Origin of the sequence: Streptosporangium sp. NPDC049376 (genome assembly GCF_044466505.1) — a bacterium.
GTDB lineage: Bacteria > Actinomycetota > Actinomycetes > Streptosporangiales > Streptosporangiaceae > Streptosporangium.
The window spans coordinates 223,093-278,343 of sequence record NZ_JBITMT010000003.1; the positions used below are offsets into that span (position 1 = coordinate 223,093).

Consider the following 55,251-nt stretch of genomic DNA (forward strand, 5'->3'; position numbering starts at 1 on the left):
CGGGCAGGGTCCACCAGACGGCCCGGGTGCGCAGGGTGCGCGCGGGAAGCTCAAGGGGTTCGTCGCCGAGCAGTTCGCCGCTCTGGGCGCGGCGTTTGACGTAGGAGACGACCTGGCGGGTCACCTCGACCGAGCCGAAGTGGAGTTCCCCCGGGCCGAGCGGGTGGGAGCGGAGCGACTCCAGGACGGAGATGTCGGTGACGTCCCTGGCGAAGGTCGTGTAGTCGGGGCTGCCCTCCTCCACGAGGGCGACCCCGGCGTCGAGGTCCAGCTCCTCCACCAGGAATGTCTCCCCCTGGTGGACGTAGACCGCGCCGGTGTGCACGGAGGTGTGCGCGGAGGCCTCGTCGACGGTGCCGAGCAGCCGCCCCGTCGACGCCTCGACGACCTGTACGGGGGGCCCGCCCGACCCCCTGATGTCGGCGAGGTCGGTCGCCCGTTCCCTTCTGGTCCAGAACCAGCCCGTCGGCCGCTCCCTGAGGAGGCCGTCCGTGACGAGGTCGGCCAGCACCTCCTTCGTGTCCTCCCCGAAGATCTCCAGGTCGTCCTGGGTCAGCGGGATCTCGGCGGCGGCGGCGCACAGGTGGGGCCCGAGCACGTAGGGGTTGCCGGGGTCGAGCACGATCGCCTCGACCGGGCGGCCGAAGAGGGCCTCGGGGTGGTGGACGAGATAGGTGTCCAGCGGGTCGTCCCTGGCGATCAGCACGGCCAGCGCGTCCCGCCCGGCGCGTCCCGCCCGGCCGGCCTGCTGCCACAGAGAGGCCCTCGTCCCGGGCCAGCCCGCGATGAGCACGGCGTCCAGTCCGGACACGTCGACGCCGAGTTCCAGCGCGTTGGTCGTCGCGAGCCCGGCGAGCGTTCCCGAACGGAACGCCTTCTCCAGCGAGCGACGGTCGTCGGCGAGATATCCGGCCCGGTAGGCGGCCACCCTGTCGGGCAGGTCCGCCGGTGCCCCGGTGCCGAACACGAGATCCTGGAGCCTGGCCCTGGCGGTCAGGGCGACCGACTCCGCGGCCCTGCGCGAGCGGACGAAGGCGAGTGTGCGAACCTCGGCGGCGACCAGGTCCGCCAGGAGGTCGGCGCTCTCCAACGTGGCCGGGCGCCGCAGCGGGGCGCCCCTCTCGCCCCGCAGGTCGGTCAGGGGCGGCTCCCAGAGGGCGAAGGTGGTCGCGCCCCGGGGAGAGGCGTCCACGGTCACCTCGGCCGTCTGGAGGCCCGTCAGGCGTTCGGCGAAGGCTCCGGGCTCACTGGCGGTCGCGGAGGAGAGCAGGAACACGGGCCTGGCGCCGTGGCGCGCGCAGACCCGGCGCAGGCGCCGCAGGATCTGCGCGACGTGCGAGCCGAACACACCCCGGTAGCCGTGGCACTCGTCGATCACGACCATCCTCAGCCGCCGCCAGAAGGCCGCCCACTGGGCGTGGCGGGGCAGCAGCGAGCGGTGGAGCATGTCGGGGTTGGTCAGGACGTAGTTGGCGTGCTTGCGGACCCACAGCCGTTCCTCGTAGGGGGTGTCGCCGTCGTAGGTGGCCGCGCGCAGCTCGGGGAGGTCCAGCTCGTTCAACGCGCGAAGCTGGTCGGCGGCCAGTGCCTTCGTCGGCGTCAGATACAGGACCGTGCCCCCGTCCAGTACGGAGGACAGGGCGGGGACGAGATAGGCCAGGGACTTGCCCGACGCGGTGCCGGTGGCGATGATCACGTTTTGGCCGCGACGTACCAGCTCGGCGGCCTCGACCTGATGCGGCCACAGGCCCGGTATCCCACGGTTCGCCCAGCGCGTAACCAGTCGTTCCTCGACCCAGTCCGGCCAGCCGACCTGGCCACTCTGACGTGCGGGAACGTGTTCGACATGGGTCACGCGATCGTGACGTGCGGGAACACGGAGCAGGGCGTCGAGCGCGGAACCCGCTCCGAGGGAGGAGGATGAGGTCGGAGTCACTGGTTTCCAGTCTGGCATCTGTGGGCAGAGTCGCCGGGAATCGTGATTTCGTATAGACACTGAGCGTACGCATGGTTGAATGCCGCGCGTCGGGGCTTGTCGTCTGGGGGCCACCCGGTCCCGGGAGTCACGCCTGAATCGGTACTTTCGCAGGCAAGGCGCTGGAGGATCTGTGGATCTGAAGTTGGACCACCATTCCGAGGACCGTCTCACCATCGTTGAGGTCGAGGGTGAGATCGATGTCTACACCGCGCCCAGATTGCGTGAGCTCCTGATCGACCTGGTCAACAAGGGAAACTTCCACCTTCTCGTGAACATGGAGAAGGTCGACTTCCTCGACTCGACGGGCCTTGGTGTCCTGGTCGGCGGGCTCAAGCGCGTTCGGGCGCACGACGGCTCACTGGAGTTGGTCTGCACCCAGGAGCGCATCCTGAAGATCTTCCGGATCACCGGACTGACCAAGGTCTTCGGGATCTACGCCTCGGTTGAGGAGGCCAAGGAAGCTCACGGCTCAGACAAGTAATCATGGCTACCGTCGAGCTGACGTTCAGCGCCCTTCCGGCCCATGTGCGCACGGCACGCCTGGTCGCCACGGCGATCGCCAGGCGCACCGGGGTGGAGGAGTCGCTGCTGGACGAGGTACGGCTCGCAGTCGGTGAGGCGTGTTCCCGGGCTGTCGAGGCACATCGTCTCCATTGTCCGGGAGAGCCGATCCGCATCGAGCTACGTGATGATCTCGGGCGGTTCGAGGTCACCGTCACGGATGCGGCCCCGAGCGACGAGCTGGAGCAGGAGCAGGTCTCGTTAGGTTTCGAGGACCCGCTCGTGCAACTTCCCGACACCCTGATGTCCGGTTTCGGCATCGCGGTCATCGTGGGGCTGGCCGACGACGTCCAGGTCTATCCGAGCCAGAAGGGCATGTGCATCCGCATGAGCTGGCCCGCCACGGCCAACGGCCTGTCCGCGGTCTGACCGTCCGCACCCCCCACGACCCGCTCCCGGTCCGGACATGATCCGGACACGGGACCGGCGAGCGGCTCCACAGCGTGATCTGACAGCGTGAACACCCCGGCAGCCGGGCGCGTCCTCCAGGGTGCGTCCGGCTGTCTGTTTGGGGGGGTCGAAGCGGGGCAAACATAACTTTGATACGTGCAGACCGAAACAGGCGTGAAGGCTGGCGAAGAACCTCCTGCCCCGATTTGAGTCTCCTGTTAACCATGGGAGTCGGGAAGGATTACTGACCCTGTCATCAAATGGCCACGCGCGGAGGCTTCATATCGGCGTCCTCGCTGCGTAGACTCCCGGCACCGGCCAAGGTTTGTCCTTCGGAAACGGCTCGTAGGAGGGCTGAGTTCCGTGGGAGGTCTGCGGACGCAACCGGAAGCGGCATTGCCAACCACCCCGGATGCGCGCCGCTCCCACTGCCGATCATCTATCGCGGCGCAGTCCGGGCAGGACGTGTTCCCGTCTTGCCAAGGAGAGTCGGATGCCTGTGCTCGATCTCGCCGCTGCTGCAGAGCCAGCGGTTTCCCTGAGCGGTTCTCACTTCAACATCGTGATCGCTGTGGCCGTCGTGGCCCTGATAGCACTCGCCGTGGCGGCCGTGCTGGTCCGGGAGGTGCTCGCTGCCAGCCAAGGCACCGAGCGCATGCGGAACATCGCGCGCGCCGTACAGGAAGGGGCTTCCGCGTATTTGACGCGGCAGTTCAGGACCCTGGCGTTGTTCGTGGTCCTCATTCCCTTCCTGCTCTACCTGCTTCCCGCGGACTCGACCGGAGTGGCCGTCGGCCGTTCCGTTTTCTTCGTGGTCGGCGCGGTCTTCTCCGCGCTGACCGGCTTCGTCGGCATGTGGCTCGCGGTCCGGGGGAACGTCCGGGTCGCCGCGGCCGCCCGTGAGTCCGGCGAGAAGGTCGCCATGCGGATCGCCTTCCGCACCGGCGGCGTGGCCGGCATGATCACCGTCGGCCTCGGCCTGCTCGGCGCCGCCATCGTCGTGATCGTCTACGGCGGCGAGGCCCCGGCGGTCCTTGAGGGCTTCGGCTTCGGCGCCGCGCTGCTGGCCATGTTCATGAGGGTCGGCGGCGGCATCTTCACCAAGGCGGCCGACGTCGGCGCCGACCTGGTCGGCAAGGTCGAGCAGGGCATCCCCGAGGACGACCCGCGCAACGCCGCGACCATCGCCGACAACGTGGGCGACAACGTCGGTGACTGCGCGGGCATGGCGGCCGACCTGTTCGAGTCGTACGCGGTCATGCTGGTGGCCAGTCTCATCCTCGGCAAGGTGGCCTTCGGCACGGAGGGCCTGGTCTTCCCGCTGGTCGTGCCCATGATCGGTGTGCTCACCGCCATCATCGGCATCTTCACCACCGCCCCCCGCAAGGGCGACCGCAACGGGATGGCGGCGATCAACCGGGGCTTCTTCATCTCCGCGGCCATCTCCGCCGTCCTGGTCGCCGTCGCGGCCTACCTGTACCTGCCCAGCAGCTTCTCCGCGCTGAGCGGGGTCGACCCGCAGATCGCCGCGATCACCACCGACCCCCGTCTGATCGCCATCGGCGCGGTGCTCATCGGTCTGGTGCTGGCCAGCGCCATCCAGATCCTCACCGGCTACTTCACCGAGACCAACCGGCGTCCGGTCAAGGACATCGGGGAGAGCGCCCGCACCGGTCCCGCGACCGTCATCCTGTCCGGCATCAGCGTCGGCCTTGAGTCGGCGGTCTACTCGGCGCTGGTCATCGGCGCCGCCGTCTACGGGGCGTTCCTGCTCGGCTTCGGCAACGTCACCGTCGCCCTGTTCGCCGTCGCGCTCGCCGGAACCGGCCTGCTGACCACGGTCGGCGTGATCGTGTCGATGGACACCTTCGGCCCGGTCTCCGACAACGCCCAGGGCATCGCCGAGATGTCCGGCGACGTCGAGGGGGAGGGCGCCAGGGTGCTCACCTCGCTCGACGCGGTCGGCAACACCACCAAGGCCATCACCAAGGGCATCGCGATCGCGACCGCCGTACTCGCCGCGACGGCCCTGTTCGGCGCGTTCAGGACAGCGGTCGAGACCCAGCTCAGCTCGGCGAGTCAGGCGGTGAAGGACGCGCTCGGCTCGTTCAGCGTGTTCAACCTGAGCGTCGACTCGCCGAACGTGCTCGTCGGCCTGGTCGTCGGCGCGGCGGTGGTGTTCATGTTCTCCGGTCTGGCGATCATGGCGGTCGGCAGGGCCGCCGGACGGGTGGTCTTCGAGGTCCGCGAGCAGTTCCGCACCAAGCCGGGCATCATGGCGGGCACCGAGCTGCCCGACTACGGCAGGGTCGTGGACATCTGCACCCGTGACTCGCTGCGGGAGCTGGCCACGCCGGGTCTGCTGGCCGTACTCACCCCGATCGCCGTCGGTTTCGCCCTCGGCTACCCCTCGCTGGGCGCCTTCCTCGCCGGTGCCATCGCCTGTGGCACGCTGATGGCGGTGTTCCTGGCCAACTCGGGCGGCGCCTGGGACAACGCGAAGAAGCTGGTCGAGGACGGTCACCACGGAGGCAAGGGCTCCTCCGCCCACGAGGCGACCGTCATCGGCGACACCGTCGGAGACCCGTTCAAGGACACCGCGGGACCGGCGATCAACCCGCTGCTCAAGGTGATGAACCTGGTGGCGCTGCTGATCGCCCCGGCCGTGGTGATCTACGCCGACAACGTCGCGCTGCGGACCGGGATCGCCCTGGTCGCGGTGGCCATCGTCGTCGGCGCCGTCGTGGTCTCCAAGCGCCGGTCGGCGAGCATCTCCCCGACCGAGGACAACCACGTGGACCGTACGCGGGAGCCGGTCACCAGCTGACGGGCGAACCGGTGTGAAGGGGTGCACGGTCCTCGTGCACCCCTTTTCCCGTACATGAGCCCATCGGTGTGTGCGGGACCCCACGGTGGAAGACTGATCCGTATGGAACAGCAGCCCTCCGGAGGAGGCAGAACGCTCGTGTTCATCCTGTTGGCGATGGTCGTGGTCTTCGCGGCGATCGCGGGCATGGCGATGTGGGCGTCGCGATGAGCACCGGGACGAACGGGGCGAACGGGGCACGGACGCTGGTCGTCCTCAGGCACGCGAAGGCGGCGCACATCCCCGGGCTGGCCGACAGGGAGCGGCCCCTCACCGAGCGCGGACGCCGCGACGCGGACCGGGTGGCGCGGGTGCTCGCCGACCTGGGTGTCCAGCCCGACCTGGTGCTCTGCTCGCCGTCCGTGCGCACCAGGCAGACCGCCGAGCTGGCGCTGCCGGGTACGGACGTCGTCTACGAGTCCGAGATCTACGAGGCCTACGCCGACGAGCTGCTCGCCCTCCTGAGGCGTGGCGACCCCGAGGTCCGCACGCTGGTCCTGGTCGGTCACAACCCCGGTGTCCACGAGCTGGTCCAGCTGCTCACCACAAGAGACGACGAGGGCTTCCCGCCCGGCGCGTTCGCGGTCATCGAGACCGACGACGAGTGGTCCGGCCTCGACGCCGGGCGTGCCGTCGCGCGCTGGAGCCCCAAGGAGCAGTAGGGGAACACGGGGTGGCATGCGCAGGATCGCCGGGGCGCTACGCGGTGACTTCGCGGTCGCCGCGCGTCCCGCGTGGGGGTACGGCCTGCTGTGCGCCGTGGCCATCTGCCTGCCGCTGGTCGCCGGGGTTCTCACCGGCCACGTCCGCGAGGGCGCGACGGCTGCCCTGGGCGGTTATCTCACCGTCTTCGGCGACGCCCCCGGCCTGCCGTACGGGGAGAGGGCGCGCAAGCTGTTGCGGACCGCGTTCATGGCCACGCTCGGGGTGGGACTCGGGCAGCTGATCCAGCCGTGGCCGTGGCTCGCGGCCGTCGTGATCGGCCTGGTCGCCGCGGCGGGGGCGGTCTGGCCGGTGATCAGCGTCCCGGCCGTGCTGGCGGTGGCCCTGACCTACTTCGCGCCCTCCGGGGCCGGTCTGCCTGCCCGTATGGCGATCACCGCGGCGGGCGGTCTGCTGATCACGGCGCTGGTCCTGGTGCTGTGGCCGGTGCGCCGTCTCCAACCGCTCCGCACGGCCTTCGAGGAGGCCGGTACGGCGCTGGCCGACCTTCTGGTCGCGGCGGGACGCGCCCCTCTGTCCGACGAGAGCTGGGAGTCGCTGCGGCGGCGGGCCGTCACGACCCACGACGCCGCGGCCAGGGCCTTCTCCCTCTACCGGGTGTCGCAGGAGGACGACCGGGCCCTCGAACGGCTGCTGACGACCCTGGACCGGATCTTCCACGAGACCATCGCGCTGCGGGTGCTGCGGGCGGCCGCCGTACAGGAGGATCCGGACGGCCGGTGGGTCGAGGAGCTGGACGAGACGACCGAGGCGCTGGCCCACGCGCTGCGGGAGGCGGTCACCCTCGGTGGCCAGGCCGCGGCCCCGGAGGCCATGGACGCGGTCGGGCGCTTCGCCGACCTGAACGAGGAGGTCCGCAGGGCCGCCCACGCCAGGAGGACACCGCTGCCCGCGGCCGTGCTGCTCGGGCAGATCCGCCGCTGCCTTGACCGCGTCGGTACGGCGGTGCGGTCGATCTCCCAGCAGGCGGAGGAGGCGGTCGAGGTCGGGCCACGCCTGCCCAGGTTCACCCGGCCCCGCCTGCCCGTCCTGTCGACCGGCCACCACCCCGTACGGCTCGGCCTGGCGGTGACCCTGGCGATGGCGTTGATGCTGCTGGCCCACGAGCACTACGCCAAGTGGTTCGTGGTGACCGTGCTGGTCAGCCTCCGTCCCGCCTACCGGGACACGGTCGACCGGGTGACGCTGCGGGTGGTCGGCACCGCGGTCGGGGCGGCCGGGGCGGCCGTCGTGCTCGCGGTCGCGCCGGGCCACACGTACCTGATCGTGTTCATCGGGGTGTGCGCCCTGCTGGGGTTCGCGTTCAGGGGGGTCAGCTACGGCTACTGGACGATGTTCGCCACACCCCTGTCGCTGATGCTGTCGGACTTCACGCTGCCGCTGGCCTGGGGCGCGGCGGCGGCCAGGGTGACGCTCACGGTCGCGGGCGGGGCGCTGGCGCTGGTCGTCGCGCGGCTGCTGTGGCCGAGGGGGCACCGGGCCAGCCTGACCGGCAGGATCGTGGACACCCTCGAACGGCACGCGGCGCTGGTGCGCTCGCTGGTCGACCGGGACCCGAAGGTGGTTCTGGAGCGGATCTCCGACGCCTCGGAGGCTGCCCGGCTGCTCGGCGACTCCCTCGACCGGCTGGACAAGGAGCCGGGCGGAAGCGCCCCGCAACGGCTCAGGGACGCCGTGACGGCCGCCAGACGGCTGCGGGACAACGCGCTGGCACTGCTGGCCGTACCGGCGCCGGTCGAGGAGTCGGGGCCGACGGTCACCCTCCTGGACATGGTCGCCGACCGGCTTGAGGACGTCGCGGAGGCGGTCAGGACGGGTCGGCCGCTGACCAGGGCGGACGATCTCGACCGGGTGCTCGACGAGCTGGGCGCCCAGGTCGACCGGCTGACCGAGCGCCGTCTCGGCGAGGTGGACGAGGGGGCGGCGGACCGGATGACCGGTGTGCGGCGAGGCGTCATGCACGCCGTCGCCGCGCGGCCCGCCCTGAGGGGGCTCGGCGCCGAGGCGCTCGGACTGGCCTCGCTCACCGCCCCGCGCGCCTGAACGGCCGGCTCAGGCGGTCACGACGCCGTCCTCGGCGTCGGCGGCCTCGACCTCGGCGCGGGGGATGCCCAGCAGGTAGAGGATCGCGTCGAGGTAGGGCACGTTGACCGCGGTGTCGGCGGCCTGGCGGACCACCGGCTTGGCGTTGAACGCGATGCCGAGTCCGGCGGCCGCGATCATGTCCAGGTCGTTGGCGCCGTCGCCGATGGCCACGGTCTGACTGATCGGGATGCCCGCCTCACGCGCGAAGCGTTCGAGCGCCCGCGCCTTGCCGGGACGGTCGACGATCTCGCCGACGACCCGGCCGGTCAGCACGCCGTCCACGACCTCAAGGGTGTTGGCCGCCGAGTAGTCGATGCCGAGGTCCTCGACGAGGGCGTCGGTGAGCTGGGTGAAGCCGCCGCTGACGATCGCGAAGCGGTAGTCGAGCCGCTTGAGCGTACGCACCAGCGTGCGGGCGCCGGGGGTCAGCACGAGCTCCTTGCGGACCTTCTCGAAGGTCTCCTCGCGCAGACCGGCCAGCAGGGCGACCCGGCGGCGCAGCGACTCGGCGAAGTCGAGCTCCCCGCGCATCGCCTCCTCGGTGACCCTGGCGACCTCCTCAAGGCAGCCCGCGTGCGCGGCCAGCAGCTCGATCACCTCGGCCTGGATGAGCGTGGAGTCGACGTCCATCACGATCAGCCGCTTGGCCCTGCGGTGCAGGCCGCTGCGCTGTACGGCCACGTCGACCTGCTGGGCGGCGGCCTCGACGGCCAGTTCGGCGCGGAGGGTGTCGGGGTCGGCCCCGGAGACGGCCAGCTCGAAGCAGGTCACCGGGTAGTTCGACAGCCGCTCGATCCGGTCGATGTTGGCGCCCGCGGCCGCGATCCGGCCTGAGATGCCCGCCATCGCGGCCGGCTGCAGGGGTGAGCCGAGAACGGTCACGTGCAACCGTCCGCGCCTGCGCTTCTCCTGCAGGTCCGAGCCGGTGGACAGCTCGACCTCAAGGCCCAGGTCCCCGGCGGTCCGCTCGACGGCGGTCCACAGGGCACCGAGCGTTCCGCCGGTCCCGGTGGGGGTGTCGCCCGAGTAGGCGACGAGGACGCCGAGGGTGAGCCTGCCGCGGATGACGACCTGTTCGACGTCGGCGACGACTATGGGAAAGCCGGACAGGACGGAGAAGAGCCGCGAGGTTACCCCTGGGCGGTCCGGTCCGGACAACGTGATCAGAAGCGTGCGCTGGTTCATCGGTATCTACGCTACTTGGCCCCCAAAACGATCGTGAATGCGGTTCATCATCCGGACGCCTGACGTTCTCGGCGACCTCCCGTCACACGTCATCTGGCCCTGCCTTCATATGGTCATGACGACCACCCCCGCCCGGCAGCGGGCCACCCGTTACGCCGTCGGATACACCGTCGGACTGGCCGAGACCGCCGCCGACATGCGGGAGGCGCAACGCCTGCGTCACCAGGTGTTCGCCGAGGAGATGGGCGCTCGGCTGGACACCCCCATAACCGGTCTCGACGTCGACCCCCTCGACGCCTACGGCGACCACCTCCTCGTACGGCACGGCGAGGGCGGCGAGGTCGTGGGGACCCACCGGCTGCTGTCCCCGCGCAGGGCCGACCGGCTGTACGCGGACTCGACCTTCGACCTGCGCCCGCTGGCCGGGGTCAGGCCGGACATGGTCGAGGCCGCCAGGGCCTGCGTGCGGCCCGACCACCGCTGCGGCGCCGTGATCGGGCTGATGTGGGCGGCCATCGCGCGTTACGTGGTCGCCGGGGGCCACCGGTGGGTCGCGGGGTGCTGCTCGGTCCCGGTCTCCGGGGTCACCGGGGTCGCCGAGGTCATGCGGCGGCTCCCGCTGTGCCCTCCCGAGTACCGCGTCACCCCGCGCCTGCCCTGGCGCGGCACCAGGAGGCGGGGCACGGGGACGGCGACGGTCCCCGCCCCGCTGAGGGGCTACGCGAGGCTGGGTGCCTGGGTCTGCGGGCCGCCCGCACACAACCCCGACCTCGGCACCGCGGACTTCTTCGTGCTGCTGTCGATGGCGAACCTGAACCCGCGTTACCGGCGGCACTTCCTGGGAGCCCCGGCATGATCGTGTGGTCCCCCGAGGCGCCGTGCCGGTCGGGCACCTGCCTGACCCCCCAGGGCCCGAAGGTCGGCCCGCCGCTGCGGGCGCTGCGCCTGGTCGCGGTCTCGCTGGTCGTCCTCACGGGCGCGCTGCTCGCCCTGCCGGTCAGGCTCCTCGGTACGGCGGGCCGCGCCCGGCTGGCGAGCGTGTGGTCCAGGCTCGCGCTGTGGGCCCTCGGTGTCCGGGTCGCGGCCAGGCCGGGCTTCGCCTTCCTCGCGGGTTCCGCGGCAGGGCCGCGCGCCCTGCCCGTCTCCGGGGTCGCGCCGCTGATCGTGTCCAACCACGTGTCGTGGCTCGACCCGCTCGTCATGATGGCCGTCGTGCCGTGCCGTGTGCTCGCCAGACGGGAGGTCCGTGGCTGGCCGTTGGTCGGGGAGATGGCCGTCGGCGCGGGGGCGGTGCTCATGGACGGGGAGAGGCCGTCCAGGCTGCCCGAGGCGGTCGCCGGGGTGGCCAGGGCACTGGGGGAGGGGGACCCGGTCGCGGCCTTCCCCGAGGGGACCAGGTGGTGCGGCAGGGAGATGGGGGTGTTCAGGCGCGCGGTGTTCCAGGCGGCACTGGACGCGGGGGCGCCGGTCAGGCCGGTCGCGATGAGGTATCTGGGACCCGGCGGGACCCCGGCCGTGGAGGCCGCCTACCTGGGCGACGACTCGCTCACCGCCTCGGTCCTGCGGGTCGCCGGGCTGCGCGGGCTGACCGTCGAGGTGACGTTGCTGCCGCCGGTCCAGGCCCGCGACCGCAGGTCGCTGGCGTGGGCCGCGGAGTCGTCGATCGCCTCGGTGGTGATCGCGCCGACCGTTCACGGAGCCCGGGTGGCCGCCTGATCCTCCCCGGGAGGTTCGGCCGCCGACGTGCCCAGGGGAGCGGACGGGCGCCGCGGTTCACGGACCCCGCCCTCACCGGGATCGTGGCGCGTCCACACGGTCACCGCGCCCCAGCGCTCGATCCGGCTGCCCGGTGGGGGCTTCTGGGCCACCACGACGCCGTCCATGACCGGTTGAGGGCTGTCGGGGTCCGGCCCCTGCAGAAGCACCCCGGCGTCGTGCCCGGCCAGCCAGGCGTTCAACGCCTGACTTCCGCAGAAGTCAGGAACCACCACGAAGTCAGCCAAGTCTCCTCACCCGTGCCGAGAGTACGCCGAGGCAATCGGATGCGCAGCCCCCACAGGGTTTCGGCCGGCCGGCCTACGGCCGTAACCCGGGGTTTTCGCGGTGGCGAAGGGCGGGCATGCCCGGCGGACTTCCGGAGATTCACGACTTCGAGGTTTTCCGGGGCCGGTGTCCATGCGGAGGCGGCGAGCGTGGGGTATCCGAAAGGTAAGAGCACCCTGGCTGATTGGGAGGTGTGGGGCTGCGGTGGCTCAGGGGACACTCGTTCCGTCACGCAGAGGAAGTGACTCGTTACACTCCGTTAATGTTCGGCCGGTGTGACCGGTGCCGTTTCCGGCGGCTGGGAGGCGGTCCGATCGGTCGCCGGCCGGGAAAGGTGATGCATCCGTGCGATCCATACGCCGGATCGGCGCCCTGGCCGCCGCGCTGCCCATCGCGCTGCCCGCCGTGGCCGCGCTGGCTCCCGCCGCCTGCGCCGACCCTCCGGTCTCCTACGTCGGTTCCCGGACCAGTTCGCAGTTCTCCTCCTCGCCCTGGGCGACCGACTCGACCGAGTGGGCCGTTCCGCCGAGTGGGGTCGTCCCCGACCTCGTCTCGGGCGGCCCCTCGGTGGTCCTGGTCACCTTCGCGGCGGAGGGCCGTTGTGTCGCGTCCTCCGGTGCGGGGGCCTGTGAGGTCGCGATCGAGGTCGGTGGGCAGCGAACCCGTCCGCGCACCGTGAAGGGCGCGCCCGACACCGTCTGGCGGAAGAGCGGGTGGGGGAAGCGTGTGCTCAGCCGTACCGTCTGTGTCCCCTACCAGGAGTCTCTCCGTGACCTCGGAGTAAGGGTCCTGGCCAGGAGTTCGGCGGAGGCCAGGTTCGAGCTGCGCAACCGGCAGCTGAAGGTCGAGCGCCGGGCTCCGGTGCGGGAGGACGGCTGTTCCTGAGGTTCCCGCGTTGCGCACAGGTTTGCGTACATCGTAAGCTTACGACGTACGCAAACCTGTGCGTGTGAACCGAGGAGTGCCGCACCATGACCGCCGCCGCGATCGTCGTTCCGTTCGTCTGGCTCGCCTGGCTGATCCTGACCGAGTGGGTGCCGATGTTCCCGCTCAACGACCTGGCCCCGGGCAATCTCAGGAACCGGCTGATCGCGGCGTCGGTGAACTACCCGATTCCCCTGCTGATCGCCGGGGGAGTCGCCCTGCACCGGACCTGGTCACTGGTCGCGGCCACCGTCCTGTGCTGCCTGATCATCGTCGGTCACGTCCAGAGCTGGTGGCTGCCCTACTTCGGCGTCAGCTCCGCCGCCCAGCGAGAGCTCTACCGGACCGACTACGCCCGCACCCTGAAGGTCCTGCCGACCGAGGGACGTGACGTCGTCATCGACGTCCAGCACATGGTGGTCGGCGCGCTCTCCGTGGTGATGCTGGCCACCACGCTCACCGCTACCCTGACCGGGTGACCCAGACAGCCCGTCGCCGAAGCCAGGGAGGCGGCCGTGGAGGCAGGCCCGCCACGCTCACTCCCGAGCGCGTCGTCGCCGCGGCGGTCGAGATCCTGGACGCCGAGGGTCTTGAGGCCCTGACCATGCGCCGTCTCGGCGCGCACCTGGGCGTGGCCGCGATGTCCCTGTACCGCCACGTCCCCAACCGCGACGCCCTGCTCGCCGAGGTCGTCACCCACCTGTTCTCCGAGGCCGTGATCGAACTCGGCCCCGAGGAGCCCTGGCACGAGGCGCTGACCCGTTTGGCCGTGGCCTATCGCGGGACGCTGCTGGCCCACCCGCACGCCGTACCCCTGCTGGCCACCCACCCCGTCGACACCGACAGGGGGCTGGCACTGCTGGCCGGGCTGCTGGGGCGCTTCGAGGACTCGGGGGTCGGCGAGCAGGACGCCCTGACCGCCGTGCAGTCCGTCGCGGTCTACGTCCTGGGTCACGCCCTGGCCCAGGTCGGCACCCCGTCCGGCACGGCCCCGACCACAGCCACCGACCCCGCCGCGGCCGCGTTCTACGACCGGTGGTTCGAGGCGGGGCTGGCGGCCATGGTCTCCGGGTTCGAGAGGCGGTTCGCCGGAGACCGGTGAGACGACCGGCGGCCCGGTGGCTTCCCGGCCCTGGGGGCGCGGACGGCGCAGGCGGCAGGAGAACGGTCCGCGCAGACCCGTGTGGACGTGTTCCGGCTACCGGGGTCCGAGATAGGCGATGACGGCCGCGACCCTGCGGTGGGTGTCGGGGCTGTTCTCCAGGGCCAGCTTCATGAAGATCGAGTTCACGTGCTTCTCGATGGCGGAGACCGACAGGTGCAGGGCGCGGGCGATGCCGCCGTTCGACAGGCCGTGCGCCATCTCCCTGAGCACGTCCAGCTCGCGGGGGGTCAGCTCGGCGGGTGGCGGGCTGTCCCTGACGCCGCGTTTGGCCAGCAGGCCCTCGACCACCTTGGGGTCGATCACCGATCCGCCCGCGGCCACCGAGCGGATCGCGCCGAGCAGCTCGTCGATGTCGCCGACCCGGTCCTTGAGCAGGTAGGCGCGGCCCTCGGTGCCGTCCCTGAACAGGTCGAGCGCGAACAGCGCGTCGGAGAACTGGGAGAGCACCACGACCCCGATGTCCCGCGAGGCCGCCCTGATCCGGTGGGCGGCGTCGATGCCCTCCATGCCGGGCCGTACGAGGTCGGGGGAGCCGGGCATCCGGATGTCGGTCACCACCACGTCGGGGCGCAGCCGCCTGGCGGCGTCCAGCAGGTCGTCGGCGGTGCCCACGGCCGCGACCACGCCGATCTCACCCGAGGCCTCAAGCAGTCTGCGGGTGCCCTCGCGCACCAGGTAGTGGTCCTCGGCCAGGACGACCCTCAGCTCAGTCATAAGGAGATCCTGCCTGGTGAGGGGACATGCCGTACATGGGGCTGTCCGCACAACCGCCGGGAACGCGACGGACCCCCGTCCGGCGGGACGGGGGTCCGTGGGCGGGACGATCAGGCAGGGGGTCCTCGTTGATCCCCGTGACGGTCCCGGTGCTCGTCGTAGGGAGGTGCCGGGTACGGCTAGCGCAGGATGCGGGTCCTGACCTTGACGTACTTCAGGTCGACACCGGCGTCGATGCCGTGGATGTTCAGGGTGTCGATGCCGCCCGCGGGGACGTCGATGGAGGCCGTGGCGAACTCGGCCGTCGCGGTGCCCCGGGCGCTTCCCCTGAGCCACACCTTCACCTTGATGGTCGCGGTCCTGCCGGGCCGCAGTCTGTCGAGCAGGCAGCCGACCTCGCGCCCGTCGGCCTCGCAGTAGGAACCGGAGGGGCCGGTGATCTGGACGCGACGCGCCTGCTTGGGGACGTAGCCCCCGACGTAGGCGATGTCGGTCGGCCAGCTGCCCACGTTCCTGGTCTTGAGCGTGTAGACGATCGTGTCACCCGCCCACGCCCTGCGCGGGTAGTAGGCGGTCAGCTTCAGCGGGGAGAGCGGGGGAGAGGCGAGGGCTCCCGCGGAGGCTCCCACGGAGGCCACGGTGGGTGGCGTCACGGCGGCGTTCGCGCTCTGCGGGACGAACAGCAGGCCCCCGGCCATGGCTGTGGCGGCGAAGGCGATAAGGTGCCGGCGCATTTCATACTCCAGTCGGAAATTTGGTTTCCCGTTTTGTTCGCTGGAGCAAGCATGCGGTGTCCCACTTGAGAACCTCTTGCGGATGACTGACTCACCCGAGAATGAGGTGAATGTCGCCGAACTCGTGCCAGAGATAACCCTCTTTGAGTGCCTCGGCGTACGACCGTACGAGCAAATCCTCCCCGGCGATCGCCGACAGCATCAGCAGATGGCTGGAGCGTGGTTCGTGCAGGCCGGTGATCAGCCCGTTCACCACCCGCGTCCCCGAGGAGGGGGTGACCAGGTGCGAGGTCCAGCCGCGTGCCGCCCGCACCCTGCCTTTTACAGGGCCCTCCCCGGCGCCTTCCATGGGGCCGTCCGCCAGGCCCGCCGTCTCCAGCGCCCTGACCACGGTGGTGCCGACCGCGATCACCCGTCTGCCCGAGGCCCTGGTGAACTCCACCTGGCGTGCCGTGGCCTCCGGCACCTCGAAGCGCTCGGGATAGGGCGGTTCGTCCCGTTCCGGGGAGGCCACACCGGTGTGCAGGGTGATCGGCGCCACCCCGATCCCGTGCGTCACCAGGCGGGTCACCAGTTCGGTGGTGAACGGCCGTCCCGCACTGGGCATCTCCGCGCTGCCTGGCCGTACCCCGAAGACGGTCTGGTAGTGCGACAGCGGCCAGTCCCTGCCCACGTAGGAGTAGCGGATCGGCACGCCGTACCGGTGCAGGTAGGCGGGGACGTCACGGTCCAGCACGGCGCGCCACAGCCGGGGCGTGTGCCGTTCCAGCAGCCGCAGCGTCGCGCCCCCCGGCAGCGGCAGCCACTCCCCGGCGGCCCCGCCCCGGTACGGCTCGCCCGCGGGCTCGTCCCCCGAAGCCCCCGAGCCCGCCGGAGCCCCCGAGCCCGCCGAAGTCCCCAGGACCCCTGGGATCTTCGGGTCGCGGGGCACGCCACGGCGGCGTAGCTCGACCAGCCACGTCCCGTCCTCGTGCTCCGTTGAGAAGTGCACCGCGAGCCGGTCGAGCCGTACCGCGGCGGGCAGCGTGGCCGAGTCGTTGACCACCAGCAGGTCCCCGGGGCGCAGCAGACCGGGCAGGTCGGTGAACCTGTGGTGGCCGATCTCCCCCGTACGGCCCCGCGAGACCAGCAGCCGCACCTCGTCACGAGCCAGCCCCCGTGCCTCCGGTGGCTCGTGCGCCTCAAGTTCGGGAGGAAGCGTGAAGTCCGCGGCCAGGGCGTTCACCGGACCCCGATCCGTCCGCTCGCCGGGCGCTCCTCGATCAGCCGCCGCAGGGCCGCCGCGCTCCTGTCCGGCCCGGGGGCCGTCCCCGCCTCCTCGGCGCCGACCGCCGCCGCGAGCATGGCCGTGTTCATCTCCCCCGGATCGACCCACCAGACCGTGACGTCCGGCTCCTCCACGGCCAGCACGTTGGACAGCTGTTCGAGCGCGGCCTTCGTCGCCCCGTAACCGCCCCAGCCCGCGTACGCCTCGACCGCGGCGTCGGAGGAGATGTTGACGACCGCGCCGCCGCTGCGCCTCAACGAGGGCAGCGTCGCCTGGATCAGCGCGAGCGGCGCCAGCGTGTTGACCAGGAACAGCTCCCTGAGCTCGTCGAGGGGGTAGTCGGCCAGCGAGGGCAGCGGGAGCGCCCCGAGCCCCGAGGCGTTGTTGACCAACAGGTCGAGTCCGTCCCGTACGGCCAGCGCCAGCCGTTCCCGGTGGGCCGGGTCGGCGACGTCCCCGGCGACGGCGAGGGTGCCCTCGCCGAGTTCGGCGGCGGCGGATTCGAGCGCGTCCGCGCCCCGCGCGGTGAGGACGAGCCGCCAGCCGTCGGCGGCCAGCGAACGGGCCAGCTCCAGGCCGAGACCACGGGAGGCGCCGGTGATGAGTGCCGTCTTCGTCATGCCTCGACGGTAGGAACCGGAAGGCGCCGTCCGCATCGGCCGAGGGACCGGGCTGAAGGTCCTAGGACCTGCGGCCCAGAGGCTCCGCCCGGTGAGCACCTAGAGTTTCACCGTGGAGAGTGTGGGAGACGACCGGGACGCGGTGCTGCACGCGGTCAGTTCCGCCGTCCTTGCGGTGACCAGGCACCTGTCCGTCAGGGAGGTGCTCCAGGTCATCGTGCGCTCGGCGAGGCGGCTGCTGGACGCCCGTTACGCCGCGCTCGGCGTACCCGACGACGAGGGCGCCTTCGCCGAGTTCGTCGCCGAGGGCATCTCGGACGAGGAGTGGGACGCGATCGGGCCGATGCCCCGTCAGCACGGCATGCTCGGCGCGATGTTGCGCGAGGGCGCGCCGGTCAGGCTGGCCGACATCCGCAGGGACCACCGCTTCGAGTACTGGCCGAGGGCGCATCCGGTGCTCAAGGACTTCCTCGGGGTGCCGATCCGCGACGGCGAGGCGGTGCTGGGCATCATCTTCCTGTCCAACAAACGCTCGCCGGGCGGCTTCACCGAGGCGGACCAGGACCTGCTCACCATGTTCGCCGCGCACGCCGCGATCGCCCTCACCAACGCGCGCCTCTACGAACGCGGCAGGGAGCTCGCGCTGGTCGAGGAGCGCACCCGGATGGCCAGGGAACTGCACGACGCCGTGACCCAGAAGCTCTTCTCCCTCAGGCTCACCGCCCAGGCTGCCTCCTCGCTGGTGCGCCGCGACCCCGACCGGGCACTCGGCGAGCTGGAGCGGGTCGAACGGCTCGCCGGGGAGGCGCTCGCCGAGCTGCGCGCGGTGATCGTCGAGCTGCGTCCCGCCGAACTCGACCGGCACGGCCTGGCCGAGACGCTCCGCAAGCACGTCCGCCTGCTCGACCGGCTGCACCCGGCGTCGTTCACGTTCGAGGAGAGGCCGGTGTGCGAACTGGACCCGGCGACCGAGGCCGCCGTGCTGCGGGTGGCCCAGGAGGCCCTGCACAACGCCTCCCGGCACGCCGGGGCCGTCGCCGTCGCCGTACGGCTCGGCTGTGAGGCGGGCAGGGTGGTCCTTGAGGTGCGCGACGACGGGACGGGCTTCGACGTGGCCGCCGCGACGGGCCGCGGCCTGGGCATCGCCTCGATGGAGGACAGGGCGCACGCCCTGGGCGGGGACGTGCTCGTCAGGTCGGCCCCGGGAGAGGGGACGCTGGTGCGGATGGAGGTGCCGGTGTGATCCGGGTGCTCATCGCGGACGACCACCCCGTGGTCAGGCAGGGTCTGCGGACCTTCCTCGCGCTGCAGGACGACCTCGACGTGGTGGGGGAGGCCGCGGACGGTGCCGAGGCCGTCGCGTTGACGGAGTCGCTCAACCCGGACGTGCTGCTGCTCGACCTGAAGATGCCGGTCCTGGACGGCCACGGCACGCTGCTGCGGCTCAGGGAGCTTGGCCTGTCCCCCCGGGTGCTGGTGCTGACCTCGGTCGGCGACCGCCAGGACGTCGCCCCGGCCATCAGGGCGGGCGCGACCGGGTTCCTCTACAAGGACGTCGATCCCGCCGCGCTCGTCCAGGCCATCCGCGCGGTCAGCGGCGGGCAGGTGCTGCTGGCGGCCGAGGCGGCCGAGGCGATGCTGACGACCCCCGGTGCCGTACCCCCGCGCACGGCCCCTGCCCCGACTCCCTCGCTCACCGAACGTGAGCGTGAGGTCCTGGCGCTGATCGCCTCGGGCCGCTCCAACCGGGAGATCGCCCGTGAGCTGACCGTGGCCGAGAAGACCGTCAAGACCCACGTCTCCAACGTGCTGATGAAGCTCGGCGTCCAGGACCGCACCCAGGCCGCCCTCTACGCGGTACGGCACGGCCTGGCCTGAGAGGCCCTGGGGGCCGGGATCAGACCAGTTCGGAGATGGCGTGGTGGGCGGCCACGCGGGCCCGCCGTACGGCACGGTCGAGGGCGCGCAGCGCCTGGGCCCTGACCGCGACCTGGCCGGAGGTGAGGCCCCGCTCGTCGGCGATCCTGAGCACCGCGGTGAGCCGGGCGGCCAGGGCGGCGACGCGGTGGGCACGGGCGGGGTAGCCCGGCGCCAGGCCGTCGTCGAGGGGCTGGGTGTTCCGGTGCCCCTGGGCGGGCCCGCCGACCCCCGTCAGGGCGTCCGTGGCCTCGCGCATCGCCATGGTCAGGGCGTGCTCGGCCTCCGCCAGGGAGGGAATGTCCGGAATGTTAATGCTGGCCTCAAGCACGCTCCAGCGCACCCCGGCGTACGATGAGCCGCGGCGGTCCCTTGCGGGGACCAGGCCCAGGCATCTACCGGGGAAAACGGCTGTCGCCGCCTGCCCGGCCTCGATCGCCGCGGAGTTGAAGGAGGGCGGTCCGGTGAGACCGAGCGGGTCGCCCGCGACGGGAAGCGCCAGGCGCAGCGAACGCATGCCCTCGACCCGCAGGTCGGCGAGGAATCCGCGCAGGGAGACGTCGCCCGTCTCCCCGGCGACGAGTTGGGGGCCGGCCTGTCGCTCCACCCGGTCGGCGGCCTCGTCGAGGCCGACCTGTCCGGTGAGCCAGGCGTTGCCCCAGCAGACCAAGGTGGCCGAGATCTGTGAATCAGGGTGCACCGATCCACGATATGCGCTTGCCCTGCAATAGGTTTTGTTCGAGCGATACTCAAGGAGGCGTGAGGGATGGGCGGTCAGGTGCTTCGGCTACAGGACGTCACCGTCCGCAGGGACGGGGCGGCCCTGCTGCGGGACATCGACTGGACCGTTCACGAGGACGAGCGGTGGGTCGTCATCGGTCCCAACGGCGCCGGGAAGACGACGCTGTTGCAGGTCGCCGGGACGATGCTGTTCCCGGCCGAGGGCGTCGTCGAGATCCTTGGAGAACGGCTCGGCCAGACGGACGTGTTCGACCTGCGGCCCCGGATCGGCCTGGCGAGCGCGGCGCTCGCCGAGAAGGTCCCGCAGGACGAGAAGGTCATCGACCTGGTGCTCACCGCGTCGTACGCGATCCTCGGGCGCTGGACGGAGGAGTACGACTCCAACGACGTCACCAGGGCCGTCGAGCTGATCGACCAGCTCGGCTGCGCCCATCTGATCAGGCGCAGGTTCAACACCCTGTCGGAGGGTGAGCGCAAGAGGGTGCAGATCGCCAGGGCGCTCATGCCCGACCCAGAGCTGCTGCTGCTGGACGAGCCCGCCGCGGGCCTGGACCTCGGCGGCAGGGAGGACCTGGTCCGCCGTCTCTCGGTGCTGGCCAACGACCCGAAGGCGCCGACCATGGTGCTGGTCACCCATCACGTCGAGGAGGTGCCCAGCGGTTTCACCCACGCGCTGCTGCTGCGGCACGGCTCGATCGTCGCGCAGGGGCCGATGGATCAGGTGATGACCGCGGAGAACCTCTCGCGCACCTTCGCCGTTCCGCTCACCCTGGAACGCGGCCAGGGCGACCGGTGGTACGCCCGCGCCTACCAGTTCTGAAAGCTGTTTACGCTGTTCAGAGGTCGGTAACGCGAAAACCAAATACCATTCCGAATGAGAGAGATCCACTTGACTCGACCGTCCGGAGTGGCTCATGGAAACGCTTCTTGTCACGCTCGCCGCGGTGGCCGTCGCAGGTTTCGTCCTTTTTAAGGCGATTCACATCATCCCTCAGGCCACCGCGGGGGTAGTGGAGCGCCTCGGGCGCTACCATCGGACGCTCTCCCCAGGCCTGAATCTCGTGCTCCCCTTCGTCGACCGCCTCAAGCGTACGGTCGACCTGCGCGAACAGGTCGTGTCCTTCCCTCCGCAACCCGTGGTGACCTCGGACAACCTCGTCGTCTCCGTCGACACGGTCGTGCACCTGCGGGTCGTCGACGCCAAGGCCGCCACCTACGAGGTCTCCGACTTCCTGACCGGGGTCGAGCAACTCACCGTGACCACGTTGCGTAACGTGATCGGCGACATGGAGCTCGAACGGGTGCTGACCTCCCGAGACGAGATCAACACCGAGCTGCGCGTGGCGCTCGACGGCGCGGGCAGCTGGGGGATCAAGGTCGGCAGGGTCAGGCTCAAGGCCATCCAGCCCTCCGCCGAGATCCAGGAGTCGATGGAGCGCCAGATCCGCGCCGACCGGGACAGGAAGGCGGCCCTGCTCGCGGCCGACGGACAGAAGCAGGCGGCCATCCTCAGCGCGGAGGGGCTCAAGCAGGCCGCGGTGCTCAAGGCACGTGGCGAGGCGGAGGCCGTGGTGCTCAGGGCGCAGGCCGACGCCGAGGCCAAGGCGGTGCGGGCGAAGGGCGAGGCGGACGCGATCGGCATGGTCTTCCGCGCGATCCACGACGGCAAGCCCGACCAGAGGCTCCTCGCCTACCAGTACCTCAGGACCCTTCCCGAGATCGCCAAGGGCGACGCGAACAAGGTTTGGATCGTTCCATCCGAAATGGCCAAGGCCGTGGAGAACCTCGGCGGCCTGTTCTCGACCAAGGAGAAGACCGCCGAGGAGACCGGCTGACGGCCGTCCGGGGGCTCACAGCAACAGCAGGCGAAAGTCGAGGGCGACCGCGAAGAAGGCGACCGTGCTCAGGGTGAGCAGGGTGTAGGCGATCCGGGCGGGTGGCCTCCACCAGCGGGCGCGCCAGGCCAGCGCCGCGGCCGGGACCATCGGTACGGCGAGGACCAACGCGAGGGTGCCCAGCACGGGCAGGACGGCCAGCCTCGGGGAGTACAGCGGGATGTCGGCCATGAGGACGTTGGGATCGGCCGTCAGCAGGCCGAACCCGGCGAGGAAGACGGCGACCAGGGCGGCGCAGGCCCAGGCGGTGAGGACGGCCAGGCGGGCGGGCAGCGGCGGCCGTACTCCCTGTGGGCGCCGTGCTCCCCGCAGGCGGCGGACGGCGGCGGTCAGGGGCAGGACGAGCGCCGCCAGCGACAGGGCCAGGGCGCCGGTCACGAAGAGCGGCATGGCCAGGCTCTCGTACCCCGGGACCCGCTCGTAGGTCTCCGAGGGAAGCATCGAGGAGACGAGGACGCCGTCGCGGGGAAAGGAGACGCGGGCCGGGCCGCCGCGTTCGGCGAAGAGGCCGGGGGCGGTCTGGACCCAGTGCTGGACCGGCCGTCCGGGGTCGGGGGAGAGACCGGTCGTGGTGAGAGTCCCGTCGGAGCCCGCGGTGACGACCGGGGTGGCGAACAGGGCGGAGACCTTCGTCAGCGCGGTATGGCTGGTGCGGGCCGACCGGTAGGAGCCCGCGTACCGGGAGACGTCCGCGGTGAGCGGGGCGGGCGTGGCCGTACGGTCCGCGGGGTCGGGGAAGCGCAGGTCGACGATCCGGCCCGTGAGCCACTGCGCGTCCCAGGCTCCCACGCCCGAGACGCCGTCGCCGTTGAGGACGACGTAGACGCCGAACCCCTGGTCGGGCATGAGGGCCATGGCGTTGTGGTAGCCGGGGACGTCGCCGTCCTTGTAGAGGAGCCTTCTGCCGCCACGGGGGCGTTCCTCAAGGACGTAGCCCATGCCGGGCATGCGGTCGTCCACGGTGAAGTGCCGTTCCCGCATCATCCGGGCGACGGGGTCGTCCCCAAGCTGGTCGATCATGTAGTTGGCCATGTCCGCCGGGGTGACGGCGGGGCCGGTTCCCGAGGGCGTCCAGGGGGAGTACTGGCCCCTCTGCTCGACGTAGCCCTCTCCGTCCGGCCGGTAGCCCCTGGCGAGCCGCGCCCCGATCGCGGCGGGGTGCGGCAGGGCGGCGGTCGAGCCGGTCATCCGATGCGCGGCGAAGACCTGCTCGGCGACGTTGCGCGCGTACGGCTCGCCGGAGGCGATCTCCACGAGGTGCCCCGTGAGGGCGAGGGCGTAGTTGTCGTAGGCGACCAGGGTGCCCGGTGGCCGTACCCGGGGCGGCGTGCGGGCGTGCAGACTCTCGGCGAGGGAGGGCAGCTTCGCCGGGTCGTCGTTCGCGAGGCCGACGATGTCGTCGTCGAAGCCCGCCGTGTAGGTGAGCAGGTTCTCCAGGGTCACCGGGCGGCCCGGCCAGGTGTCCTCGATCTTGAACGAGGTGAGGTAGCGGTTGACGTCGGCGCGCAGGTCGAGCCTGCCCTTCCGGACCAGGCGCAGTGCGGCCTCGGCCGTGAAGATCTTGGCCAGTGACCCGGTGAGGAAGGGGGTGGTGAGATCGACGGGACGGTTCGAGGTCGTTTCGGCCAGTCCGTATCCCCTGCCGAACACCATCCGGCTGTCCTCCACGACGACGACGGCCGCGCCGGGGATCCTGTCCCTGGCGAGGAGTTCGGGGACGAGGCGGTCGAGGGCCGCGCCGAGGTCGCCCGCCCGGCCCTGGGACGTTTGGGACGTCGCTCCGGCGGTGTGCGGGGTGAGGAGGACCGCCAGGGACGCGAGGGCGGCGGTTAGCGCTCTCTTCATGCCCGTCAGCGTGCCGTTTCGCCGGGACCCGCCATCAGTGTCCTGCACCTGTGTTCGACGTGGAGAATGCACGATCAGGGCATATGGTGCATAAAGTGCTGATCGTTGTGGTGGTCCTCGTCGGCGCCGCGTTCGATCCGCTCCATCCGGTGCCGAGCGCGCCGTTCGCCCTCGTCGTCGCCCTGCAGGTGCTGCACTGCCTGACGCCGTGGCGAAGCCGCTGGTCACTGGCCGTTCAGGCACTGCTCCTGCCCTGGGCGGGCCCCGCTGCGGCGGGCATGGTCGCGGCGTCGGCGCTGCTGATCCTGCGCGGGACGGCCCGCTGGTGCGCGTTCGCCACCGTGGTCGTCACAGCCGCCGTCACAGCCGCGGTGCTCGCGCCCGCGACGCCGTTCGGGATCACGCTCGCGGTGCTGAACGCCGCCTGCCAGGGGCTTGTCCTGTTCGGGGTGACCCGGCTCGGTGACACGCGTGCCGCCCTCCACGCGGCCCGTGCGGAACTGGCCGCCGGGTCGGTCTCCGACGAGCGCTCACGGGCCGCCCGGGAGCTGGACTCCGTCCTCGGGACCGCCCTGTCCACGATCGTCTCCCTCGCCGGACGCGGTGAGGCGGCGAAGATCGCCGAGGTCTCCCGGGCGACGGCCGCGCGGGCCCGCGCCGTCCCGGGCCCGGCGGCGGCCGCGGCTCCCGAGCCGGACCTCATGCCCAGGCTCGCACTGCCGATCCTGGTCGCGGTGCACGCCGGATATCTCGTGACGGCGTTGATCTATCTCGGTGGGCGTCCGGTCCTCTCCCTGCTCGCCGCCGGGATCCTCGGGCTGCACCTGCACCACGCGCTGCCCCGCCCGTACGGCGCCCGCCCCGGACACGGCGTCTGGACCGCCTGCCTGCTGCTCCTGCTCACGGCCGTCACGCTTCTGCTCCCGGGACAGGCCCATCCACAGCTGGCCGGGTTCGCGGTGGCCGGGTTCCTGGCCCTCGGGCGGGCCTGGTGGCCCGTGGCCGGGGCGGTCGTGGCCGCGCTGGCGGTCGTGCTGGCCGTACGGGGGCAGGCTCCGGCGGAGAACCTGTACTGGACGTTCGACGCCGTGGCCGTCGCGGCCATGTTCCACGGGCTGGCCGTACAGACCTCGCTGGTCCTGCAGGCGAGGCGGGCCCAGCGGGCCCTGGCGGCGCTGGCGGCGGCCGACGAGCGCAGGCGCATCTCCAGGGACGTCCACGACCTGCTCGGATACGGGCTTTCCGCCATCACGGTCAAGGCCGAGCTGGCCGTACGGGAGGGGGAGGAGGACGCGAGAGAGCAGCTCGTGGAGATCGCCGCGATCGCCCGCCGCTCGCTGGCCGCGCTGCGGGACATCCCGGCCGAGCCCGACCCCCGGCTCTCGCTGGCCGCCGAGATCGACTCGGCCTGCTCCGTCCTGCGGGCGGCGGGCGTCGAGGTCACCGTCCGCAGGGAGTCGGACAGGGACGACGCGCTGTCGGCGATCGTCCTGCGGGAGGCCGTCACCAACGTGCTGCGGCACAGCGAGGCCGGTCACTGCCTCATCGAGATCACCGAGGACGGGCTGCTGGTCGTCAACGACGGCGTCCACGGCCCTCCCGGCGCCGGGGGAGGCGGGAGAGGGACGGCCAACCTCACCGCGCGGGTCACCGCGGCGGGAGGCACGCTGACCGCCGGGTACGCCGACGGTGAATACCGGCTTGTGGTGCTATATCCAGCCGTTCTCAGCGGCGATGCGGACGGCGTCGAGCCGGTTGCGCGCGTCTAGCTTCGTGACGACCGCCCCGAGGTAGTTGCGCACCGTCCCCTTGCTGAGGAACAGCTCGGCGGCGATCTCGGCCAGGTCGGCGCCCTCGCCCGCCCGGCGCAGCACCTCGGCCTCGCGCGGGCTCAGCGGGTTCGGCCGGCCGGTGATGGCCGCGGCGGCCAGGCCGGGGTCGACGACGGTCTCCCCCGAGGCGACCCGCCGGATCGCCTCGGCCAGCCGGGCGGGCGGCGCGTCCTTCAGCATGAATCCACGCGCCCCGATCTCCAGCGCCCTGCGCAGGGTCTCGGTGCCGCCCGCCGAGGTCAGCATGAGCAGCCCGCACTCCGGCGCCCCCGCCCGTAGCTCCCGTGCCGCGTCGAGCCCGTCGAGCTCCCCCGGCAACTGGATGTCCAGCACCACCACCTCGGGGCGGAGTTCGAGCCCCAGCGTGACCGCCTCCCGCCCGGTCGACACCTCCCCGACGATCCGCATGTCGTCCTCAAGCCCGATCAGCGCGGCCAGTGCCCCTCTGATGAGGTGCATGTCCTCGACCAGCAGAACCCCGATCACGATCCCCCCTCAACACGTCCTCCGTGCCAATGATCCCGGTGTTCCTGACGGGGGCACCGCCCACCCCGCCGCCGGGCGGAGAGCGTTCTCCTCCTAGCATCCGGTAAGGCAGTGCACCGGTTCACGGGCGCGAGCCGTACAAGTGAGGAGAGGCATGACACCGTGGGAGGCGGTCGCGATCTTCGCGGCCGGAATCGGAGCCGGGGGCATCAACGCCGTCGTCGGCTCGGGGTCACTGATCACGTTCCCGACGATGGTCGCGGTGGGGATACCGCCGGTCGTCGCGAACGTCTCCAACAACATCGGACTGGTTCCCGGGTCGCTGACCAGCGTGCTCGGCTACCGGGCGGAGCTGAAGGGCCAGCGTGCCCGGCTCGTCAGGCTGGGGGTCGGCTCCGTCGTCGGGTCGCTCATCGGCGGCCTGCTGCTGCTCTCCCTGCCCGCCAGGACGTTCAACGTCGTGGTCCCGATCCTGATCGGCCTGTCGTGTGTGCTGGTGGTCGTCCAGCCAAGGCTCAACCGGTGGCTCGCCGCCCGGCGGGAGAACGCCCATCCGCACGGTGGCCCGTGGCTGTGGCTGGGGGTCCTGGGCGCCGGAGCCTACGGCGGCTACTTCGGCGCGGCCCAGGGGGTGCTGCTCATCGGGCTGCTCGGCAGCGTCCTCGACGAGGACCTGCAGCGGATCAACGCCGCGAAGAACGTGCTCGCGCTGCTGGTCAACGGGACCGCGGCCCTGCTGTTCGTCCTGGTCGCGGACGTGGACTGGCGGGCGGTCGCGCTGGTCGCGCTCGGTGCGACGATCGGCGGTTTCTTCGGTGCGAGGTTCGGCAGGAAACTGCCCGCCCCGGTGCTGCGCGGGATCATCGTCGTCGTCGGCATCGTGGCGATGGTCAAGTTGATATACGCCTAGATTCTCCCGTTAATGGGCATGAATCAGGCATGAAAGGCGATCGGGTAGAGATCGTTATCGACGCGGGTGACAGCTCGCGTACCTACGAAGTCGTCGCCACCCGCGCGGGCCGCCGCGTCGAGGTGGCCAACAGCCGGGGCGGCGTGATCGAGGTCACCGAGGTCACCCGCAGTGGTACGGCGGTGCGCACCGCCCGCTTCATGTCCAGCAGGATTCTCGCCCTGGTCGAACACCCCGCCGACGGCGAGGCGGACTGACCGCCGGGCCGCCTCCCCATGAGGCGGCCCGGACACCGTACGGCCGGTGCGGGGGCGGTCAGATCGGAGCAGGACGGACCTGGAGCACGCCGTCACGGCGGATCCGGGTCTCGAAGTACGGCTGCGGCGCCGTGGCCGGACCGTGGGCGACGGTGCCGTCCGCCAGGCGGAAGGCGCTGCCGTGCCACGGGCACACCACGCAGACCATGCCGTCGTCGGAGATCAGCTGACCCTGGTGCAGCGGCCCGGCCAGGTGGGAACAGTGGTCGGCGAGCACGGTGACCCCCTCGCCGACCCTCAGCACGAACAGGTCGATGTAGCCGAGACGCCTGGCCACGGGACGCCCCTCCGGCAGGTCCTTGAGCTCACACAGGTCGTGCCAGCCCAGCGGGACGAGGTGGGCGACCGACTCGGCGTGGTTGGAGCCCGCGGCCTGCCGGTAGGCCAGGTGCCCCCCGAGGTAACCGCCCGCGCCCGCGGCGCCCAGGCCGATGAACGACAGCAGTTTGCCGCGCCTGTCGTGCCCGGCGAGCCGGAGGGCCAGGGAACCCACGTACAGTCCCAGCGCGGTGACGTTGGCGATCGCGTGCACGAACCCCACCCGCTGCTGCTCCCGGTGGAGCGCCGACCAGTCGGTGATCCCGGAGGCCGCGGTGGGAATCGCCCCCGCGATGCCCGTGGCGAGCACGGCGCGCGCCGCGCGGGGGTCGGCCCCGGCCAGGTCGAGCACCGCGGTCGCCAGCCAGCAGCCCAGGCTGAGGTCGGTGAGCGGTGGATGGAGCGGTTTCCCCGTCGGCACCCCGTGCAGCAGGTCGCGCAGCCACCCCGGGCCGATGCGCTGCCGTACGGCCTTGGCCAGGACCCGGATGGGCCTGTCCATCCTCTCCGACCGTTCGATACGGCCGGCGATGTCGACCGGGGGTACGAGATGCCGGAAACTGCGGCGGTTCGTTTTGACTGATTCCTTCACGATCGCCCCCTTCTCAACCCTTTAGGGACCTACCCGGGAACCGCATCACGCACGCGCCAGGTGCCCCCGGCTGACAGAGAGCTCGATGATCTCCTTGGCGTAGGAGCCGAGCGTCGGCGAACCCTCCTCGATGATCTTCACCTTCTCCAGGACCTGGTCGGCCGTCACCTTGTACAACGACCAGGTGCCACCCTCGTTGTGGTGGTTGGCCATGATCGGCGCGATCCTGTCGAGGGCCTTGGCGAACTTCGCCTCCGCGGTCTCGCGCTCCTCGAACTCGTCCCACAGCGCGCGCAGCCGCGTCGACTGGTCCTCGGGGAGCAGGCCGAAGATGCGGTCGGCCGCCTTGCGTTCGATGCCGAGCTGGGCCTCGACGGCCCCGGCGTCGTAGATGAAGGTGTCTCCCGCGTCGATCTCGACGATGTCATGGACGAGCAGCATCGCGACGACCTTGTCCATGTCGGTGCCCGGCGGCGCGTGCTCGGCCAGGATCATGGCCAGCATCCCGACGTACCACGAGTGCTCGGCGTCGTTCTCCCGCCGGGACCCGTCCATGAGGGTGTTACGGCGAACGACGCGTCTGAGCTTGTCGATCTCCATGGCGAAGGTGAGCTGGGCGTGGAGGCGGTCCTGTTCTGGAGGGGTGGTCACGCGCGCAAGCCTAGTGCGCGCCGCTCGCCGGTCATCGGACGGTCAGGCGATGACACGGGACCCAGAGTGACCACGACCCCGCTGAACACGCCTTTCCCGCCGTACGGCGGGCACCCCGCGTGTCGCGTGCCGTACGGCACGGCATGACGGCGCACGGCCCGCGCCGGAGAGCCGGCGCGGGCCGTGACGTCGTCACTCGGTGACGCCGAGCCCCTGGGCGACGCCCTGGCCCAGGTCCTTGTGGATGTTGGTCCAGTACTCGACGACACGCTTCTTCATCTCGTCCGTCACCTCGGGGGCCGAGGCGTGGCCGACGACGTTGCTCACCAGGTGGGAGCGGTCGGTGTCGGACAGCACGTTCTCCCACAGCGCGCGCGGCTGGACGTAGTCGTCGTCCTCGCGGTGCAGGGTGTAGGCGGAGCGGATGATCTCACCGCTGACGTGGTAGTCCTCGCCCGCGTACAGCGCCGGGTCGGCCACGGGGCCGCCGACGGTGTTGGGGGCGTAGACCGGGTCCCCCGGGTTGTTGAAGGCCATCTGGCCGTCCTTGTTGTAGCTGTGGACGGGCGAGAGCGGCCGGTTGATCGGCAGCTGCAGATAGTTGGTGCCGATGCGGTAGCGGTGGGCGTCCGGGTAGGAGAACAGCCGTCCCTGGAGCATCTTGTCCGGGGAGGGGCCGATGCCGGGCACGAGGTTGGCGGGCTCGAAGCCCGACTGCTCGACCTCGGCGAAGTAGTTCTCCGGGTTCCGGTTCAGGACGAACTTGCCGATCGTGATCTCGGGGTAGTCGGAGTGCGGCCACACCTTGGTCAGGTCGAACGGGTTGAACCGGTAGTCGGCGGCGTCCTCGAACGGCATGACCTGGACGTTGACCGTCCAGGACGGATGGTCGCCGTTCTTGATCGCGGTGTGCAGGTCGCGGATGTGGTGGTCGGCGTCCTGCGCGACGAGCGCGCCCGCCTCGGCGTCGGTCAGGTTCTTGATGCCCTGGTCGGTCTTGAAGTGGTACTTGATCCAGAACTTCTCACCGGCCGCGTTGTACCACAGGAACGTGTGCGAGCCGAAGCCGTGCATATGCCGCCAGGAGGCCGGGGTGCCGCGGTCGGTCATCAGGAAGGTGACCTGGTGGGCGCTCTCCGGGGAGAGCGTCCAGAAGTCCCACTGGATGTTGTGGTCGCGGAGGTTGGTGTCCGCGCGGCGCTTCTGGCTGTGGATGAAGTCGGAGAACTTCTGCGGGTCGCGGATGAAGAAGATCGGCGTGTTGTTGCCGACGATGTCGTAGTTGCCCTCTTCGGTGTAGAACTTGATCGCGAACCCGCGCGGGTCACGCTGGGTGTCGGCGCTGCCGAGTTCCCCGGCGACCGAGGAGAAGCGCAGGAAGAGCGGGGTCTCCTTGCCCTTCTGGAACAGTCCGGCCCTGGTGAACTGGCTGACGTCCTCGGTGATCTGAAGGATGCCGTGGGCGCCACCACCCTTGGCGTGGACCACCCGCTCGGGAACCCGTTCCCGGTTGAAGTGGGCCATCTTCTGGATCAGGTAGTGGTCCTGCAGCAGCAGGGGCCCGTTCGGTCCGACCGACTGGGAGTGCTCGTCACTGGGGGCGGGGATTCCGGCATCGGTCGTGGTAGTGGGCCTGGTGCTCATGATCGGTCCTCCGGGTTCTCTTCATCGAGCATCTTCGGAACGACACTCGGGACACACGCCCCAGTAGATGACGTCCGCCTCGTCGACCAGATAGCCGGCGTCCGAGGCGGGGTCGAGGCATGGGGCGTGTCCGACGGCGCAGTCAACGTCGGCGACCCGCCCACACCGTCTGCAGACGAGGTGGTGATGGTTGTCACCGACCCGCGTCTCGTATCGGGCGGGGCTGCCCGCCGGTTCGACCCGGCGCAGCAACCCCTCACGATGCAGCGCGTGAAGGGAGTCGTAGACGGCTTGCAGGGAGACATGACCCACCCGCTCCCGTACGCCTCGGTGGACGGCGTCCACGTCAAGATGATCGCCCTCCCGTACGGTCTGCATGATCGCCAGGCGCGCCGCGGTCACCCGTAGGCCCGCCTGTCGGAGCCGGTCCTCGTCCTCCATGGAATCCACGTTATGCACCAAACCTGAACGATTCAACCAATTGACGTATTCCATTTTGTCTGGATCGGGTAACCGCTTTGTCTGCTTAGGGTCATCACGGCCTGCCTGTTCCCCATCGCGAGGCCGGGATGGCATCCTCGGATAGCGATGAACACGTATATCCCCCGCCGCCTCACAGTGGCCGCGGTCGTCGCAGCCTCAGCCCTCCTCGGTACGGCCTGCTCAGCGGCCGAATCGGCCACCCCGGAAGCCTCGGGGAGCACGCCCGACGTCGTCGAGAAGCCGGTCTCCTCCTCCACCACCGAGCCGGAGACCAAACCGGAACGCAGGCCGTACACCATCTCCTTCGGAGGGGACGTGCACTTCGAGGGGGTGCTGCGCAGCAGGCTCAACGCCAACCCGAAGACCGCCCTCGGCCCCATCGCCAAGGTGCTCGGCGCCGCCGACATCGCGATGGTGAACCTGGAGACCGCGATCACCACCGGCGGGACCCCGGCGCCCGGCAAGCAGTACACCTTCCGCGCCCCGGCCAGCGCGCTGACCGCGCTGAAGGCGGCGGGGGTCGACGTGGCGTCCATGGCCAACAACCACGGCATGGACTACATGCAGAGCGGCCTGGCCGACTCGCTGGCCGCGATCAAACGTTCCAGGTTCCCGGTCGTCGGCATCGGCAGGAACGCCGCCGAGGCCTACAAGCCGTGGCGGACCACGGTGAACGGCAACCGGGTGGCCGTCATCGGCGCGACCCAGGTGCTCGACGCCGAGTTCATCCAGGCGTGGACCGCTACCGACCAGCAGGGCGGTCTGGCCTCCGCCAAGAACGAGGCACGGCTGCTGCAGGAGGTGCGCAAGGCGCGCAAGAACTCCGACACGGTGATCGTCCATCTGCACTGGGGCACCGAGCTGCAGAAGTGCCCGAACGAGGCCCAGCGCTCACTGGCCCCCAAGCTGGTCGCGGCGGGCGCCGACGTCGTGGTCGGCGGGCACGCGCACATCCTGCTCGGCAGCGGCTACCTCGGCAGGGGCTACGTCAACTACGGCATGGGCAACTTCGTCTTCTACAACTGGGGGCCGGAGACCGGCAGGACCGGTGTCCTCACCCTGACGATCAACGGGCGCCGGGTGATCAAGGATCGCTGGACCCCGGCGACCATCCAGGGCGGCGTCCCCGTCCCGGTCACCGGTACGAACGGACAGCGGGCGACGGCGAACTGGAAGGCGCTGCGCGGCTGCACGGGCCTGACGCCGACCCCGAGCTGACCCCCCGGACGGGCCGGAAATTGACAGGGCTCATATGGGATGTACGGGGAAAATCATGCGATTGACAGAGAGAACCTGACCGGAAGGGGGACGGGCGGGCAAGATGGGTGGGTGACCATGCCTGCCGAGGAGACATGTGAGGCCCCGCTGCGGCGCCAGCCGACCCAGCGACGCAGCGCACGCCGTGTCGAGAAGATGCTCGACGCCTGTGCCGAACTGCTGGACGAGATCGGATACGAGGCGCTTTCGACCACCAGGATCGCCGAACGCGCGGGTGTCGCGATCGGTTCGATCTACCAGTTCTTTCCCGACAAGCGGGCCATCACCCAGGCGGTGACCAGGCGCCATGTCGAACGGTTCGTCTCCCGAGTCGGCAGGCGCTTCCTGTCGGAGGACTACGGCGGCTGGTGGGACGCGGTCGACGCGATCATCGACGAGTACGTCGACATGCACAGGACCGTTCCAGGTTTCGGCGTCCTGCACTTCGGCGACGTCGTCGGCCTCAACCTGCTCGACGGGGTCTCCGACAGCAACACGGTGATCGCGGGCAGGCTGCGCGGCCTCCTGCTCCAGGAATACGGCCTGACCGACAGCGAGGAGCTGGACCTGGTCATCCTCGTCGCGGTCGAGGCCGCCGACGCGGTGCTGAAACTGGCCTTCCGGCGTGACTCCGAGGGCGACCCCCAGATCATCGCCGAGGCGAAACGCCTGATCAGGGGCTATCTAAACCGTCAGTTCGCCGGAGCCTCCGCCTGAGAGGAGCCGCTCACGGGGTCGGCCGGGGCCCCGTCAGAGGCCCTGTCGGAGGCTCTGTCAGAGGCCCCGCCGGAGGTGCCGGCGGGGGCGTCGGCCGCGGGCTCTTCCTGAGCCGCCGCGCACAGCCGTTCCTGCCGGTGCCTGCGTCGTTGCTCGCGCTCCGCGGCCCGCGCCTGCGCGGCCTCGGTGACCGAGGCCCCCGCCGAGGCGGAAACCCGTGCCCCGGAGACGATCCCCGGGCGGCCGTCGGAGGTGGCGTCGGGCGTCCGGGCGCCGCCGGCGAGGGTTCCGGTCCCCCGCTCCCTGCGGTTGTCCGCCCGCGCGCGCTCTCCGGGGCCGCACAACGTCACGCCCGGTACGGCGACCGTCTCGTTGCGGAACCGTGCCGGGGAGTCCTCCGCCTCGGCCACCGGCGGGATGAGCTGTTCCTGACGTATCCGGCTCTCCAGGGAGACGAGCTCACGATGCGCCCGTTCGACGGCGTCCATCCTCGCAGAGAGGTATCCGGCACACCCCGGGACGATCACGGAGAGTCCGGCGAGGAAGGTCAGAGTGAAGGTTGTCTGCTTGGACATGCCCATCGCAGCCCCTCCGAACATAACGCTCCACGAGCAGGAGACGCCTGCCATATGCCCGCTTTCCTGGCGAAACACGCGCTTGGTAGTCAATCGTTTACAACTGGTGGATGAAGGAATACCTGCCGTTGTGCGGACGAAACCAAGCGCCGCTCGCTACTCTCGCGATGTGGCGCATGTGACACGTGGGCAACTTGATCGGTTGCTTGAGCAGGCACTTTTGGCCGACGATCACGGAGACCTCGCCCGGCGGTTGGAAGGGCTGGTCGAGGAGTACGTGTCCGGAGACATCTCGCGGGCCGCGATCCTGGTGCTCGCCGCCGAGGAGTGGCGGCAGGCCGGGCAGCCGGCCCATGCCCTCGTCTGCTTCCAGCGGGCCGTGGACGACGGTGGGGAGGTGGGCGTCGATCCGAGGGCGGGCATCGCCGACACCCTCTTCGAGCTCGAACGGCCGGACGAGGCACGGCAGGTCATCGAGACGATCAGACATGAGGGGGAGGTGACAGCCGCGACCGCTCTCACGGTCGCCGAGACCCTCGTCGCCTACGGCGATCTGCGGCAGGCGCATCTGTGGGCCACTGAGGGGGCGCACAGGGCGGTGCAGGACAGCGGGGAGCACACGGCTCTACTGCGTACCCGTTACCGGATCAGGGTCGATCTGGGGCTTCCCGAGGACGAGCTGGACGCGCTGCTCGACCTCTCGCGCTGAGGGTCGGGCCGTGGTCCCCGCGCAGAGAGAGCCACGGCCCGCAGGTCATCCCAGGCCGCCCAGGCCCAGGAGCGGAAGCAGCGTTCCCAGCGGGGACAGCAGCTGAGGCTTCGGCGCCGGCTTCGGAGCCGCGGGCCGGGTGACGGGCGGCTGGACGTACTGCTCCGGCTCGGCCGAGGGGCGCTCGTCGCCGATCTCCCTGGCCGAGGCGGGGCGGGGCAGCGGCGTCAGCTCGTAGGGGTTGTCCGACCGGCCGTGGGTCTCCGGTGGCACGGGGGCCGACTGCGGACGGCCGGCGTTGACGTTCTTGCGCGTCTCGCCGACGCTCACACCGTAGGCGGGTGGGTCGGACAGGTTGCCCTCGGCGACGCTGACCGACTGGGTCCTGGCGGACTCAGTGGCGTTCTTGGCGAAGTTGCTGTACTTGGGGTCCATGATGCCCTCGGCGGCGACGACCTCGTTCACCAGACCGAAGAGGTTCTTGGCGAACGAGAGCGCGTTCGCCGCCTGAGGGGCTATCACCTTGTCGGTGACCCGCAGTGGAGCCTTCCCGGCCGCGAGCCCGTTGGCGACCGTCGTCCGCTGCGCGTCCAGGAAATCGTTGGTTCCCTCACAGACCGTCGGTGCGGTCCCGGGCGCCTGCAGCAGGCATGGCACCAGCGAGTCCACGACGGAGGCCGAAGCAGCCGCCGGAAGTCCGAACCCGGCCGCGAGTCCACCGACGAGGGCGGTGCTGAGCACCGCCCCCGCGAGGATCCCGCGGGTCTTGCGTGACCCGTTCGACATGCGCGTCTCCCTGTTACTTTCGGTTGTCGGAAGAATGCTGAAAGTAACAGGAAGAGCCCTGCGCCGGGAGCGTTTGGACCGATGCTGGTCAAACTCTTGCCGACGGTCCCACGACCAGGGTGTCCCCCTTCTCGTCGAGATCGACCAGAACCTCGTCACCGTCCTGGATCTCCCCGGCCAGCACCTTCTTGGCCAGCGTGTCGCCGATCGCCGACTGCACCAGACGGCGTAGCGGACGCGCGCCGTACAGGGGGTCGTAGCCGGTCAGCGCCAGCCAGTCACGCGCGGCCGGGGTGACCGTCAGCGTCAGCCTCCGGTCGGCAAGGCGCCTGGCCAGGTGGGCCACCTGCAGGTCGACGATCCTGGACAGCTCCTCGGTGCCGAGCGCGTCGAACAGGATGACCTCGTCGAGCCGGTTGAGGAACTCCGGCTTGAAGGAACTCCTGACCGTGTCCAGCACCGCCTTGCGCTGGGTCTCCTTGTCGAGGCCCGGGTCCACCAGGAACTGCGAGCCGATGTTGGAGGTGAGGATCAGGATCACGTTGCGGAAGTCGACGGTCCTGCCCTGCCCGTCGGTCAGCCGCCCGTCGTCGAGCACCTGGAGCAGGATGTCGAAGACCTCGGGGTGGGCCTTCTCCACCTCGTCGAGCAGCACCACGCCGTACGGCCTGCGCCGGACCGCCTCGGTGAGCTGGCCGCCCTCCTCGTAGCCGACGTAGCCGGGAGGGGCGCCCACGAGACGCGCCACACTGTGCTTCTCGCCGTACTCGCTCATGTCGATGCGGACCATCGCCCGCTCGTCGTCGAACAGGAAGTCGGCCAGCGACTTGGCGAGCTCGGTCTTGCCGACGCCGGTCGGGCCGAGGAACAGGAAGCTTCCGGTCGGCCGGTCGGGGTCGGCGATGCCCGCGCGGGCGCGCCGTACGGCGTCGGAGACCGCCTGCACGGCCTGACGCTGGCCGATCAGGCGCCTGCCGAGCTCGTCCTCCATGCGCAGCAGCTTGGAGCTCTCGCCTTCGAGCAGACGGCCTGCGGGGATGCCCGTCCACGAGGAGATGACCTGGGCGATGTCGTCCGGGCCGACCTCCTCCTTGACCATCGGGTCCTCGGGCTGGGAGGCGGCGGTCGCCTCGGCCAGTTCCTCCTCCAGCCTGGGCACCTCGGCGTACATCAGCCGGGAGGCGGCCTCGAAGTCGCCGTCGCGCTGGGCGCGTTCGGCGGCACCGCGCACCTCGTCGAGCTTCTTCTTCAGGTCACCGACCCGGTTCAGGCCCGCCTTCTCCCGCTCCCAGCGGCCGACCAGGCCGTTGAGCTCCTCCTGCCGGTCGGCGAGCTCCCTGCGCAGCCGTTCGAGGCGCTGCAGGCTGCTCTCGTCGGTCTCCTTGGCGAGCGCCAGCTCCTCCATCTTCATCCGGTCCACGTTCCGCTGGAGCTGGTCGATCTCCACGGGACGGGAGTCGATCTCCATGCGCAGCCGGGAGGCGGCCTCGTCGACGAGGTCGATCGCCTTGTCCGGCAGGAACCGGGAGGTGATGTAGCGGTCGGACAGCGCCGCGGCGGCCACCAGCGCGCCGTCGGCGATCTGCACCTGGTGGTGGGCCTCGTAGCGGCCCTTGAGGCCGCGCAGGATCGCGATGGTGTCCTCGACGGTCGGCTCGCCGACGTAGACCTGCTGGAAACGCCGTTCGAGGGCGGGGTCCTTCTCGATCCGCTCGCGGTACTCGTCGAGCGTCGTCGCGCCGATCATCCGCAGCTCGCCGCGGGCCAGCATGGGCTTGAGCATGTTGCCCGCGTCCATGGCGCCCTCGGCCGCGCCCGCGCCGACCATGGTGTGCAGCTCGTCGATGAAGGTGATGACCTGCCCGTCGCTCTCCTTGATCTCGCCGAGCACGGCCTTGAGGCGCTCCTCGAACTCACCGCGGTACTTCGCCCCGGCGACCATCGCGCCCAGGTCGAGTGCGACCAGGCGCTTGTCGCGCAGGCTTGAGGGCACGTCGCCCGCGACGATCCGCTGGGCCAGCCCCTCGACGACGGCGGTCTTGCCGACGCCGGGCTCACCGATCAGCACCGGGTTGTTCTTGGTCCTGCGGCTGAGCACCTGGATCACCCTGCGGATCTCCGAGTCACGGCCGATCACCGGGTCCAGCTTGCCCGCCCTGGCCCGCTCGGTCAGGTCGACGCCGTACTTCTCCAGCGCCTGGTAGGTGTCCTCGGGCGTCTCGCTGGTCACCCTGGCGTGCCCGCGAACCTTCTCGAAGGCGTCGAGCAGGGCGTTCGGGGTCGCCCCGTTGCGCCTGAGCAGCTCGGCGACCGGGCCGCCGTCCGCGGCGAGGCCGACCAGGAGGTGCTCGGTCGAGACGTACAGGTCCTCAAGCTGGGTCGCCCGCTGGGCGGCGGTGTTCAGCACCGTCAGCAGCTGCCGCGAGCTGGACGGGGCGCTGACCGTCGAACCCTGCGCCTTCGGCAGGGCCGCCAGCTGCGTCTCCGCCTCGGTGCGCAGCTTCTTCCAGTCGGCGCCGACGGCCTCAAGCAGGGGTACGGCGGTGCCGCCGGTCTGGGCGAGCAGCGAGGTGAACAGGTGGGCGGGGGCGACCTCGGGGTTGCCCTCGGCGGCCGCCCGCCTGATCGCTGAGGAGAGAGCCTCCTGGCTCTTCTGGGTGAGCTTGTAGTCCATGCTTGTCTGCCTTGCTCCGTTCGGCGGCTACGGCGCCGGGCGGGCCGGCGCGATGATGTCCCCCCGGCCTTCGAGTTGGAGTGTCAGGCGGGCGGCAGTTGGTACTGGATCAGGGCGCGGATCATGGCCATCTCCGCGCGCAGGCGATGGTTCTCGTCACGAAGGCGCAGTGCCTCGGTCTCCAGCGCCAGGATGCGTTTGATGCCCGCGAGGTTGATGCCCTCCTCCTGGGAGAGCCGCTGCACCTCGCGGAGCATGACGATGTCGCGTGTCGAGTACAGGCGTCCACGCCCCGCCGTACGGCCCGGACTGACCAGGCCGAGACGGTCGTACTGGCGCAGGGTCTGGGGATGGAGGCCGGACAGCTGGGCCGCCACCGAGATCACATATACGGGGGTGTCGTCCGACAGGTCGAAGTAGTTGGCGTCCATGGCTACTCGCTTCTGGCCAGTTCGATGAGCTCGGCTCTGGGGTCACCACCAGCCGTCGCGTCGCGGAAGTCCTCAAGGGCCCCCCTGGCCTTGTCCTCCAGCTGTTGAGGCACCAGGACCTCGACCGTGACGAGCAGGTCGCCCTTCGTGCCGTCCTTGCGGGCCACACCCCTGCCCCGCACCCGGAAGGTGCGGCCGTTGGGCGTGCCCTCGGGGATGCGCAGTGTGACCGGCAACCCCTTCAGGATCGGCACCTTGATCTCGGCCCCGAGCGCCGCCTCGGTGAAGGTGACGGGCACGGTGATCGTCAGATTCTCGCCGGTCCTGCCGAAGACAGGGTGCGGCTTGACGTGGATCTGGACGTACAGGTCACCGGCGGGACCGCCGTTCTCGCCCGGTGCGCCCTTGGCCTTGATCTTGATGCGCTGACCGTCTCCGACCCCCGCCGGGATGCGCGCCTGGATCGTCCGGGTGCTCTTGCCCCGTCCGCTGCCCTCGCAGACCTCGCACGGGTTGTCGACCAGCAGCCCTCTGCCCTTGCAGTCACGGCACGGCTCGGAGAAGGCGAAGTTGCCGAGGTTCCTGCTGGCAGCCCCGGTGCCCTCGCAGGTCGGGCAGACCCTCGGGGTCGTCCCGGCCTTCGCCCCCGTGCCCGCGCAGGCCGTACAGGCCGAGGAACTGGTCAGGCGGAGCGAGACCGTGGTCCCCTCGACCGCCTGGCCGAAGGAGAGCGTGACCTCGGACTCGATGTCCTGGCCACGCCGCGCCCTCGTGGTCGTCCCCCCGGAACGCTGGGCGCCACCCCGGTTGAAGATGCCTCCGAAGATGTCGCCGATGCCACCCCCGCCGCCCGTGCCGCCCTGCTGGGTGCCTCCGAACAGGTCTCCCAGGTCGAAGGGGAACCCACCCCCACGCGAGGCCCCCCCGGCCCCCGCGTAGCCGCCGAGTCCTGATCCGAACAGCGTCCGCGCCTCGTCGTACTCCTTGCGGCGCTTGGTGTCGGACAGGATGTCGTAGGCCTCGGAGACCTCCTTGAACTTCGACTCGGTCTCCGTGCTGCCTTGGTTGGCGTCCGGGTGGTACTGCCTGGCCAGCTTCCGGTACGCCTTCTTGATCTCTTCGGCGGTGGCGGTCTTGGGCACACCAAGGACGGCGTAGTAGTCCTTCTCCAGGTAGTCCTTGGTGCTCATCTCAGTTCCTTTTCAGATCTCAGATACGGGGGGTTCAGCTGTCGCTCGCGACAGGCTCTTCTTCGGGCTCGGCGACCGAGACCCGCGCGGGGCGGAGCACGCGGTCGCCGATTCGGTAGCCGGGCTGCAGGATCTCCACGCAGGTCGGCTCGGTGACATCGGGGGAGTAGCTGTGCATGAGGGCCTCGTGCACCGTCGGGTCGAAGGGCTCGCCCTTGGTCCCGAAGGCGCTCAGCCCCAGCTTGCCCGTCGCGACCTCCAGCGACTCGCTCACCTTGGCGAAGCCGCCGGTGAGCTCGCCGTGGTCGCGGGCCCTGCCGATGTCGTCGAGAACCGGGAGCAGCTCGGTCAGCACACCGGCCACCGCCTGTTCCTTGATCAGGGTCCTGTCTCGATCGACCCGCTTGCGGTAGTTGGAGTACTCCGCCTGGAGACGCTGCAGGTCCGCGGTGCGCTCGGCGAGCTGGATCGCCAGCTCGGCCGAGGCCAGGTCGGCGGCCGGAGCGGGCTGTTCGGCCTGCTCCTTGACCTGCTCACCGTCCGCCGCGCGCGCCTGCCCCGTCTCGGGGTCGATCTTGCGGTTGTCGCGGATCACCGGCTCCTGCTCGGAACCGTTCTCACGCGTGTTCACGCTCGTGCTCCCCTCGGCCTGCGACGTCACTTCGCGCCGTTGTCGCGCTTCGGCTCGTCGTCCACGATCTCAGCCTCGACCACGTCGTCGTCGGCCTTCTGGCCGTCGGCGCCTGCGGCGCCCGCCGCACCGGCCTGGCCCTCGGAGGCCTGGGACTGGGCGTAGATGGCGGAACCCATCTTCTGGCTGACCGTGGCGAGCTTCTCCGCGGAGGCGCGGATCGTCGCCGAGTCGGTGCCCTCAAGGGACTTCTTCAGCTCGGTGAGGGCCTCGTTGACCTCGTTCTTGATGTCGTCGGGGACCTTCTCCGCGTTCTCGCCGAGGAACTTCTCGGTCTGGTAGACCAGCGACTCGGCGTTGTTGCGGGTCTCGGCCTCCTCGCGGCGACGCTTGTCCTCCTCGGCGTAGGACTCGGCCTCGCGCATCATGCGCTCGATGTCGTCCTTCGGCAGCGCGGAGCCGCCGGTGATGGTCATCGTCTGCTCCTTGCCGGTGCCGAGGTCCTTGGCGGAGACGTTGACGATGCCGTTGGCGTCGATGTCGAAGGTGACCTCGATCTGCGGGATGCCGCGCGGCGCCGGGGCGATGCCGGTCAGCTCGAAGGTGGCCAGCTTCTTGTTGTAGGCCGCGATCTCACGCTCGCCCTGGTAGACCTGGATCTGCACCGACGGCTGGTTGTCCTCGGCCGTGGTGAAGACCTCGGAGCGCTTGGTGGGGATCGTGGTGTTGCGCTCGATGATCTTGGTGAAGATGCCGCCCTTGGTCTCGATGCCCAGCGACAGCGGGGTCACGTCGAGCAGCAGGACGTCCTTGACCTCACCCTTGAGCACACCGGCCTGCAGGGCGGCGCCGATGGCCACGACCTCGTCCGGGTTGACGCCCTTGTTGGGGTCCTTGCCGCCGGTCAGCTCCTTGACGAGCTCGGCGACCGCGGGCATACGGGTCGAGCCGCCGACGAGGACCACGTGGGCGATGTCGGAGACCTTGATGCCGGCGTCCTTGACGACCTGGTTGAACGGGCCCTTGCACCGCTCAAGCAGGTCGGCGGTCAGCCGCTGGAACTCGGCCCGGGTGAGCTTCTCGTCCAGGTGCAGCGGACCCTCGGCGGAGGCCGTGATGTAGGGAAGGTTGATCGAGGTCTCGGACTGGCTGGACAGCTCGATCTTGGCCTTCTCGGCGGCCTCGCGCAGACGCTGCAGGGCCATCTTGTCCTTGGTCAGGTCGACGCCGTGCGCGTTCTTGAAGCGGTTGGCCAGCTCGTCGACGACGCGCTGGTCCCAGTCGTCACCACCGAGGTGGTTGTCGCCGCTGGTGGCCTTGACCTCGACGAAGCCGTGGCCGTCCTCCTGGCCGACGTCGAGCAGGGACACGTCGAAGGTGCCGCCACCGAGGTCGAAGACGAGGATGGTCTCGTCCTTCTCCTTGTCGAGACCGTAGGCGAGCGCGGCCGCCGTCGGCTCGTTGATGATGCGCAGCACGTTGAGGCCGGCGATGGTGCCCGCCTCCTGGGTGGCCTGACGCTGGGCGTCGTTGAAGTAGGCCGGGACGGTGATCACCGCGTCGGTGATCTTCTCGCCCAGGTAGGCCTCGGCGTCCTGCTTGAGCTTCTGCAGGACGAAGGCGCTGATCTGCTGCGGGGAGAACTTCTTGCCGTCGATCTCCTGAGCCCAGGTGGTGCCCATCTCGCGCTTGACCGAGCGGATGGTCCGGTCGACGTTGGTGACGGCCTGCCGCTTGGCGACCTCACCAACGAGGACTTCACCGTTCTTCGCGAAGGCGACCACGGACGGGGTGGTCCGCGAGCCCTGAGCGTTGGCGATGACCGTGGGCTCACCGCCTTCGAGAATCGAGACGACGGAGTTGGTCGTCCCCAGGTCGATACCTACCGCACGTGCCATGAGTACGTCCTTGTAGTCAAAGTTGAGTGGGTCAGACTCATAGTGGAGCTTCGAGTGGTGTTTGTCAAACGACTTGAGTCTATGCCGCTCAACCCTTGGGCGCGTGAAAGGGTTCCCGGAATCCGGGAAACAACGGGCGATCCACATCCCCCAACGAAGGAACACACGTGATCGCTCCCGGGACGGCCCCGACATGATCGACCCCTCCGGCGGAGACCTGCCGGAGGGGATCGGGGAGGGTTTCACCTGGGGTTCCGGCCCTGGCTTCACCCATGGCTTCGATGTCGGCCTCGCGGAGGCCCACCGCTGCGCCGCGGCCGTACGGCCTCGCCGCCGGCCTGATCGCGCCCGCGCGGACGCTCGGCCGTACCGGATCCCGGTGGGGCGGGCCGGCCGCACCGCCCGCTCCGGGCGGGGTCGGACCGGCGCGGCGGGTGGCGAACGTCTCCTGACGGAGGGTCAGTTCTTGGGCTTGGGGGCGGGCTTGGCGCCGTCCACGACTTTGCGGTGCCCGAGGGGGGCCTTGAGCTTGACGGTCGTCACCTTCTTGATGGCGATGTCGATGCAGACCGGGTTCTGGATCTTGCCGCTCTGGCCCTCCCAGAGGGTGACGGTCACCCGCTTGGAGGTCTGTTTGACGGTCACCCGGTCGAGCACCTGGCAGGGCTCGACCCCGGACCACCAGACGACCCGCAGGCTCCGGCCGTCCTTCGACGGCTTGGCGGACAGCCAGGCCACCTTGCGCGGGCCGATGGCGTGGCCTTCCGGCTTGACCGGCTTGGGGGCGCCCTTTTCTGTCGGTTCGACCCTGGGGGCGACGGTGTGGCCCACCGAGAGGGAGGGGACGGCGCCGCCCGCGGCGCCCGCGGGAGCCTCGGGGACGACGGCGCCGCTCTGGACGCTCTGGGTACCGCAGGCCGCCGTCAGCAGCAGGCCTCCGGCCAGGACGGGAATCACGATCCTACGCATAACCCTGTCAACGGATCACGGCGCCGTACGGTTCAACCACCCGCGTCGTGGCTCGTCAGGGCTGCCCTTAGGCTGGTCATCCGCTTCTCCTCATGCAAGGTGCGTTGACGTGATCGCGATTCTGGGAACCGGGAAGATGGGCGAGGCCCTGCTGTCGGGCCTGCTGCGGGCCGGGTTCGAGCCGGACGAGGTGCTGGCGACGGCGCGGCGCTCTGAGCGGGCCGCCGACCTCGGCAAGCGGTACGGCGTGCGCATCGTGACCAACGCCGAGGCCGCGGAGAGCGCCGAGACGATCATCCTCGCGGTCAAGCCGCAGGACATGGGCTCCCTGCTGACCGAGATCGCCCCGCACGTCTCCGCCGACCGGCTGGTGATCTCGGCGGCGGCGGGCATCACGACCTCGTTCGTGGAGTCGAGGCTGGCCGGCGACGTCCCGGTCGTGCGGGTCATGTCGAACACCCCGGTGCTGGTCGACGAGGCGATGAGCGTGATCTCCGCGGGCGCCCACGCCGCCGAGGAGCACCTGCGGCTGACCGAGGACCTGCTGCGGCCGGTCGGCAAGGTGCTGCGCATCCCCGAGTCCCAGCAGGACGCCGCGACCGCGCTGTCCGGCAGCGGCCCGGCCTACTTCTTCTATCTCGTCGAGGCCATGGTCGACGCGGGCATCCTGCTCGGCATGCCCCGCTCCGCCGCCCTCGACATGGTCACCCAGTCGATCGTCGGCGCGGCCATCATGCTCCGTGACTCCGGCGAGCACCCGGTGATCCTCCGCGAGGCGGTCACCTCGCCGGGCGGCACGACCATCGCGGCCATCGCCGAGCTGGAGCGTCACAGCGTCCGCGCAGCCTTCCTGGCCGCCATCGAGGCCGCCAGGGACCGAAGCCGTCAGCTCGCCGGTGGGTGATATCCCCTATTAGTCAGTAAAGTTTCCTTTTCTTGCGATAAGCGGCATCATCTCCACGGAAGCCTCGGGGAGTGATGTGATGGGCGGGCAAGCCGTACGAGCCGTCGGCCAGGGGGAACGGGAGAGACCCGCGGTCTGGTCGCGGGGTTTCGGCCTCTTCTTCACCGCCCGTTCGGTCTCCATGCTCGGCAGCGCGATGGTGCCGATCGCGACCGCGCTCGGCGTCGGCGGCCTGGGGTACGGCCCGACCGGCGTCGGGCTGGCACTGGCCGCCTGGATGGCACCGGTCGCGCTGCTGATCCTGTTCGGCGGGGTGTTCGCCGACAGGTTCACCCCGCGCCGCATGATGATCGGCGCGGACGTCGTCAGGGTCGTGACCCAGGCGCTGCTGGCCTCGCTGTTCGTCTTCGGCACCCCCACGCTGTGGCAGGTGCTGGTCATCTCGGCGATCAACGGCGCCGCGGCCGCCATGTACCAGCCGGGCGTCGCCAGCACGATCCCCAGGGTGGCCAGGGACGTGCAGCGGGCCAACGCCACCCTGCGCGTCTCCGAGTCGATCATGATGCTGGTCGGGCCGGGGGTCGCCGGGGCCGTCGCGGGCTTCGTCAACGTCGGGGTGGTCTTCGCGCTCGACGCCGTGGGGTTCGCGATCAGCGCCACCTGCCTGCTCCTGATGCGTCTGCCCCCGGGCTCCCCGGTCGTCGCCGAGGAGTCGATGTGGCGCAACCTGCGCGGAGGCTGGCTGGAGTTCCGGTCCAGGACCTGGATGTGGTCGGTGATCCTGGTCTGGATCATCTTCGGCGCCACCCTGTTCGGCCCGCTGATCCCGCTGGGCTCGGTGCTGATCGGCGGCAGGCTGGGGGACCAGGCGTACGGACTGGTCATGTCGGCCTCGGGCGCGGGCACGATCCTGGGCGGCCTGCTCGCGATGCGGGTGCGTCCCGCCCGCCCGCTGATGGCCGGGGCGATCGGCATGTTCGGCTTCGCGCTCGAACCGCTGACGATCGCGATCGGGGCGCCGCTGGGGGTCCTGATGGCCGGGCACGTGGTCGGCGGTGTCGGCTGGGCGTTCTGGTCGGTCATGTGGGCCACGAGCATCCAGACGCAGGTGCCTCCGGAGGCGCTCAACCGGGTCACCGCCTACGAGGTCGGCGGTTCGACGCTCGCCGTACCGGTCGGGCAGGTGCTCGCCGGGCCTCTCGCCGGGGTGTTCGGCGCGCGGGAGACGCTGGCCGTCTCCGCGGTGGTCGCGGTGTGCGGCTGCGTCTGCCTGCTGCTGGTGCCCGCGGTCAGGAGACTGCGCAGGGTCGCCGAGGTCGTGCCCGCCTGAGGGTCCGAGGCGGGGTGCCTATCCGAGGTTCCGCCTGAGGGGCCGTAGAGGCCGGATGGGTCTGTGCGTCTGCACGTGCGGTAACGTCGGCCGGGGTGGGGAGATCCGGGGGCGGGGCCGTACCGGAGCGCCCGTTTCTCGCGTCGCGGTCGAACAGGGAGGGCGCATGAGCCGGTCCGTGAGGGTCGTCTGGGACGACGCGCTCACCGGATACGACTTCGGGCCGGGGCATCCGCTCGCGCCCGTGCGGGTCGAGCTGACCATGGCGCTGGCCAGGGAGCTGGGCGTGCTCGACGCCGTCGAGGTGGCCGGTTGTGTGGCCGCGACCGACGACGAGCTGGCGATGGTCCACGGGCGCGGCTACATCGAGGCCGTCAGGCGGGCCTCCGCGGAGGGACGGCCTGACCGGGCCCACGGGATCGGCACCGAGGACACCCCGGCCTTCGCCGGGATGCACGAGGCCTCCGCGCTGATCACCGGCGCCACCCTCGCCGCGGCCCGCGCCGTGTGGCACGGCGAGGCCGAGCACGCGGTCAACGTCGCCGGCGGGCTGCACCACGCGATGCCCGACGCGGCGAGCGGGTTCTGCGTCTACAACGACCCGGCGGTGGCGATCGCCTGGCTGCTGGCCCAGGGCGCGACCCGGGTGGCCTACGTCGATGTGGACGTGCACCACGGCGACGGGGTCCAGGCCGCCTTCTACGACGACCCCAGGGTGCTGACGATCAGCCTGCACGAGAGCCCCCGCACGCTCTTCCCCGGGACGGGCTTCCCCGACGAGCGCGGGGCGGAGGGGACGGCGGTCAACGTCGCGCTGCCCGCCGGATGCGGGGACATCGGCTGGCTGAGGGCCTTCGGCGCGGTCGTGCCGCCGCTGCTGCGGGAGTTCGCCCCCGAGGTCCTGGTCACCCAGCACGGCTGCGACAGCCACGCGCTGGACCCGCTGGCCCACCTCATGCTCAGCCTGGACGGCCAGCGCGCCGCCTACGCGGCCCTGCACGAGCTGGCGCACGAGACCGCGGGAGGGCGCTGGGTCGTCACCGGCGGCGGGGGATACGAGCTGGTCCGGGTGGTGCCCAGGGCCTGGACCCACCTGATCGCCGAGGTCTCCGGTCACCCGCTCGACCCGGAGACCGAGACGCCTCCCGGCTGGCGGCGGTTCGTCGCCGAGCGCACGGGGGAGACGGCGCCGCTCACGCTGACCGACGGCAGGAACCCGGAATTTCGGGATTTTTCTGCTGGTTATGATCCAGCAGACCCGATCGACAGAGCCATCATGGCGACAAGGAAGGCCATCTTCCCCTTCCACGGACTGGACCCCCTCCCATGACCGTGACGGTGGGAGATCACGCCGAGACAGGAGGGGAAGGACGGATGAGCGACCGGCGGCCGATGACACGTGAGAGCCTCCGCGCGCACCTGGTCCGCACCCGCATCGCCGGGGACGTGGCCACCAGCAGGGAGAACAACCTCGACCACTACCGGGCACTGGCCGAGCGGGAGCCGCGCCACCTGTTCGGGCTGAGGCCGGAGGGCCGCTGGGACGAGCGGGACGTCCTCGAACTGATGGCCAAGTCCGCCGGGGTCGTGGCCGACCCCGACCACCGCGACGGCCAGGACACCATCGACCCCGACCTGACGATCGACGCCGTCGAGGCGATGGGAGACACGATCGCCGGGGCGCTGCGCGTCGGCTCGCCGAGGGTGCTGATCGCCACCGGCCACCCGACCGGGCTGCTGGCCGTGCACCTGGTGCTGGCCGGGCTGCTCAGCAGGCATGGCGCGACGCTGCTCGACCCGGCCGAGGGCTGGTCCCACCGCAGCCCCTCCTCGGGCCGCAAGCACGAGATCCGCTACCTGGGCGGTGTCGCCATGGTCGCGGACCGGGGCAACTTCGCGCACACCCACGACGCGGCCCCCATGGAGGCCATGCTCGCCGAACTCGGCGACGGGCGGCCGGACCTGGTGATCGCCGACCACGGCTGGGCCGGGGCGGCAGGGGAGGCGGGCGTCCTCACGGTCGGTTTCGCCGACAGCAACGACCCCGCGCTCTTCGTCGGTGAGGCCGAGGGGAAGATCGCGGTCACCGTGCCCCTTGACGACAACGTGCTACCGAGGTATTACGCTCCGCTGACGGATCATCTGATCGAGAGAGTCGTACGGGCTCTCTGAGACGGGCGTTGCACGAATCGGCCCGACCCTTACGTGCTTTTCGCGCCTGCATTCCATCTGCCTCGCCACCCGTTTGCCAAATTTTTGGCCGTTGTGGGCGACTCTGAGAAGAGACAGTTGGTCCGTTCCAAGACCAGGGGGAGAGGTGGGTTCCGGCTGCTGGCCAGCGTTTTCTTCCGTTTCGCTGACGTGGGACTGCGAAGACTGAGACAGTGGGGGGTTTGCACACTCGGAGTCCCGTCTTACGCTGACGGCAGTACACGTGCGTGAGCAATGGCACCAGTGGGGATAACCCGGAAACACGTGCGGAAGAGGCGTCCGATGGGTGCAGGCGAAAGACCTCTCAGTGAGGTGAAGTTCCTGACCGTGGCCGAAGTGGCCACTGTCATGAGGGTGTCCAAGATGACGGTGTACCGACTCGTGCATTCGGGCGAGCTGCCGGCCATCCGGGTCGGCCGATCCTTCAGAGTGCCGGAGCAGGCGGTCCACGACTATCTCAGGGACGCCTACATCGAGGCTGGTTGAAGCGGTGCGAGCCCGACGGGTGAGCCCGGCGGCCGGGGTCCTGGGTGACCCGGCCACCGGGTGAGCGAAGACGGGCGAACGGCCGACGGGTTCCGGTCCCCGGGTGAGATCCGGTGACGGGAACCCGGCCTTCGACAAGACGACGGTGGGGTAGCGGCGTGCGCGTCACGCCGTGAGTTCCGGTACCCGGGCTCCCCCCAGGGGGCGATCTACCACGGATCGCCGGTAGTCTGTTGAGCCGGTGTGCTCGCGCGCACCGGTCTGACAAACTCGGCTACCAGCTACCTGGGGGTCCCGTGGGCTCTGTGATCAAGAAGCGCCGTAAGCGCATGGCGAAGAAGAAGCACCGTAAGCTGCTCAAGAAGACCCGCATCCAGCGGCGTAACAAGAAGTAGCGACGCGGATCTGCGAGGCGCCGATGACCCATACCGTGCTTGTCACCGGGGTCTCGCGCCACATCGGCGCCCGAGTGGCGAGCGTTCTCGCGGCTGACCCGGCCATCGACCGGGTCATCGGAGTGGACACGGTGCCGCCGCCCTCGCTCTCACGTGATGGCGGCGTACCTCCCGGCCGGACGGAGTTCGTCCGTGTCGATCTGCGCAGCCCCGACATCGCCCAGGTGATCGCGGCCGCCGACATCGACACTGTGGTCCACATGAGCCTGGTCAGCGCTCCCTCGCGGAGCGGTGGCAGGGCCCTCATGAAAGAGCACAACGTCATCGGCACCATGCAACTGCTCGGTGCCTGTCAGCGGTCCGCGACGGTCCGCCGTGTCGTGATCCGCTCGACCACGGCGGTGTACGGTTCCTCCCCGCACGACCCGGCGGTCTTCGCCGAGGACAGCGATCCCGGCGAGCACCCGGGCCATGGCTACGCCAAGGACGCCTCAGAGGTCGAGGGCTACGTCCGTGGCTTCGCCAGGCGACGCGCGGACGTGGTCGTCTCGACACTCAGGTTCGCCAACTTCATGGGACCGGGCATCGACTCGCCCCTGACGCGTTACCTCACCCAGCCGGTCCTGCCGACCGTGCTCGGTTTCGACCCCCGGCTGCAGTTCGTCCACGAGGACGACGCCGTCGAGGTGCTCAGGCGGATGGCCACCGAGGACCACCCCGGAACGTTCAACGTGGCCGGGGACGGTGTGCTGCTGCTGTCCCAGTGCGCCCGCAGGGCGGGCCTGCCGACGATCCCGCTGCCCTCACCGGCCTTCCGGCTCATGGGCGACCTCATGGGCGACCTGGTCAAGGGCACGGGGCTGACCGGCTACTCCGCCGAGCAGGTGCGCCTGATGCGTTACGGACGCGTGGTCGACACCACCAGGCTCGCCGCGGAGCTCGGCTGGCGGCCCAAGTTCTCCACCGCCGCCGCGTTCGAGGACTTCGTCCGTTCGCGGGGCCTGCCCTCCCGTCTCCTCCCGACGGCGGCCGGACGGTGAGCGAGAAGGACGACCGCGTCGCGGGACTGCTGGACTTCCTGCGGCGCCGGGTCTCCGGACAGTACGACGTGGACGAGTTCGGCTTCGACCCCGAGCTCACCGACCGGGTGCTGCTCGAACTCATCCGCCCGCTGTACCGGCACTGGTTCCGCGTCCAGACCGTCGGGATGGACAACGTCCCCGACGACTCCGGCGCCCTGGTCGTGGCCAACCACTCGGGCACCGTCCCGCTCGACGCGCTCATGCTCCAGGTGGCGTTGCACGACGAGCACCCGAGCCACCGCGCCGTACGGTTGCTCGGCGCCGACCTGGTCTACCAGCTCCCCGTGCTCGGGCACCTGTCCCGCAAGACCGGGCACACCCTGGCCTGCCCGGAGGACGCCGACCGCCTGCTGCGCAAGGGCGAACTCGTCGGGGTCTTCCCCGAGGGGTTCAAGGGTGTGGGCAAGCCGTTCTCCGAGCGCTACCGGCTGCAGCGCTTCGGCCGTGGCGGGTTCGTCGCCTCGGCCATCAGGGCGGGGGTGCCGATCATTCCCTGCGCGATCGTGGGGGCCGAGGAGATCTACCCCAAGATCGGCGACCTGCGCTTCCTGGCCAGGGCGTTCGGCCTGCCGTACCTGCCGGTCACGCCGTTCTTCCCCTGGCTCGGCCCGCTCGGGCTGGTGCCGCTGCCGTCCAAGTGGGTGATCGGCTTCGGCGAGCCCATCAGGACCGACGAGTTCGCCCCCTCGGACGCCGACGACCCCATGCTGGTCCTCAACCTCACCGACCAGGTCCGTGAGGTCATCCAGCAGCAGCTGAACGAGCTGCGCCTGCGGCGGGGACACGCCTTCCCGCCGTTCCTCTGACCCTCTCAGGTCACCTGGAACGGGTCACCTGGAACGCGGATCATCCGGAGCGGGTCACCTGGAGCGGTAGAAGCGGCGCAGGGCGACGGCCGCGGCGACTCCGCCCGCGACCGCCCCGGCGCCCGCGGCGATGGGCAGCCCGATCATGGTCGCCTTACGGCCGGTACGGAAGTCCCTGATGTCCCAGCCGTTCTCCCTGGCGTACTCGCGCAGCTCGGCGTCCGGGTTGACCGCGGTCGCGTGACCGACGAGCGAGAGCAGCGGCAGGTCGTTGGCCGAGTCGCTGTAGGCGGAGCAGCGGTCCAGGTCGAGCCCCTCCCGGCGGGCCAGCGCCCGTACGGCCGCCGCCTTGGCGGGACCGTGGAGCAGGTCGCCCACCAGACGCCCGGTGTAGACGCCGTCCCTGGTCTCGGCGACCGTGCCCAGGGCGCCGGTCAGGCCGAGGCGCTGGGCGATGACCCGGGCCAGCTCGACCGGCGTCGCGGTGACCAGCCAGACCCGTCTGCCGGCGTCCAGGTGGCCCTGGGCGAGGGCGCGGGTGCCCGCCCAGATGCGGTCGGCCATCACCTCGTCGTAGATCTCCTCGCCGAGCCTGACGATCTCCTCGACCTTGCTGCCCGCGACGAACGCCAGCGCGGTCTCCCTGGCCTTGGCGATGTGGTCGGGGTTCTCGTCGCCGCGGACGCGGAAGATGACCTGGCCGAGGGCGAACCTGAGCAGGTCCTTGGTGGTGAACAGGCCGCGCGAGGCCAGCCCCCTGGCGAAGTGGTAGATGGAGGCGCCGCGCATCATCGTGTTGTCGACGTCGAAGAAGGCGGCCGAGGACGGGTCGGGCTCGGCCATCGGCATGGCCACCGCCGCCGCGGCCGCCACCTCTCCGGCCGTCCGAGGTTCGTCCCGCCGTCGTAGTAGCCGCCTCATAGCCCCTCAGCTTAACCGCGCCCGTGCACCGCGCCCGTGCGCCGCTCTCTAGACCCCGTGACAGTCGTCGTGACGCCCTGTGACGTCCTGGTGTGGATCAGTCCCTGGTGACGGGCCGCGAGTCGGGCTGGGTCAGGCCGTCGATGTAGTCGAGGTAGCCGTTGGCCCTGCGGCGGTCCTCCTCGTCCATCTTGGGGAGCATGATCTCGATCTGGTTGCGCTGTTTCTGGACGAAACGCCTGAGCTGCCCGGTGCTCCTGCCGCTGCGGCGCTCGACCCGGGTGAGGGAGGTGACCGCGGAGCGGGTGGTGTCCTCCATGTCCTTGAGGGTCTCGTCGATCAGGCCGCTCTCCCGCTTGGTCGCGCCGAGAAGCTCCTCGACCTCGTGGGCGCGCGTCTCGGCGTAGCCGAAGGAGCGGTCGGCCCGCTCGGCGTCGTCGGTGCTCAGGTGGAACAACGTGCTCTCCGCCGCCCGCTTGAGGGGGTAGAGCGCGTCGCCGGGCATCGATCGGTAGGTCCCCACGCCTCCCGCGACCAGCGCGCCCGCCAACGCCAGGCTCACCAGCTGGGGCACCGGCGCCGTACGGCGTCGCGCCCGCCGGGGGACGTCCGGGACGTCGGCGGCGACGGGCTCGGGGGGCAGGTCCTCCTCGGCGGCGTTCATCAGGCGTTCACGCAGTTCGGCGCGGAACTCGGGCCGGGGGTCGCCGCTCATGTCGGCACCGAGCCGGGACACGCGATCCTGGATGCGTGTCCGCGATCTGTGTGAGATGCCGGGCAGCCACTTACCCATGAACGCTCCCTGCCGCCCCCAGGTCATGATCCGTCTGTGCACTTGCCTAACGACAGCCCCGCGTGCCAGGTTACGCGATCCCCTGCCATCGGTACGGTCAGCCGAGATCCGAGGGCAGCGCACGAGCCAGCGCCCGGATGGCACGGAACTGCAGGGCCTTGATCGCCCCGCTCTTCTTGCCCATGACGAGAGCGGTCTCCGCCAGGGACATGCCGTGCAGGAACCGCAGGACCACGCACTCCTGCTGCTCGGGGCCGAGCGCGCGCACCGCGCTGAGCACCCGATCGTTGACCATCGCGGTGACGACGGCGTTCTCCGGGATGTGCGGGCCGTCGAGGGGGACGTCGAACACCTGGGCGGTCGAGACCTCAAGGCGGTATCTGCCCGACTTGAAGTGGTCGGCGACCAGGTTCCTGGCGATGGTCACCAGCCAGGCCCCGAAGTCGCGGCCCTGCCAGGTGAAGTCGGCGATCCGGCGCAGGGCCCTCAGGAAGGTCTCGCTGGTGAGGTCCTCGGCCAGTGGATGGGAGCCGACCCGGAAGTAGACGTACCGGTAGACCAGGTCCAGGTAGCGGTCGTAGAGCGTGCCAAAGGCGTCCGTGTCCCCTGTCTTGGCACGCAGAACAAGCCTCCGGAGTTCCTCCGAGGCGTCCTCGCGCGCGGCGAGCTCATTACTGCGGGCAGGCTGGGTCACCCCGGTGGTCGTGGGGAGGGGCCCGGCGAACGGCCACGTGTCTGGCATCCGGTATCCCTTGGGGGAGGGGGCACGGCGTGCTCGAACACTCTAGGAAAACAACCTGAAATTCCACAATCCACTGGGCAATGTCGTGACTGCCGGTAATCGGTCGGTACGGTAGGGCGCCGGTGGTTTTACGTGGGTCCGAGCAGCCCGTCATCAGTTCGGCTACCGGTTAGTGGGTAATGTCCGGCAGCATTGGAGGCACCATGAATCTCCTCGTCGCTGTCATCGCGTTCGCCGGGGCGCTGCTCGCGATCATCGCCACAGTCGCTCTCATCAGCCGTATCCGGGATGAACGCAAGGGATGGCTGATCGCCTGGAGCCTCACGACGGCGACGCTGGGCGTGTCACTCGCAGTAATCGGAACCGGCTGTCTCATTGGATTTGGGGCGACCACATTCCGCGTTTTCCAGCTTTCCGGATCATTGCTCGCCCCGCTCTGGCTGGCCGTCGGAGTGGTCCAGCTCATCGGACGCGGGTCCGCGGGAAGGTTCGCCTCCTGGCTCCTCGGCGTGGCGTTCACCATTGTCGGAACGGTCATCATGATCTCCGACCGGGTGGACCTCGAACAGGAGTTCACCACCAGCCTGCCGCTGGGCAGCCGCCACTGGGACGTCTTCCCGGCCTACCTGCTCTGGGCGGTTCACGCGGGCGCCGCGCTCGTCCTGCTGGGCGCCCTGATCCTCGCGGTGCTGCGTCGCAACGGCGACGACTACGACGCCGACAACCTGCACGCCATGCTCGTGCTCGGCCCCGTGGGCCTGGCCACGATCGGGGCGGTCAGCTTCGCGGTCCCCGGGATGCTCACCATCGTCCTGCTCGCCGTCGCCGGGGCCGCCGTGTGGTACGTCGTGCTGCGCCCGCTGGCGCCGTACGAGGACGAGGACGAGGAGGAACCGGTGGAGGACGCACGACGCGAGACACGGCCCGCGGGCCGCAGGGCCGCGCCGGAGCAGCCGCCCTTCCAGGACGTCCAGGTCGCCGGGCGCCGGGCCGTACCCGAGGACTCCGCGCGCCATTCCGGTCTCGGTGACCTGGTGGCCGAATATCGGGCCGGGGAGCGGGAGGCCGACTACGCGGCGCACACACGGCAGGCACCGATTCCGCCGAACGCGCCGCCCGTGGGGAACGAGATGTTCGGCGGGCCCGCGACGGGCATGTTCATGGCGGGCGACTACGCCGCGCCGCCCCCCGCGCAGCCCTCTGCGCCCCCCGCCGCACCGCCCCCGGCAGGCGCGTACGGCCCGCAGCCGCAGGGGAACGGCCAGTTCGGCATGACCTCCGGCGGCCCGGCCACCGGTGAGTACGACATCCAGACCAACGAGTACGGCAGGCGCGGCGGCGGCAGGCGCGCCAAACCCGTCGATCCCGCCGTCGGTCCCGGCACGGGCGAGTTCGCCGCCGACCCCCTGTACGGCGGCAGGCACAACAACGGCCTCGCCCCCATGCCCGCCGACCAGGCCTTCGGCGCCCCGCCCGTCCCGCCCGGCGGCCCCGACCTCTCACGGGGCGCGAGGCACGGCCAGGCGCCCGAACAGTCCCAGCCCGGGGTGCCCGCCTTCGGCGCCTACGGCCAGCCGCCCATGGCCGCCCCGGAGACCGGCGTCATGTATCCCGGCGCCGGGCCCGAGCAGGCGGGTGGCGCAGGCCGTCCCTCCCCGGCCATCTTCGGGCTGCTGACCGTGTTCACCCTCCTCGACGGCACCGGGGAGAGGTTCGACCGGCTGGCCGAGGAGACGCTTGAGGCCGTCCGCCGCGCCGAGCCGGACACGCTGATCTACGCCTGCCACTCGGTGAAGTCGGCCCCGTTGCAGCGCATCGTCTACGAGCTGTACCGCGACGAGGTGGCCTACGCCGAGCACCAGCGGCAGCCCCACGTCGAGCGCTTCGTCGCCGAGCGGCAGAGCATGGTGCTGGCGACCAACGTGATCGAACTCACGGTCAACGCCGCCAAGGTGATGCCGCTGCCCACGGCGTTCAGGATCTAGCGAGCCAGCGCGGAGCGCAGCCGACCCTCGTCGACCCGCCAGAAGTCGTGCTGGACGCCGTCGATCAGCGTGACCGGGATCATCTCCCAGTACTTCGCCTGGTCCTCCTCGGAGAGCGTGATGTCACGCTCCTCCCACGGAACGCCCAGCTCCGCCGCCACGCGGCCTATCACCGCCCGCGCGTCGTCACACAGGTGACAGCCGGGCTTGCCGTACAGCGTGATGCGGTGGTCCTGCGGTGCCATGTCCGTCACGCTAGCCCAGGGCACGGCCGGTCCGGGAACGTGGGGGACAGGAGAGCAACCTGGGAGTTCTCGTCGTCCCGTTCCGTGCCCGACACTGGGAAGACCCACTTTGTGCACCGGTTCACAAAGGGACTAACCTGAAAGACAGTGGCCTCACCTCGTCATCCGTCGCGTCCGGGCCGCGCCGGCCGCCTGTCCCCCTGGAGCTCCGGCACGTGATTCGCCGTCTTTCCCAAGCTCGTGAACGTGGCATTCCCGAGGCGACCGTCGCCCGGTTGCCGCTCTATCTGCGAGCGCTCAACGGCATGGCCGAGCGGGGCCTGGCGACCGTGAGCTCGGAGGACCTGGCCGTCGCCGCCGGAGTGAACTCGGCCAAGCTTCGCAAGGACCTCTCGCATCTGGGCTCGTACGGCACCCGCGGGGTAGGCTACGAGGTCGAGTACCTCATCTACCAGATCTCCCGTGAACTGGGTCTGACCCAGGACTGGGCGGTCGCGATCGTCGGGGTGGGTAACCTCGGGCGCGCGCTCGCCAACTACGGAGGGTTCGTCTCCAGGGGGTTCCGGGTCGCGGCGCTCCTGGACGCCGACCCGGAGGTGGTTGGTGACCACATCGCGGGACTGACCGT

General features: G+C 70.4%; 55 protein-coding genes and 1 pseudogene (2 of these 56 cut by a window edge). 30 read left to right on the top strand and 26 right to left on the bottom strand.

From position 1 onward, the window contains the following. Positions 1–1,954 carry the 5' portion of a DEAD/DEAH box helicase gene (locus ACIBVQ_RS10745; RefSeq protein WP_399176931.1) on the bottom strand. The gene continues 389 nt to the left of window position 1, outside the view, so the window shows 1,954 of its 2,343 coding nt (coding positions 1–1,954); it begins with the start codon at positions 1,952–1,954; the stop codon falls past the left edge of the window. 154 nt (positions 1,955–2,108) lie between these two features. Between ACIBVQ_RS10745 and ACIBVQ_RS10750 the strand changes: the two genes are divergently transcribed. The 5 genes from ACIBVQ_RS10750 to ACIBVQ_RS10770 all read left to right on the top strand — a co-directional run bounded on the left by ACIBVQ_RS10750 (position 2,109) and on the right by ACIBVQ_RS10770 (position 8,561). Next, positions 2,109–2,459: an STAS domain-containing protein gene (locus tag ACIBVQ_RS10750; RefSeq protein ID WP_184711921.1), complete on the top strand. Its 351-nt coding sequence runs from the start codon at positions 2,109–2,111 to the stop codon at positions 2,457–2,459. A 2-nt stretch (positions 2,460–2,461) separates the two neighbouring features. Then, the gene (locus tag ACIBVQ_RS10755) at positions 2,462–2,908 is read left to right on the top strand and encodes an ATP-binding protein (RefSeq protein WP_352010992.1); all 447 of its coding nucleotides are present in this window, start codon (positions 2,462–2,464) and stop codon (positions 2,906–2,908) included. A 514-nt stretch (positions 2,909–3,422) separates the two neighbouring features. Further along, positions 3,423–5,756, top strand: coding sequence for a sodium-translocating pyrophosphatase (locus ACIBVQ_RS10760; RefSeq protein ID WP_352010991.1), 2,334 nt, complete (start codon positions 3,423–3,425; stop codon positions 5,754–5,756). 206 nt (positions 5,757–5,962) lie between these two features. Next, entirely contained in the window at positions 5,963–6,457 is a 495-nt protein-coding gene (locus tag ACIBVQ_RS10765) for a histidine phosphatase family protein (protein ID WP_352010990.1), read from the top strand. A 16-nt stretch (positions 6,458–6,473) separates the two neighbouring features. After that, positions 6,474–8,561 carry an FUSC family protein gene (locus tag ACIBVQ_RS10770; RefSeq protein WP_399176934.1) on the top strand — a complete coding sequence of 696 codons (2,088 nt, stop codon included), beginning with the start codon at positions 6,474–6,476 and terminating at the stop codon, positions 8,559–8,561. Positions 8,562–8,570: 9 nt separating this feature from the next. Here ACIBVQ_RS10770 and serB read toward each other — a convergent pair whose 3' ends face one another. Next, a complete protein-coding gene (gene serB / locus ACIBVQ_RS10775; RefSeq protein WP_352010988.1) occupies positions 8,571–9,788 on the bottom strand; it encodes a phosphoserine phosphatase SerB in 1,218 nt (405 codons plus the stop codon). 115 nt (positions 9,789–9,903) lie between these two features. Between serB and ACIBVQ_RS10780 the strand changes: the two genes are divergently transcribed. Together ACIBVQ_RS10780 and ACIBVQ_RS10785 are read left to right on the top strand one after the other, a co-directional pair. Continuing rightward, entirely contained in the window at positions 9,904–10,644 is a 741-nt protein-coding gene (locus ACIBVQ_RS10780; RefSeq protein WP_399176937.1) for a GNAT family N-acetyltransferase, read from the top strand. After that, complete coding sequence (locus tag ACIBVQ_RS10785; protein WP_399176939.1) at positions 10,641–11,504, top strand: lysophospholipid acyltransferase family protein; 864 nt, start codon at positions 10,641–10,643, stop codon at positions 11,502–11,504. The genes ACIBVQ_RS10780 and ACIBVQ_RS10785 overlap by 4 nt, the downstream gene beginning before the upstream one ends. Here the strand turns inward: ACIBVQ_RS10785 and ACIBVQ_RS10790 are convergent. Then, positions 11,480–11,791: a PASTA domain-containing protein gene (locus tag ACIBVQ_RS10790; protein ID WP_362912455.1), complete on the bottom strand. Its 312-nt coding sequence runs from the start codon at positions 11,789–11,791 to the stop codon at positions 11,480–11,482. The genes ACIBVQ_RS10785 and ACIBVQ_RS10790 overlap by 25 nt on opposite strands. 385 nt (positions 11,792–12,176) lie before the next feature. On the opposite strand from ACIBVQ_RS10790, the gene ACIBVQ_RS10795 reads away from it, so the two are divergent. The 3 genes from ACIBVQ_RS10795 (at position 12,177) to ACIBVQ_RS10805 (ending at position 13,857) form a co-directional block, all read left to right on the top strand. Further along, a complete protein-coding gene (locus tag ACIBVQ_RS10795; RefSeq protein ID WP_362777970.1) occupies positions 12,177–12,716 on the top strand; it encodes a hypothetical protein in 540 nt (179 codons plus the stop codon). Positions 12,717–12,802: 86 nt separating this feature from the next. Further along, on the top strand, positions 12,803–13,234 hold the full coding sequence (locus tag ACIBVQ_RS10800) for a hypothetical protein (protein WP_352010983.1): 432 nt from the start codon (positions 12,803–12,805) through the stop codon (positions 13,232–13,234). Then, the gene (locus ACIBVQ_RS10805) at positions 13,231–13,857 is read left to right on the top strand and encodes a TetR/AcrR family transcriptional regulator (protein ID WP_399176941.1); all 627 of its coding nucleotides are present in this window, start codon (positions 13,231–13,233) and stop codon (positions 13,855–13,857) included. Before ACIBVQ_RS10800 ends, ACIBVQ_RS10805 begins: the two co-directional genes overlap by 4 nt. Before the next feature lie 96 nt (positions 13,858–13,953). Here the strand turns inward: ACIBVQ_RS10805 and ACIBVQ_RS10810 are convergent, their stop codons facing one another. The 4 genes from ACIBVQ_RS10810 to ACIBVQ_RS10825 all read right to left on the bottom strand — a co-directional run bounded on the left by ACIBVQ_RS10810 (position 13,954) and on the right by ACIBVQ_RS10825 (position 17,255). Further along, the gene (locus ACIBVQ_RS10810; protein WP_352010981.1) at positions 13,954–14,634 is read right to left on the bottom strand and encodes a response regulator transcription factor; all 681 of its coding nucleotides are present in this window, start codon (positions 14,632–14,634) and stop codon (positions 13,954–13,956) included. Between the two features lie 179 nt (positions 14,635–14,813). After that, entirely contained in the window at positions 14,814–15,368 is a 555-nt protein-coding gene (locus tag ACIBVQ_RS10815) for a hypothetical protein (protein ID WP_352010980.1), read from the bottom strand. A gap of 91 nt (positions 15,369–15,459) precedes the next feature. Beyond that, on the bottom strand, positions 15,460–16,593 hold the full coding sequence (locus ACIBVQ_RS10820) for an S-adenosylmethionine:tRNA ribosyltransferase-isomerase (RefSeq protein ID WP_399176945.1): 1,134 nt from the start codon (positions 16,591–16,593) through the stop codon (positions 15,460–15,462). After that, positions 16,590–17,255: an SDR family NAD(P)-dependent oxidoreductase gene (locus ACIBVQ_RS10825; protein WP_399176947.1), complete on the bottom strand. Its 666-nt coding sequence runs from the start codon at positions 17,253–17,255 to the stop codon at positions 16,590–16,592. The genes ACIBVQ_RS10820 and ACIBVQ_RS10825 overlap by 4 nt, the downstream gene beginning before the upstream one ends. 112 nt (positions 17,256–17,367) lie before the next feature. Between ACIBVQ_RS10825 and ACIBVQ_RS10830 the strand changes: the two genes are divergently transcribed. Next, positions 17,368–18,498, top strand: coding sequence for a GAF domain-containing sensor histidine kinase (locus ACIBVQ_RS10830; RefSeq protein ID WP_352010977.1), 1,131 nt, complete (start codon positions 17,368–17,370; stop codon positions 18,496–18,498). Beyond that, positions 18,495–19,133 (top strand): response regulator, encoded by a 639-nt coding sequence (locus ACIBVQ_RS10835; RefSeq protein WP_399176949.1) that lies wholly within the window; start codon positions 18,495–18,497, stop codon positions 19,131–19,133. The genes ACIBVQ_RS10830 and ACIBVQ_RS10835 overlap by 4 nt, the downstream gene beginning before the upstream one ends. A 19-nt stretch (positions 19,134–19,152) precedes the next feature. On the opposite strand, the gene ACIBVQ_RS10840 is transcribed toward ACIBVQ_RS10835, so the two are convergent. Further along, positions 19,153–19,872 (bottom strand): hypothetical protein, encoded by a 720-nt coding sequence (locus tag ACIBVQ_RS10840; protein WP_352010975.1) that lies wholly within the window; start codon positions 19,870–19,872, stop codon positions 19,153–19,155. Between the two features lie 66 nt (positions 19,873–19,938). Here ACIBVQ_RS10840 and ACIBVQ_RS10845 point away from each other — a divergent pair, with 66 nt between their 5' ends. Together ACIBVQ_RS10845 and ACIBVQ_RS10850 are read left to right on the top strand one after the other, a co-directional pair. Beyond that, complete coding sequence (locus tag ACIBVQ_RS10845; RefSeq protein ID WP_399176951.1) at positions 19,939–20,733, top strand: ABC transporter ATP-binding protein; 795 nt, start codon at positions 19,939–19,941, stop codon at positions 20,731–20,733. A 94-nt stretch (positions 20,734–20,827) separates the two neighbouring features. Next, a complete protein-coding gene (locus tag ACIBVQ_RS10850; RefSeq protein WP_362912461.1) occupies positions 20,828–21,748 on the top strand; it encodes an SPFH domain-containing protein in 921 nt (306 codons plus the stop codon). Between the two features lie 15 nt (positions 21,749–21,763). On the opposite strand, the gene ACIBVQ_RS10855 is transcribed toward ACIBVQ_RS10850, so the two are convergent. Further along, positions 21,764–23,653, bottom strand: coding sequence for a serine hydrolase domain-containing protein (locus ACIBVQ_RS10855; RefSeq protein WP_399176954.1), 1,890 nt, complete (start codon positions 23,651–23,653; stop codon positions 21,764–21,766). Positions 23,654–23,748: 95 nt separating this feature from the next. Here ACIBVQ_RS10855 and ACIBVQ_RS10860 point away from each other — a divergent pair, with 95 nt between their 5' ends. Beyond that, the gene (locus tag ACIBVQ_RS10860; protein WP_399176956.1) at positions 23,749–25,422 is read left to right on the top strand and encodes a sensor histidine kinase; all 1,674 of its coding nucleotides are present in this window, start codon (positions 23,749–23,751) and stop codon (positions 25,420–25,422) included. Here ACIBVQ_RS10860 and ACIBVQ_RS10865 read toward each other — a convergent pair. Further along, complete coding sequence (locus tag ACIBVQ_RS10865) at positions 25,363–25,971, bottom strand: response regulator transcription factor (RefSeq protein ID WP_352010970.1); 609 nt, start codon at positions 25,969–25,971, stop codon at positions 25,363–25,365. The genes ACIBVQ_RS10860 and ACIBVQ_RS10865 overlap by 60 nt on opposite strands. Before the next feature lie 154 nt (positions 25,972–26,125). On the opposite strand from ACIBVQ_RS10865, the gene ACIBVQ_RS10870 reads away from it, so the two are divergent. Both ACIBVQ_RS10870 and ACIBVQ_RS10875 read left to right on the top strand, forming a co-directional pair. Next, a complete protein-coding gene (locus ACIBVQ_RS10870; RefSeq protein WP_386195034.1) occupies positions 26,126–26,881 on the top strand; it encodes a sulfite exporter TauE/SafE family protein in 756 nt (251 codons plus the stop codon). A 29-nt stretch (positions 26,882–26,910) separates the two neighbouring features. Beyond that, a complete protein-coding gene (locus tag ACIBVQ_RS10875) occupies positions 26,911–27,138 on the top strand; it encodes a hypothetical protein (RefSeq protein ID WP_352010968.1) in 228 nt (75 codons plus the stop codon). A 58-nt stretch (positions 27,139–27,196) separates the two neighbouring features. On the opposite strand, the gene ACIBVQ_RS10880 is transcribed toward ACIBVQ_RS10875, so the two are convergent. From ACIBVQ_RS10880 to ACIBVQ_RS10895, 4 genes are all read right to left on the bottom strand, one after another. Further along, a complete protein-coding gene (locus ACIBVQ_RS10880; protein WP_386195036.1) occupies positions 27,197–28,018 on the bottom strand; it encodes a Rieske 2Fe-2S domain-containing protein in 822 nt (273 codons plus the stop codon). 135 nt (positions 28,019–28,153) lie between these two features. After that, on the bottom strand, positions 28,154–28,708 hold the full coding sequence (locus ACIBVQ_RS10885; RefSeq protein WP_352011281.1) for an HD domain-containing protein: 555 nt from the start codon (positions 28,706–28,708) through the stop codon (positions 28,154–28,156). Between the two features lie 243 nt (positions 28,709–28,951). Next, positions 28,952–30,403 carry a catalase gene (locus ACIBVQ_RS10890; RefSeq protein ID WP_386195038.1) on the bottom strand — a complete coding sequence of 484 codons (1,452 nt, stop codon included), beginning with the start codon at positions 30,401–30,403 and terminating at the stop codon, positions 28,952–28,954. A 21-nt stretch (positions 30,404–30,424) separates the two neighbouring features. Continuing rightward, a complete protein-coding gene (locus tag ACIBVQ_RS10895) occupies positions 30,425–30,844 on the bottom strand; it encodes a Fur family transcriptional regulator (protein WP_352010965.1) in 420 nt (139 codons plus the stop codon). A 147-nt stretch (positions 30,845–30,991) separates the two neighbouring features. On the opposite strand from ACIBVQ_RS10895, the gene ACIBVQ_RS10900 reads away from it, so the two are divergent. Together ACIBVQ_RS10900 and ACIBVQ_RS10905 are read left to right on the top strand one after the other, a co-directional pair. Beyond that, complete coding sequence (locus ACIBVQ_RS10900) at positions 30,992–32,104, top strand: CapA family protein (RefSeq protein ID WP_352010964.1); 1,113 nt, start codon at positions 30,992–30,994, stop codon at positions 32,102–32,104. 117 nt (positions 32,105–32,221) lie between these two features. Further along, on the top strand, positions 32,222–32,860 hold the full coding sequence (locus ACIBVQ_RS10905) for a TetR/AcrR family transcriptional regulator (RefSeq protein ID WP_399177457.1): 639 nt from the start codon (positions 32,222–32,224) through the stop codon (positions 32,858–32,860). Here ACIBVQ_RS10905 and ACIBVQ_RS10910 read toward each other — a convergent pair. After that, entirely contained in the window at positions 32,836–33,435 is a 600-nt protein-coding gene (locus tag ACIBVQ_RS10910) for a hypothetical protein (protein WP_399176961.1), read from the bottom strand. The genes ACIBVQ_RS10905 and ACIBVQ_RS10910 overlap by 25 nt on opposite strands. 220 nt (positions 33,436–33,655) lie before the next feature. Between ACIBVQ_RS10910 and ACIBVQ_RS10915 the strand changes: the two genes are divergently transcribed. Further along, positions 33,656–34,144, top strand: a complete 489-nt coding sequence (locus ACIBVQ_RS10915; protein ID WP_399176963.1) for a hypothetical protein — start codon at positions 33,656–33,658, stop codon at positions 34,142–34,144. Positions 34,145–34,189: 45 nt separating this feature from the next. On the opposite strand, the gene ACIBVQ_RS10920 is transcribed toward ACIBVQ_RS10915, so the two are convergent. The 7 genes and pseudogenes from ACIBVQ_RS10920 to ACIBVQ_RS10950 all read right to left on the bottom strand — a co-directional run bounded on the left by ACIBVQ_RS10920 (position 34,190) and on the right by ACIBVQ_RS10950 (position 42,711). Then, on the bottom strand, positions 34,190–34,930 hold the full coding sequence (locus ACIBVQ_RS10920; protein WP_386195044.1) for a hypothetical protein: 741 nt from the start codon (positions 34,928–34,930) through the stop codon (positions 34,190–34,192). Positions 34,931–35,018: 88 nt separating this feature from the next. Then, positions 35,019–37,604 carry an ATP-dependent chaperone ClpB gene (gene clpB, locus ACIBVQ_RS10925; protein ID WP_362912472.1) on the bottom strand — a complete coding sequence of 862 codons (2,586 nt, stop codon included), beginning with the start codon at positions 37,602–37,604 and terminating at the stop codon, positions 35,019–35,021. Positions 37,605–37,782: 178 nt separating this feature from the next. Then, positions 37,783–38,035, bottom strand: a pseudogene (locus ACIBVQ_RS10930) (heat shock protein transcriptional repressor HspR); the annotation flags it as partial. A 2-nt stretch (positions 38,036–38,037) separates the two neighbouring features. After that, positions 38,038–39,225 (bottom strand): molecular chaperone DnaJ, encoded by a 1,188-nt coding sequence (dnaJ, locus tag ACIBVQ_RS10935; RefSeq protein ID WP_352010959.1) that lies wholly within the window; start codon positions 39,223–39,225, stop codon positions 38,038–38,040. Between the two features lie 34 nt (positions 39,226–39,259). Beyond that, a complete protein-coding gene (gene grpE / locus ACIBVQ_RS10940; RefSeq protein ID WP_352010958.1) occupies positions 39,260–39,856 on the bottom strand; it encodes a nucleotide exchange factor GrpE in 597 nt (198 codons plus the stop codon). Between the two features lie 26 nt (positions 39,857–39,882). Continuing rightward, positions 39,883–41,754 carry a molecular chaperone DnaK gene (dnaK, locus tag ACIBVQ_RS10945; RefSeq protein ID WP_352010957.1) on the bottom strand — a complete coding sequence of 624 codons (1,872 nt, stop codon included), beginning with the start codon at positions 41,752–41,754 and terminating at the stop codon, positions 39,883–39,885. 459 nt (positions 41,755–42,213) lie between these two features. Further along, positions 42,214–42,711 carry a hypothetical protein gene (locus ACIBVQ_RS10950; protein ID WP_352010954.1) on the bottom strand — a complete coding sequence of 166 codons (498 nt, stop codon included), beginning with the start codon at positions 42,709–42,711 and terminating at the stop codon, positions 42,214–42,216. 121 nt (positions 42,712–42,832) lie between these two features. On the opposite strand from ACIBVQ_RS10950, the gene proC reads away from it, so the two are divergent. The 8 genes from proC (at position 42,833) to ACIBVQ_RS10990 (ending at position 49,937) form a co-directional block, all read left to right on the top strand. After that, entirely contained in the window at positions 42,833–43,627 is a 795-nt protein-coding gene (proC, locus tag ACIBVQ_RS10955) for a pyrroline-5-carboxylate reductase (protein WP_399176967.1), read from the top strand. A 79-nt stretch (positions 43,628–43,706) separates the two neighbouring features. Next, entirely contained in the window at positions 43,707–44,957 is a 1,251-nt protein-coding gene (locus ACIBVQ_RS10960) for an MFS transporter (protein WP_352010952.1), read from the top strand. 166 nt (positions 44,958–45,123) lie between these two features. After that, entirely contained in the window at positions 45,124–46,287 is a 1,164-nt protein-coding gene (locus tag ACIBVQ_RS10965) for an acetoin utilization protein AcuC (RefSeq protein WP_352010951.1), read from the top strand. Positions 46,288–46,331: 44 nt separating this feature from the next. Beyond that, entirely contained in the window at positions 46,332–47,129 is a 798-nt protein-coding gene (locus tag ACIBVQ_RS10970; protein ID WP_399176970.1) for a phosphatase, read from the top strand. A 321-nt stretch (positions 47,130–47,450) separates the two neighbouring features. Beyond that, the gene (locus ACIBVQ_RS10975) at positions 47,451–47,654 is read left to right on the top strand and encodes a helix-turn-helix domain-containing protein (RefSeq protein ID WP_012887307.1); all 204 of its coding nucleotides are present in this window, start codon (positions 47,451–47,453) and stop codon (positions 47,652–47,654) included. A 296-nt stretch (positions 47,655–47,950) separates the two neighbouring features. Further along, entirely contained in the window at positions 47,951–48,049 is a 99-nt protein-coding gene (locus ACIBVQ_RS10980) for a 30S ribosomal protein bS22 (RefSeq protein ID WP_018654693.1), read from the top strand. Between the two features lie 23 nt (positions 48,050–48,072). Continuing rightward, positions 48,073–49,089, top strand: coding sequence for an NAD-dependent epimerase/dehydratase family protein (locus ACIBVQ_RS10985; protein WP_362912477.1), 1,017 nt, complete (start codon positions 48,073–48,075; stop codon positions 49,087–49,089). After that, a complete protein-coding gene (locus tag ACIBVQ_RS10990) occupies positions 49,086–49,937 on the top strand; it encodes a lysophospholipid acyltransferase family protein (protein WP_352010948.1) in 852 nt (283 codons plus the stop codon). The genes ACIBVQ_RS10985 and ACIBVQ_RS10990 overlap by 4 nt, the downstream gene beginning before the upstream one ends. 54 nt (positions 49,938–49,991) lie before the next feature. On the opposite strand, the gene ACIBVQ_RS10995 is transcribed toward ACIBVQ_RS10990, so the two are convergent. From ACIBVQ_RS10995 to ACIBVQ_RS11005, 3 genes are all read right to left on the bottom strand, one after another. Further along, complete coding sequence (locus ACIBVQ_RS10995; protein ID WP_352010947.1) at positions 49,992–50,858, bottom strand: HAD-IB family hydrolase; 867 nt, start codon at positions 50,856–50,858, stop codon at positions 49,992–49,994. A gap of 97 nt (positions 50,859–50,955) precedes the next feature. Then, positions 50,956–51,651 (bottom strand): DUF5667 domain-containing protein, encoded by a 696-nt coding sequence (locus ACIBVQ_RS11000; RefSeq protein WP_399176973.1) that lies wholly within the window; start codon positions 51,649–51,651, stop codon positions 50,956–50,958. 97 nt (positions 51,652–51,748) lie between these two features. After that, the gene (locus ACIBVQ_RS11005; RefSeq protein ID WP_399176975.1) at positions 51,749–52,393 is read right to left on the bottom strand and encodes a sigma-70 family RNA polymerase sigma factor; all 645 of its coding nucleotides are present in this window, start codon (positions 52,391–52,393) and stop codon (positions 51,749–51,751) included. A 203-nt stretch (positions 52,394–52,596) separates the two neighbouring features. Here ACIBVQ_RS11005 and ACIBVQ_RS11010 point away from each other — a divergent pair, with 203 nt between their 5' ends. Further along, positions 52,597–54,378 (top strand): putative quinol monooxygenase, encoded by a 1,782-nt coding sequence (locus ACIBVQ_RS11010; RefSeq protein ID WP_399176977.1) that lies wholly within the window; start codon positions 52,597–52,599, stop codon positions 54,376–54,378. Here ACIBVQ_RS11010 and ACIBVQ_RS11015 read toward each other — a convergent pair. Then, complete coding sequence (locus tag ACIBVQ_RS11015; protein WP_399176979.1) at positions 54,375–54,623, bottom strand: glutaredoxin family protein; 249 nt, start codon at positions 54,621–54,623, stop codon at positions 54,375–54,377. The two genes, ACIBVQ_RS11010 and ACIBVQ_RS11015, sit on opposite strands and share 4 nt — an antisense overlap. Positions 54,624–54,838: 215 nt before the next feature. Here ACIBVQ_RS11015 and ACIBVQ_RS11020 point away from each other — a divergent pair, with 215 nt between their 5' ends. Continuing rightward, positions 54,839–55,251: the 5' portion of a redox-sensing transcriptional repressor Rex gene (locus tag ACIBVQ_RS11020; RefSeq protein WP_352010943.1), read on the top strand. The gene runs 295 nt beyond the window's last position; the window shows 413 of its 708 coding nt (coding positions 1–413); its start codon is at positions 54,839–54,841; its stop codon lies beyond the right edge, outside the window.

Bases quoted from the DNA above. Each gene is read 5' to 3' on its own strand.
- ACIBVQ_RS10970 (WP_399176970.1), top strand. From the start codon at position 46,332: ATGAGCGACCGGCGGCCGATGACACGTGAGAGCCTCCGCGCGCACCTG.
- ACIBVQ_RS10875 (WP_352010968.1), top strand. From the start codon at position 26,911: ATGAAAGGCGATCGGGTAGAGATCGTTATCGACGCGGGTGACAGCTCG.
- ACIBVQ_RS10755 (WP_352010992.1), top strand. From the start codon at position 2,462: ATGGCTACCGTCGAGCTGACGTTCAGCGCCCTTCCGGCCCATGTGCGC.
- ACIBVQ_RS10800 (WP_352010983.1), top strand. From the start codon at position 12,803: ATGACCGCCGCCGCGATCGTCGTTCCGTTCGTCTGGCTCGCCTGGCTG.
- ACIBVQ_RS10855 (WP_399176954.1), bottom strand. From the start codon at position 23,653: ATGAAGAGAGCGCTAACCGCCGCCCTCGCGTCCCTGGCGGTCCTCCTC.
- ACIBVQ_RS10900 (WP_352010964.1), top strand. From the start codon at position 30,992: ATGAACACGTATATCCCCCGCCGCCTCACAGTGGCCGCGGTCGTCGCA.
- ACIBVQ_RS10995 (WP_352010947.1), bottom strand. From the start codon at position 50,858: ATGAGGCGGCTACTACGACGGCGGGACGAACCTCGGACGGCCGGAGAG.
- ACIBVQ_RS10890 (WP_386195038.1), bottom strand. From the start codon at position 30,403: ATGAGCACCAGGCCCACTACCACGACCGATGCCGGAATCCCCGCCCCC.
- ACIBVQ_RS10845 (WP_399176951.1), top strand. From the start codon at position 19,939: ATGGGCGGTCAGGTGCTTCGGCTACAGGACGTCACCGTCCGCAGGGAC.
- ACIBVQ_RS10810 (WP_352010981.1), bottom strand. From the start codon at position 14,634: ATGACTGAGCTGAGGGTCGTCCTGGCCGAGGACCACTACCTGGTGCGC.
- ACIBVQ_RS11005 (WP_399176975.1), bottom strand. From the start codon at position 52,393: ATGCCAGACACGTGGCCGTTCGCCGGGCCCCTCCCCACGACCACCGGG.
- ACIBVQ_RS11000 (WP_399176973.1), bottom strand. From the start codon at position 51,651: ATGGGTAAGTGGCTGCCCGGCATCTCACACAGATCGCGGACACGCATC.
- ACIBVQ_RS10965 (WP_352010951.1), top strand. From the start codon at position 45,124: ATGAGCCGGTCCGTGAGGGTCGTCTGGGACGACGCGCTCACCGGATAC.
- ACIBVQ_RS10885 (WP_352011281.1), bottom strand. From the start codon at position 28,708: ATGGAGATCGACAAGCTCAGACGCGTCGTTCGCCGTAACACCCTCATG.
- ACIBVQ_RS10905 (WP_399177457.1), top strand. From the start codon at position 32,222: ATGCCTGCCGAGGAGACATGTGAGGCCCCGCTGCGGCGCCAGCCGACC.
- ACIBVQ_RS11015 (WP_399176979.1), bottom strand. From the start codon at position 54,623: ATGGCACCGCAGGACCACCGCATCACGCTGTACGGCAAGCCCGGCTGT.
- ACIBVQ_RS10960 (WP_352010952.1), top strand. From the start codon at position 43,707: ATGGGCGGGCAAGCCGTACGAGCCGTCGGCCAGGGGGAACGGGAGAGA.
- ACIBVQ_RS10765 (WP_352010990.1), top strand. From the start codon at position 5,963: ATGAGCACCGGGACGAACGGGGCGAACGGGGCACGGACGCTGGTCGTC.
- dnaK (WP_352010957.1), bottom strand. From the start codon at position 41,754: ATGGCACGTGCGGTAGGTATCGACCTGGGGACGACCAACTCCGTCGTC.
- ACIBVQ_RS10895 (WP_352010965.1), bottom strand. From the start codon at position 30,844: ATGGAGGACGAGGACCGGCTCCGACAGGCGGGCCTACGGGTGACCGCG.
- ACIBVQ_RS10985 (WP_362912477.1), top strand. From the start codon at position 48,073: ATGACCCATACCGTGCTTGTCACCGGGGTCTCGCGCCACATCGGCGCC.
- ACIBVQ_RS10760 (WP_352010991.1), top strand. From the start codon at position 3,423: ATGCCTGTGCTCGATCTCGCCGCTGCTGCAGAGCCAGCGGTTTCCCTG.
- ACIBVQ_RS10825 (WP_399176947.1), bottom strand. From the start codon at position 17,255: ATGACGAAGACGGCACTCATCACCGGCGCCTCCCGTGGTCTCGGCCTG.
- ACIBVQ_RS10780 (WP_399176937.1), top strand. From the start codon at position 9,904: ATGACGACCACCCCCGCCCGGCAGCGGGCCACCCGTTACGCCGTCGGA.
- ACIBVQ_RS10910 (WP_399176961.1), bottom strand. From the start codon at position 33,435: ATGTCCAAGCAGACAACCTTCACTCTGACCTTCCTCGCCGGACTCTCC.
- ACIBVQ_RS10880 (WP_386195036.1), bottom strand. From the start codon at position 28,018: ATGGACAGGCCCATCCGGGTCCTGGCCAAGGCCGTACGGCAGCGCATC.
- ACIBVQ_RS10920 (WP_386195044.1), bottom strand. From the start codon at position 34,930: ATGTCGAACGGGTCACGCAAGACCCGCGGGATCCTCGCGGGGGCGGTG.
- dnaJ (WP_352010959.1), bottom strand. From the start codon at position 39,225: ATGAGCACCAAGGACTACCTGGAGAAGGACTACTACGCCGTCCTTGGT.
- clpB (WP_362912472.1), bottom strand. From the start codon at position 37,604: ATGGACTACAAGCTCACCCAGAAGAGCCAGGAGGCTCTCTCCTCAGCG.
- ACIBVQ_RS10785 (WP_399176939.1), top strand. From the start codon at position 10,641: ATGATCGTGTGGTCCCCCGAGGCGCCGTGCCGGTCGGGCACCTGCCTG.
- serB (WP_352010988.1), bottom strand. From the start codon at position 9,788: ATGAACCAGCGCACGCTTCTGATCACGTTGTCCGGACCGGACCGCCCA.
- ACIBVQ_RS10770 (WP_399176934.1), top strand. From the start codon at position 6,474: ATGCGCAGGATCGCCGGGGCGCTACGCGGTGACTTCGCGGTCGCCGCG.
- ACIBVQ_RS10870 (WP_386195034.1), top strand. From the start codon at position 26,126: ATGACACCGTGGGAGGCGGTCGCGATCTTCGCGGCCGGAATCGGAGCC.
- ACIBVQ_RS10815 (WP_352010980.1), bottom strand. From the start codon at position 15,368: ATGCGCCGGCACCTTATCGCCTTCGCCGCCACAGCCATGGCCGGGGGC.
- ACIBVQ_RS10850 (WP_362912461.1), top strand. From the start codon at position 20,828: ATGGAAACGCTTCTTGTCACGCTCGCCGCGGTGGCCGTCGCAGGTTTC.
- ACIBVQ_RS10975 (WP_012887307.1), top strand. From the start codon at position 47,451: ATGGGTGCAGGCGAAAGACCTCTCAGTGAGGTGAAGTTCCTGACCGTG.
- ACIBVQ_RS11010 (WP_399176977.1), top strand. From the start codon at position 52,597: ATGAATCTCCTCGTCGCTGTCATCGCGTTCGCCGGGGCGCTGCTCGCG.